The 56688-nt window shown below is 63.7% G+C and carries 55 protein-coding genes and 1 pseudogene (2 of these 56 only partly in view); 27 read left to right on the top strand and 29 right to left on the bottom strand.

Going from position 1 to position 56688, the window contains the following annotated elements; genetic code table 11:
• The 6 genes from FJ423_RS18115 to FJ423_RS18090 all read right to left on the bottom strand — a co-directional run.
• Nucleotides 1–17, bottom strand: the start of a protein-coding gene (locus tag FJ423_RS18115) for a carbohydrate ABC transporter permease (protein WP_140843634.1). 832 nt of this gene lie to the left of the window's left edge; 17 of the gene's 849 nt are visible here — the first part of the coding sequence; the start codon lies at nucleotides 15–17; the stop codon falls past the left edge of the window.
• Complete coding sequence (locus tag FJ423_RS18110; protein ID WP_140843632.1) at nucleotides 14–949, bottom strand: sugar ABC transporter permease; 936 nt, start codon at nucleotides 947–949, stop codon at nucleotides 14–16. The genes FJ423_RS18115 and FJ423_RS18110 overlap by 4 nt, the downstream gene beginning before the upstream one ends.
• 1 nt (nucleotide 950) lies before the next feature.
• The gene (gene ugpC / locus FJ423_RS18105; protein WP_140843631.1) at nucleotides 951–2042 is read right to left on the bottom strand and encodes a sn-glycerol-3-phosphate ABC transporter ATP-binding protein UgpC; all 1092 of its coding nucleotides are present in this window, start codon (nucleotides 2040–2042) and stop codon (nucleotides 951–953) included.
• Nucleotides 2043–2085: 43 nt separating this feature from the next.
• Nucleotides 2086–3597, bottom strand: coding sequence for an alpha-N-arabinofuranosidase (locus tag FJ423_RS18100; RefSeq protein ID WP_140843628.1), 1512 nt, complete (start codon nucleotides 3595–3597; stop codon nucleotides 2086–2088).
• A gap of 184 nt (nucleotides 3598–3781) precedes the next feature.
• Nucleotides 3782–4708 carry a helix-turn-helix domain-containing protein gene (locus FJ423_RS18095; RefSeq protein WP_140843626.1) on the bottom strand — a complete coding sequence of 309 codons (927 nt, stop codon included), beginning with the start codon at nucleotides 4706–4708 and terminating at the stop codon, nucleotides 3782–3784.
• Nucleotides 4709–4911: 203 nt separating this feature from the next.
• Entirely contained in the window at nucleotides 4912–6384 is a 1473-nt protein-coding gene (locus FJ423_RS18090) for a PLP-dependent aminotransferase family protein (RefSeq protein ID WP_140843624.1), read from the bottom strand.
• A 538-nt stretch (nucleotides 6385–6922) separates the two neighbouring features.
• Here FJ423_RS18090 and iolE (FJ423_RS18080) point away from each other — a divergent pair.
• From iolE (FJ423_RS18080) to FJ423_RS18050, 7 genes are read left to right on the top strand one after another with little or no spacing between them, the layout of a single operon-like run.
• Nucleotides 6923–7834 (top strand): myo-inosose-2 dehydratase, encoded by a 912-nt coding sequence (iolE, locus tag FJ423_RS18080; RefSeq protein ID WP_140843622.1) that lies wholly within the window; start codon nucleotides 6923–6925, stop codon nucleotides 7832–7834.
• Between the two features lie 27 nt (nucleotides 7835–7861).
• Nucleotides 7862–8959 (top strand): ABC transporter ATP-binding protein, encoded by a 1098-nt coding sequence (locus FJ423_RS18075; RefSeq protein WP_140843620.1) that lies wholly within the window; start codon nucleotides 7862–7864, stop codon nucleotides 8957–8959.
• On the top strand, nucleotides 8956–10269 hold the full coding sequence (locus FJ423_RS18070) for an extracellular solute-binding protein (protein ID WP_140843618.1): 1314 nt from the start codon (nucleotides 8956–8958) through the stop codon (nucleotides 10267–10269). Before FJ423_RS18075 ends, FJ423_RS18070 begins: the two co-directional genes overlap by 4 nt.
• A gap of 11 nt (nucleotides 10270–10280) precedes the next feature.
• Entirely contained in the window at nucleotides 10281–11174 is an 894-nt protein-coding gene (locus FJ423_RS18065; RefSeq protein WP_176477056.1) for a sugar ABC transporter permease, read from the top strand.
• Complete coding sequence (locus FJ423_RS18060; RefSeq protein ID WP_095768049.1) at nucleotides 11171–11989, top strand: carbohydrate ABC transporter permease; 819 nt, start codon at nucleotides 11171–11173, stop codon at nucleotides 11987–11989. The genes FJ423_RS18065 and FJ423_RS18060 overlap by 4 nt, the downstream gene beginning before the upstream one ends.
• Nucleotides 11990–13045 carry an inositol 2-dehydrogenase gene (iolG, locus tag FJ423_RS18055; RefSeq protein WP_246680192.1) on the top strand — a complete coding sequence of 352 codons (1056 nt, stop codon included), beginning with the start codon at nucleotides 11990–11992 and terminating at the stop codon, nucleotides 13043–13045.
• Nucleotides 13046–13078: 33 nt separating this feature from the next.
• On the top strand, nucleotides 13079–14017 hold the full coding sequence (locus FJ423_RS18050; protein ID WP_140843616.1) for a sugar phosphate isomerase/epimerase: 939 nt from the start codon (nucleotides 13079–13081) through the stop codon (nucleotides 14015–14017).
• 66 nt (nucleotides 14018–14083) lie between these two features.
• Here the strand turns inward: FJ423_RS18050 and FJ423_RS18045 are convergent, their stop codons facing one another.
• Nucleotides 14084–15193 (bottom strand): Gfo/Idh/MocA family oxidoreductase, encoded by a 1110-nt coding sequence (locus FJ423_RS18045; RefSeq protein WP_140843614.1) that lies wholly within the window; start codon nucleotides 15191–15193, stop codon nucleotides 14084–14086.
• 157 nt (nucleotides 15194–15350) lie between these two features.
• Between FJ423_RS18045 and FJ423_RS18040 the strand changes: the two genes are divergently transcribed.
• The 9 genes from FJ423_RS18040 to phnN all read left to right on the top strand — a co-directional run bounded on the left by FJ423_RS18040 (nucleotide 15351) and on the right by phnN (nucleotide 25417).
• On the top strand, nucleotides 15351–16196 hold the full coding sequence (locus FJ423_RS18040; RefSeq protein ID WP_181174827.1) for a MurR/RpiR family transcriptional regulator: 846 nt from the start codon (nucleotides 15351–15353) through the stop codon (nucleotides 16194–16196).
• A 154-nt stretch (nucleotides 16197–16350) separates the two neighbouring features.
• Nucleotides 16351–18285, top strand: a complete 1935-nt coding sequence (gene iolC, locus FJ423_RS18035) for a 5-dehydro-2-deoxygluconokinase (protein ID WP_140843610.1) — start codon at nucleotides 16351–16353, stop codon at nucleotides 18283–18285.
• Between the two features lie 32 nt (nucleotides 18286–18317).
• On the top strand, nucleotides 18318–20162 hold the full coding sequence (gene iolD, locus FJ423_RS18030) for a 3D-(3,5/4)-trihydroxycyclohexane-1,2-dione acylhydrolase (decyclizing) (protein WP_140843608.1): 1845 nt from the start codon (nucleotides 18318–18320) through the stop codon (nucleotides 20160–20162).
• A gap of 35 nt (nucleotides 20163–20197) precedes the next feature.
• Nucleotides 20198–21112 (top strand): myo-inosose-2 dehydratase, encoded by a 915-nt coding sequence (iolE, locus tag FJ423_RS18025; protein WP_140843606.1) that lies wholly within the window; start codon nucleotides 20198–20200, stop codon nucleotides 21110–21112.
• Between the two features lie 64 nt (nucleotides 21113–21176).
• Nucleotides 21177–21389 carry a DUF3329 domain-containing protein gene (locus FJ423_RS18020; protein WP_095768043.1) on the top strand — a complete coding sequence of 71 codons (213 nt, stop codon included), beginning with the start codon at nucleotides 21177–21179 and terminating at the stop codon, nucleotides 21387–21389.
• Between the two features lie 377 nt (nucleotides 21390–21766).
• The gene (gene iolB / locus FJ423_RS18015) at nucleotides 21767–22579 is read left to right on the top strand and encodes a 5-deoxy-glucuronate isomerase (protein ID WP_140843604.1); all 813 of its coding nucleotides are present in this window, start codon (nucleotides 21767–21769) and stop codon (nucleotides 22577–22579) included.
• A gap of 245 nt (nucleotides 22580–22824) precedes the next feature.
• Nucleotides 22825–23532 (top strand): DUF1045 domain-containing protein, encoded by a 708-nt coding sequence (locus tag FJ423_RS18010; protein ID WP_140843602.1) that lies wholly within the window; start codon nucleotides 22825–22827, stop codon nucleotides 23530–23532.
• Between the two features lie 122 nt (nucleotides 23533–23654).
• On the top strand, nucleotides 23655–24794 hold the full coding sequence (locus tag FJ423_RS18005; RefSeq protein WP_140843600.1) for an alpha-D-ribose 1-methylphosphonate 5-triphosphate diphosphatase: 1140 nt from the start codon (nucleotides 23655–23657) through the stop codon (nucleotides 24792–24794).
• A complete protein-coding gene (gene phnN / locus FJ423_RS18000; protein ID WP_181174826.1) occupies nucleotides 24791–25417 on the top strand; it encodes a phosphonate metabolism protein/1,5-bisphosphokinase (PRPP-forming) PhnN in 627 nt (208 codons plus the stop codon). Before FJ423_RS18005 ends, phnN begins: the two co-directional genes overlap by 4 nt.
• A 201-nt stretch (nucleotides 25418–25618) precedes the next feature.
• Here the strand turns inward: phnN and FJ423_RS17995 are convergent, their stop codons facing one another.
• From FJ423_RS17995 to FJ423_RS17965, 7 genes are all read right to left on the bottom strand, one after another.
• Complete coding sequence (locus tag FJ423_RS17995) at nucleotides 25619–26434, bottom strand: ATP-binding cassette domain-containing protein (RefSeq protein ID WP_140843598.1); 816 nt, start codon at nucleotides 26432–26434, stop codon at nucleotides 25619–25621.
• Complete coding sequence (locus FJ423_RS17990; RefSeq protein WP_224631606.1) at nucleotides 26434–27165, bottom strand: ABC transporter permease; 732 nt, start codon at nucleotides 27163–27165, stop codon at nucleotides 26434–26436. The genes FJ423_RS17995 and FJ423_RS17990 overlap by 1 nt, the downstream gene beginning before the upstream one ends.
• A gap of 9 nt (nucleotides 27166–27174) precedes the next feature.
• Nucleotides 27175–27921, bottom strand: coding sequence for an ABC transporter permease subunit (locus FJ423_RS17985; RefSeq protein WP_140843596.1), 747 nt, complete (start codon nucleotides 27919–27921; stop codon nucleotides 27175–27177).
• Nucleotides 27922–28007: 86 nt separating this feature from the next.
• Entirely contained in the window at nucleotides 28008–28850 is an 843-nt protein-coding gene (locus FJ423_RS17980; RefSeq protein ID WP_140843594.1) for a transporter substrate-binding domain-containing protein, read from the bottom strand.
• A gap of 192 nt (nucleotides 28851–29042) precedes the next feature.
• A complete protein-coding gene (locus FJ423_RS17975; RefSeq protein ID WP_095768037.1) occupies nucleotides 29043–30038 on the bottom strand; it encodes an ABC transporter permease in 996 nt (331 codons plus the stop codon).
• Nucleotides 30035–31600, bottom strand: coding sequence for a sugar ABC transporter ATP-binding protein (locus FJ423_RS17970; RefSeq protein ID WP_140843706.1), 1566 nt, complete (start codon nucleotides 31598–31600; stop codon nucleotides 30035–30037). Before FJ423_RS17970 ends, FJ423_RS17975 begins: the two co-directional genes overlap by 4 nt.
• Nucleotides 31601–31720: 120 nt before the next feature.
• Entirely contained in the window at nucleotides 31721–32683 is a 963-nt protein-coding gene (locus FJ423_RS17965) for a sugar-binding protein (protein ID WP_140843592.1), read from the bottom strand.
• Nucleotides 32684–33293: 610 nt separating this feature from the next.
• Between FJ423_RS17965 and FJ423_RS17960 the strand changes: the two genes are divergently transcribed.
• The 5 genes and pseudogenes from FJ423_RS17960 (at nucleotide 33294) to FJ423_RS17940 (ending at nucleotide 36673) form a co-directional block, all read left to right on the top strand.
• Nucleotides 33294–34400 carry a LacI family DNA-binding transcriptional regulator gene (locus FJ423_RS17960; RefSeq protein ID WP_181174825.1) on the top strand — a complete coding sequence of 369 codons (1107 nt, stop codon included), beginning with the start codon at nucleotides 33294–33296 and terminating at the stop codon, nucleotides 34398–34400.
• Between the two features lie 90 nt (nucleotides 34401–34490).
• Nucleotides 34491–34796, top strand: a complete 306-nt coding sequence (locus FJ423_RS17955; RefSeq protein WP_095768034.1) for a DUF1778 domain-containing protein — start codon at nucleotides 34491–34493, stop codon at nucleotides 34794–34796.
• Nucleotides 34796–35332, top strand: coding sequence for a GNAT family N-acetyltransferase (locus FJ423_RS17950; RefSeq protein ID WP_140843589.1), 537 nt, complete (start codon nucleotides 34796–34798; stop codon nucleotides 35330–35332). Before FJ423_RS17955 ends, FJ423_RS17950 begins: the two co-directional genes overlap by 1 nt.
• Before the next feature lie 12 nt (nucleotides 35333–35344).
• A pseudogene (locus tag FJ423_RS17945) lies at nucleotides 35345–35533 on the top strand (LacI family transcriptional regulator); the annotation flags it as partial.
• A gap of 63 nt (nucleotides 35534–35596) precedes the next feature.
• Nucleotides 35597–36673, top strand: coding sequence for a nitronate monooxygenase (locus FJ423_RS17940; RefSeq protein WP_140843586.1), 1077 nt, complete (start codon nucleotides 35597–35599; stop codon nucleotides 36671–36673).
• A 69-nt stretch (nucleotides 36674–36742) separates the two neighbouring features.
• On the opposite strand, the gene FJ423_RS17935 is transcribed toward FJ423_RS17940, so the two are convergent.
• Nucleotides 36743–38146: an FAD-dependent oxidoreductase gene (locus FJ423_RS17935; RefSeq protein ID WP_140843585.1), complete on the bottom strand. Its 1404-nt coding sequence runs from the start codon at nucleotides 38144–38146 to the stop codon at nucleotides 36743–36745.
• Between the two features lie 179 nt (nucleotides 38147–38325).
• Here FJ423_RS17935 and FJ423_RS17930 point away from each other — a divergent pair, with 179 nt between their 5' ends.
• Nucleotides 38326–39126: a class I SAM-dependent methyltransferase gene (locus FJ423_RS17930; RefSeq protein WP_140843583.1), complete on the top strand. Its 801-nt coding sequence runs from the start codon at nucleotides 38326–38328 to the stop codon at nucleotides 39124–39126.
• Between the two features lie 19 nt (nucleotides 39127–39145).
• On the opposite strand, the gene FJ423_RS17925 is transcribed toward FJ423_RS17930, so the two are convergent.
• Entirely contained in the window at nucleotides 39146–39850 is a 705-nt protein-coding gene (locus FJ423_RS17925; protein ID WP_140843581.1) for a YafY family protein, read from the bottom strand.
• Between the two features lie 126 nt (nucleotides 39851–39976).
• Between FJ423_RS17925 and FJ423_RS17920 the strand changes: the two genes are divergently transcribed.
• Entirely contained in the window at nucleotides 39977–40612 is a 636-nt protein-coding gene (locus tag FJ423_RS17920) for a LysE family translocator (RefSeq protein ID WP_140843579.1), read from the top strand.
• A gap of 21 nt (nucleotides 40613–40633) precedes the next feature.
• On the opposite strand, the gene FJ423_RS17915 is transcribed toward FJ423_RS17920, so the two are convergent.
• The 7 genes from FJ423_RS17915 to FJ423_RS17885 form a co-directional block, all read right to left on the bottom strand.
• Complete coding sequence (locus tag FJ423_RS17915; protein WP_140843577.1) at nucleotides 40634–41722, bottom strand: 3-deoxy-7-phosphoheptulonate synthase; 1089 nt, start codon at nucleotides 41720–41722, stop codon at nucleotides 40634–40636.
• Nucleotides 41723–42187: 465 nt separating this feature from the next.
• A complete protein-coding gene (locus tag FJ423_RS17910) occupies nucleotides 42188–42982 on the bottom strand; it encodes an SDR family oxidoreductase (RefSeq protein WP_140843575.1) in 795 nt (264 codons plus the stop codon).
• 29 nt (nucleotides 42983–43011) lie between these two features.
• Nucleotides 43012–44004, bottom strand: coding sequence for an inositol 2-dehydrogenase (gene iolG / locus FJ423_RS17905; protein ID WP_140843573.1), 993 nt, complete (start codon nucleotides 44002–44004; stop codon nucleotides 43012–43014).
• Between the two features lie 77 nt (nucleotides 44005–44081).
• A complete protein-coding gene (locus tag FJ423_RS17900; RefSeq protein ID WP_095768022.1) occupies nucleotides 44082–44852 on the bottom strand; it encodes an ATP-binding cassette domain-containing protein in 771 nt (256 codons plus the stop codon).
• Between the two features lie 2 nt (nucleotides 44853–44854).
• On the bottom strand, nucleotides 44855–45931 hold the full coding sequence (locus tag FJ423_RS17895) for an ABC transporter permease (protein ID WP_140843571.1): 1077 nt from the start codon (nucleotides 45929–45931) through the stop codon (nucleotides 44855–44857).
• 180 nt (nucleotides 45932–46111) lie between these two features.
• A complete protein-coding gene (locus tag FJ423_RS17890; RefSeq protein ID WP_095768205.1) occupies nucleotides 46112–47053 on the bottom strand; it encodes a sugar ABC transporter substrate-binding protein in 942 nt (313 codons plus the stop codon).
• Between the two features lie 487 nt (nucleotides 47054–47540).
• A complete protein-coding gene (locus FJ423_RS17885; protein WP_140843569.1) occupies nucleotides 47541–48572 on the bottom strand; it encodes a LacI family DNA-binding transcriptional regulator in 1032 nt (343 codons plus the stop codon).
• 172 nt (nucleotides 48573–48744) lie between these two features.
• On the opposite strand from FJ423_RS17885, the gene FJ423_RS17880 reads away from it, so the two are divergent.
• The 3 genes from FJ423_RS17880 to FJ423_RS17870 are packed head-to-tail and all read left to right on the top strand — an operon-like array spanning nucleotide 48745 to nucleotide 51443.
• The gene (locus FJ423_RS17880) at nucleotides 48745–49851 is read left to right on the top strand and encodes a fatty acid desaturase family protein (RefSeq protein ID WP_181174824.1); all 1107 of its coding nucleotides are present in this window, start codon (nucleotides 48745–48747) and stop codon (nucleotides 49849–49851) included.
• Nucleotides 49852–49893: 42 nt separating this feature from the next.
• Nucleotides 49894–50208 carry a MocE family 2Fe-2S type ferredoxin gene (locus FJ423_RS17875; RefSeq protein WP_140674315.1) on the top strand — a complete coding sequence of 105 codons (315 nt, stop codon included), beginning with the start codon at nucleotides 49894–49896 and terminating at the stop codon, nucleotides 50206–50208.
• A gap of 5 nt (nucleotides 50209–50213) precedes the next feature.
• Nucleotides 50214–51443 carry an FAD-dependent oxidoreductase gene (locus FJ423_RS17870; protein ID WP_140843567.1) on the top strand — a complete coding sequence of 410 codons (1230 nt, stop codon included), beginning with the start codon at nucleotides 50214–50216 and terminating at the stop codon, nucleotides 51441–51443.
• Between the two features lie 148 nt (nucleotides 51444–51591).
• Here the strand turns inward: FJ423_RS17870 and FJ423_RS17865 are convergent, their stop codons facing one another.
• The 6 genes from FJ423_RS17865 to hslV all read right to left on the bottom strand — a co-directional run bounded on the left by FJ423_RS17865 (nucleotide 51592) and on the right by hslV (nucleotide 56268).
• Complete coding sequence (locus FJ423_RS17865; RefSeq protein ID WP_140843565.1) at nucleotides 51592–51879, bottom strand: GIY-YIG nuclease family protein; 288 nt, start codon at nucleotides 51877–51879, stop codon at nucleotides 51592–51594.
• A 173-nt stretch (nucleotides 51880–52052) separates the two neighbouring features.
• Complete coding sequence (locus tag FJ423_RS17860) at nucleotides 52053–53012, bottom strand: DUF1402 family protein (RefSeq protein ID WP_140843563.1); 960 nt, start codon at nucleotides 53010–53012, stop codon at nucleotides 52053–52055.
• A 214-nt stretch (nucleotides 53013–53226) separates the two neighbouring features.
• Nucleotides 53227–54537: an ATP-dependent protease ATPase subunit HslU gene (gene hslU / locus FJ423_RS17855; RefSeq protein WP_140843561.1), complete on the bottom strand. Its 1311-nt coding sequence runs from the start codon at nucleotides 54535–54537 to the stop codon at nucleotides 53227–53229.
• A 5-nt stretch (nucleotides 54538–54542) separates the two neighbouring features.
• Nucleotides 54543–55142: a DUF2585 domain-containing protein gene (locus FJ423_RS17850; RefSeq protein WP_140843559.1), complete on the bottom strand. Its 600-nt coding sequence runs from the start codon at nucleotides 55140–55142 to the stop codon at nucleotides 54543–54545.
• Between the two features lie 4 nt (nucleotides 55143–55146).
• Nucleotides 55147–55671 (bottom strand): GNAT family N-acetyltransferase, encoded by a 525-nt coding sequence (locus tag FJ423_RS17845; RefSeq protein ID WP_140843557.1) that lies wholly within the window; start codon nucleotides 55669–55671, stop codon nucleotides 55147–55149.
• Nucleotides 55672–55716: 45 nt separating this feature from the next.
• Nucleotides 55717–56268 (bottom strand): ATP-dependent protease subunit HslV, encoded by a 552-nt coding sequence (gene hslV, locus FJ423_RS17840; RefSeq protein WP_095768016.1) that lies wholly within the window; start codon nucleotides 56266–56268, stop codon nucleotides 55717–55719.
• 215 nt (nucleotides 56269–56483) lie between these two features.
• Between hslV and hisB the strand changes: the two genes are divergently transcribed.
• On the top strand, nucleotides 56484–56688 hold the beginning of the coding sequence (gene hisB / locus FJ423_RS17835) for an imidazoleglycerol-phosphate dehydratase HisB (RefSeq protein ID WP_140843544.1). 392 nt of this gene lie beyond the right edge of the window; 205 of the gene's 597 nt are visible here — the first part of the coding sequence; the start codon lies at nucleotides 56484–56486; its stop codon lies off the right edge, out of view.

Here is a 56688-nt window from a genome sequence, read left to right as displayed (position 1 = left end):
ATGGCTGGAGCCCTCATGCCTGACCTGCCTTGTTGCGCGTGACCAGGTACTGGGCCATGGCCGCCATCAGGATGAGGATGAACAGTACCTCCGAAGCCGCGGCACCCATGCCGAGATCCCAGCGACGGAACGCGGTGTCATAGATGTAGAGCACGATCGGCTTGGTCAGGTTGTTCGGGCCGCCGCGTGTCATCAGCCAGGCCTGGCCGAACAGTTGGAACTGCAGCACGATCTGGACGATGACCACCAGGACGAAGGTGCGTTTGATCGACGGCAGCGTAATCGAGCGTAACGTCTGCCAGCGATTGGCATTGTCCAGGGCTGCCGCTTCGTAAATATCCTGCGGAATCTGCTGGAGGGCGGAGAGAAAGAGCATCATCGGCAGGCCGATGCACCACCAGACGGTGGCAATGGCGATGCCGATCATCGCCAGGCTGGGATCGGAAATGAAAGCCGGGGCGGTTGCGCCGAACCATCCGTAGATCGTCGACAGAAGGCCGACATTCGGAATGAACACGATGCGCCAGATCAGCGTGACGATCGTGACCGACAGCACCGAGGAAGAAAAGAACAGGGTCCGCAGCACCGCGGCTGTGCGTGTGCGGCGGTTGAGGCAAAGGGCGAGAAAAAGACCGATCAGTGCCAGGGTCGGCACCGTCAGAAGCACGAAGTAGAAGGTATTCCAGACCGATTGCAGGAATACCTTGTCGTGAAACAGCCTGATATAGTTGCCGAAACCGACGAAGTTTCCGGATGAGAACGTGTCGGCCTTGTGGAAACTCAGCCACATTCCCCAGAACAGCGGGACCAGCAGAAGCGTCGTGAAGCAGAACAGGAATGGCGCGACGAAAATGAAGTTTCGCCATTGCGGCGCATAGATATCGATGCTTGCAGCTCTGGCGCCGGCGGCCGGAAGCGCGGTGCGCGGGGTCGCCCGTCGGTCGTCCATGTCAGACCTCCCTCGCGTGCCAGGCGCGACCGGTCTCGCCGAACAGATGCGATTTCCGGCCGTCGAAGGCGAGCCCGACCTTGTCGCCGACCGCAACGCGGCTGTTGCCAGCATCCGAGCCGACGATCTGCTGGCCATCGCCGAGCCGGGCGTAGACCAAGGTGCGTTCGCCGAGCCGCTCAAGCACATCGACCACGCCATCGGCATTGCCTTGCCCGGCGGGAACGATGCGCACGTCTTCCGAACGGATGCCGAAAGTGTATTTTCCATCGCTCGTCTGGCCGGAAGCAATCTCGGTCTGAACCGCTATGCCGTCCGCAAACCTGGCCGTGGCATTCCGGCTCGATCTGTCGAGCGTCGCCTCGACAAAATTCATCGCCGGCGCGCCGACGAAGCCTGCGACGAATTTGGTCGCGGGGCGGTCGTAGATCTCCATGGGAGAGCCGATCTGCTCGATCTTGCGATTGTTCATGACGACAATGCGGTCGGCGAGCGTCATCGCCTCAACCTGGTCGTGGGTGACGAAGATCATCGTCGATTGCAGGCGCTGATGCAGTTGGGCAAGTTCGATGCGGGTACGGGTCCGCAATGCCGCATCGAGATTGGAGAGCGGCTCGTCGAACAGGAAGGCCTTCGGCTCCTTGACGATCGCTCGGCCGATGGCGACGCGCTGCCGCTGGCCGCCGGAGAGCTGGCCCGGTTTGCGCTCGAGCAGGTGCTCCATTTCGAGGATGCGGGCGCTCTCCTTTATGCGCGCGTCGATGACGTCGCGCGGCATGCCGATATTCTCAAGCCCGAATGCCATGTTGTCGCGCACGCTCATATGCGGATAAAGCGCATAGGACTGGAACACCATGGCAATGCCGCGCTTGCCCGGCGGCAGATGATCGATACGTTCGTTGTTGATGGCTATCTCGCCGGTATCGACAGTTTCGAGGCCCGCGATCATGCGCAGAAGCGTCGATTTCCCGCAGCCGGAGGGCCCGAGAAACACGATGAATTCGCGTGCCTTGATGGAGAGAGACAGATCATCCAGCACCGTCATGGCGCCGAAATGCTTGCTCACATTCCTGATCTCGATATCGGCCGTCACGTCGAGGCTCCTCCTCAGCCCATGCACGACGATGCGCCTGAAGTCAGAGCTTCAGGCGGACCATCTGGTAGGAATAGGGCGGCAGCGGCAGGCTCAACTTGCCGCCCACCAGCGACGCGCCGGTCCCCTTCCTGGGACTGACATTGCTTGGGTTCTCAGCCGAATTGACGGCTTTCAGATCTGCATGCGTCATCAACTGATGGTCGACGATCTCAGCCGCGCCGAAGCCCGCTATGTCGATCGCGGTTTCGATTTCCTCGCTCGAATGGCGGTTGGCGGCAAAGAAGGTGACATGTCCGGTTTCCGTGTCATGCACACCGGCGACGTCGACATATGAAACGTCGCCGGCGACGGTGGAGCTGTAGGTCGGGCTTTCCACCTTCAGATCCAGCGCATTGCCGCGGCCGTAGATCGAGGCATAGAGATAAGGATAGAAGATCGTCTGACGCCATGCCGGGCCGTTGGGAACGGTCATGATCGGCGCGATGACGTTGACCAGTTGCGCCAGGCACGCGATCTTGACCACGTCGGAACGACGGATGAAGGTGTTGAGGATCAGGCCGACCTGCAGCACGTCCTCGAAATTGTAGATGTCTTCGAGCAATGGCGGGGCGAAGGGCCAACCCTCATTGCCGCCAAGGATCTTCTTGTCCTGCTCCTTGGAATGGTACCAGACGTTCCATTCGTCGAACGAGATGTAGACCTGCTTCTTGGAGCGCTTCTTGGCCTTGATATAATCGATGACGCCGGCGACCGAGACAATGTAAGCGTCGAGCTTCTCGCTCATGGCTAGATAATTCGGCGCGTCGTTGGCTTCATTGTCGAAATACATGTGCAGCGAGATGTAATCCACCTCGTTGTAAGTATGATCGAGAACGGTCGCTTCCCATTCCGGATATGTCGGCATCTTGGCATTTGACGAGCCGCAGACCACGAGCTCGAGCGACTTGGAGAAGGCACGCATCGCCTTGGCGGTCTCGTGGGCCAGGCGGCCATACTCGTCGGCGGTCTTGTGGCCGATCTGCCAGGGGCCGTCCATCTCGTTGCCAAGACACCAGAGCTTGACGTCAAAGGGCTCCTTGCGGCCGTTGGCGATGCGCTTGTCGCTCCACTCGCTGCCGCCGGGATGATTGGCGTATTCCAGAAGGTTGCGGGCTTCATCGAGCCCACGCGAGCCGAGATTGACGGCAAGCATCATCTCGGTGTTCGCCGAGGCGCACCAGTCGGCAAATTCATGCAGGCCGACTTCATTGCTTTCCGAAGTGTGCCAGGCAAGGTCAAGGCGCACAGGGCGTCCTTCCTTGGGGCCGACGCCATCTTCCCAATTGTAAGCGGATACGAAATTGCCGCCAGGATAGCGGACGATCGGAACTCTGAGCTCCCTGACGAGATCGATGACGTCGCGACGCATGCCATTGTCATCCGCCGTCGCATGGCCGGGCTCATAGATACCGGTGTAAACCGCCCGCCCAAGATGCTCGATGAAGGATCCATAGAGCCTGGGATCGATCTTCGAGACGATATAACGCGGATGCGCCGTAACGGCCGCCTTCATGCATTCCCTCCGAGAGTATCATAAATAGTGATTTAAATCACCTTATTAGATATCAAAGGGAAACAGCATCCGTTCGTCAAGCGAAAAACCGCCAAAAGTCTGACAATTGACCGGCAGCCTCAGCCGCAAATGCAGCCAAATATTTGAAATTATTTCACTATTTTTGAGACCCGATTTGACGATATCAACCGGTTTTGATCCTCAGCAGAATGTCCTGATCGTAATTTCCAAATCCCTTGCCGAAAATATTGATTCCGCCGGGACGCTCGGCGTCGTCCTTGACGCCGATACGAGCGCGGATTGAATGATGACCCTTCAGGTCGAGGGCGGCGAGACTGGTCTCGGAAATCCTGACGCCGTCGACATAGGTGCCGTCAGCGGAAACCCGCCAGTTCTTCAGCTTGCCATATTGCGAGCCCTTGAGCTTCCACCAGGAGGGCGTGAAAACGCCGCGCTTGTCGCCGAAATCGCCAGGTGAGGTCCAGGTGCCGACGTCGACGCCATTGATCGTCAGCGTGATGTCGGAAGGCCAGTCGGCGCTGGTGCCCGGAACTTCCGAGGACAGTTCCACCACCAGCTCGAGCTCGGTAATCTCGGTATTGGCGAGCTTGGCATTGTTGGGGAACTGATATTCGACAAAGCCGCGCGTGAACCACAACAAACCGGCCTTCATACGGTCCGGATCCAGGAAAGTGTTGGGCACATCGAGCAGGCCGATGATCCCGTCCGGCGAACAGAGACCGCAGGGCGCGGTGACCTCGAAGCCGGTGTAAAGCCCAATCGGCATCGATACTTCGATCGCGTCGTTCTTAAGCGCACGATACTCGCTCTTGAAGACCACGAGCACTTCCTCGGCGGTGGGATAGCAGATCTTCTGGCTGCCTTTCTTCGCCTTCTGGTTCTCGGTGCGGATCAGGCCCGCATCCTCAAGTACCTGGATATTGGTCGAGACCGTCGACTGCGGCAGCGACAGCACGGAGGCGATTTCGTTGACATTCATCGGCCCCTTCTCATGCAGCAGCCTCAGCATGGAAATGCGCGCCGAAGAGGCAAGGCCCTTAAGGACGGCCATGCCCTCCTCAGGGTCGATCACCAGAAAATTGCGACTCAATGGATTGCCAGCCTATGCGATTTGCACCCGAAATCAGCTTGTATATCGGGATAATTGATTCAATCAATGCGGCGGCGGCACTCCATGCACCTTTTTGGTTGAGCGGCCGCGAAGAGGCCATTTGTTCCTCGGCAGGCTTGCCGCCTCGTGCGACCTAGCCAAGCAGGACGTCGGGTGCGCCATTTACCGGCGCCGCGAAACCCTCACCCCAGCGTCTCGCGGATCGCCTGCGCCAGCCGCTCCACCCCGTCCCGCGTCTGCGCGGCATCACACGCCGCATAGCCCAGCACCAGGCCTTGCGTTGGGGCCGTGTTCTGGAAATATTTCGACAGCGGCGAGACGTTGATCGCCCTTTTTGCTGCGGCCTGGCTGACCTTGATGTCATCGATGCCCTCTCTCAGATAGCCCACCACCTGGATGCCGGCTTCGGCGGGGGACAGCGTGATCTCATCGCGCAGGCGCTCGGTCACGATCTCGCGAAAAAGCTGGCGGCGCTGGGCGTAGATGCGGCGCATGCGCTTCAGATGCCGGCTCATATGGCCTTCGGTGATGAAGTCGGCCAAGGCGGCCTGCAGCAGCAGCGGCGCGAACTGACCGGTGGTGGAGAGCGCATTGACGATGCGGCCGGCAAGCTCCGGCGGAAGCACCATGAAGCCGAGGCGCAGCGCCGGGAACAGCAGCTTGGCGAAGGTGCCGACATAGATGACGCGGCCGGAGCGGTCCATGCTCTGGATCGCCGGCACGGGCCTCCCTTGAAAGCGGTACTCGCCGTCGAAATCGTCCTCGATCACCCAGGCATTCGCGGTCTCGGCGATGTCGAGCAGGCGCAGCCGCTCCTCCATGCGCATGGTGATGCCGAGCGGATGCTGGCAGGCCGGCGTCGCATAGATGAGGCGGGGCGAGAAGTTTGGAGCATCGAGCCGCCAGCCGCGCTCCTGGTCGACGGGGATGGGCAGGATTCTTGCGCCGGCCACGGTGAACGCGGCCTTGGCGCCGTAATAGCCGGGCTCCTCCATCCACACCGTGTCGCCGGGATCAAGCAGCAGGCGGGCCAAAAGATCGAAGGCGGCCTGCGCGCCGGTGGTGATGACGATCTGCTCGGGACGACAGCGCACGCCGCGCGCGGAATAGAGATAGCCGGCGATCGCTTCCTTGAGCGCTGGATGGCCGGTGACGTCATAGGTGCCGAACAGCGTCTCGCCGCCATGGCTGGCGCGGCGCGCCACCAGGCGGCCCCAGACGCCGAAGGGAAAGCTCTGCGCATCGGGCATGCCGGGGTGGAAAGCGACGTGTCCCGGCCGGCCGTGGTGATAGGGCTGGCTGAGCAGCTGCTGGCCGCGCAGCGAGGGCTGGCGCAGCGGCACGGGCGGCTCCTCGGTCGCTGTCTCGCGCGGGCCTTCGGGCAGGTCGACGATGACCGGGCGGGCGCCCTGGCGATTGGCGAGATAGCCTTCGGTGACGAGCTGGTCGTAGGCGGCGACGATGGTGTTGCGGCCAAGGCCGAGCTCGGCGGCCAGAGCGCGGGTGGAAGGAAGCTCCGAGCCGGGGGGAAGCGCGCGGCTGCGGATGATGGCGACGAGGCCGTGATAGAGCTGGCGCGACAGATGCTCGGGGCTCGAGCGGTTGACGGCCAGCATGTCGAGCGGGAACGCCTGGGGTTTGGGGTGGGAGCGCATCGTTTATCCCCACCCATGGATGCAATGGCAATGGCGTGCCGCGACACGCTTGTGCTGCAAGGTCGAGTTCCTTCGCCCCCCTCTCTGTCCTGCCGGACATCCCCCCCTCAAGGGGGGAGATTGGCAGTTCAGGCGTCTCGCTTTTCTTTGCGACGTCGGCGATTGGCGAAAGCCGGCGCGACATCCGATCTCCCCCCTTGAGGGGGAGATGGCCGGCAGGCCAGAGAGGGGGGCCTCGCGCCGACGATCAATGATTTCGAGGTTGCCCATCTATCCATCCTGCCACACTCGCCTCTCCGCACAAACTGGTTCCTTCATTTTCCGGAAAACTGGCCCTCGCGAGGGAGACAGAGCGGGGTAGACTTCGCTTACTGACCTTGGGGCAAGACGTCGACAGGGACATGTGAGGCGCGGCGCTGGGAGGGCGTCCGGCCGAACGAAACGGCAGGGTTTTCGCCTTGTCGCCAGCAACCCGCAGCATCTCCTCCCGAGACAGGACACCCCGCAGCCATCATGGCTGCGGGGCGGAAAGCGAGCAATGACGACAGTTCGACTTGGCATCAACCCGATCACCTGGACCAATGACGACGTGCCGGAACTGGGTGGCGACACGCCGCTCGAGACCTGCCTCAGCGAGACAGCGGAAGCCGGCTATGCCGGCACCGAGCTTGGCGGCAAGTTCCCGCGCGAGAGCCGTGCGCTGAGGCCCATCCTCGACCATTACGGGCTGGCGCTGGTCTCCGGCTGGTATGACGGGCGCATCTGCGAGAAGGAGGTGGACGAGGAATTCGAGGCGATCCGGCCGCATCTGACGCTGCTTCGCGACCTCGGCGCCAGGCGCGTCGTCTATGCCGACACCTCGCGCGGCCGGCACGGCGCCATCCACGACCCGATCTCGCAGCGGCCGAAGCTGATGGACGGGGAATGGAAGGCCTATGGCGCCAAGATCACCCGGCTCGCCGAGCGCTTTTCCGATTTCGGCGTCGGCATGGCTTTCCACCATCACATGGGCACGATCGTCGAGACCGACGCGGAGATCGACAGGCTGATGCATACAACCGGCGAGGCGGTTGGCCTGCTCTACGATACCGGCCACTGCGCCTTTTCCGGCGGCGAACCGGAGCAATTGCTGCGCCGGCATGTCGAGCGCGTCGTGCATGTCCACTGCAAGGATGTGCGCCCGGCCACCTTAAAGAAAGCGCGCGAGGCCGACATGAGCTTCATGGGCGCGGTGATGGAAGGCATCTTCACCGTGCCGGGCGACGGCGCGATCGACTATCCGACGCTCTTAAAGATCCTGGCCGACCACGGCTATTCCGGCTGGCTGGTGGTCGAGGCCGAGCAGGACCCGGCCAAGGCGCATCCCTTGACCTACGCGACGATGGGGTATCGGAATCTGAAGAGGCTGGCCGAGGGCGCGGGTTTCTACGTCCACGAGCGCAAGGCCTGAAGAAAGCATGAGGCGCCGGGGAGGGAAATGAGCTCGGTTCTGTACCAGAAGGTGGTCAAGAGCTTCGGCGCGCTCAACGTGCTGCGATCGCTCGACCTCGCGGTGCCGGACCACAAATTCCTCGCCCTGCTCGGCCCGTCGGGCTGCGGCAAGACGACGGCGCTGCGCGTCCTGGCTGGGCTCGACATGCCGACCGCCGGCAAGGTCTTTATCGGCGAACGCGACGTCACCCGGCTGCAGCCGCGCGACCGCGACATCGCCATGGTCTTCCAGAGCTACGCGCTTTATCCGCAGATGACGGTCGCCGAAAATATCGGCTATCCGCTGTGGATACGCGGCACGCCCGAAGCCGGGCGAAAGGCCAAGATCGGCGAGGTCGCCGCCGTGCTCGAGATCGGCCATCTGCTCGACCGCCGTCCGCGCCAGCTCTCGGGCGGACAACGCCAGCGCGTCGCGCTGGCCCGCGCCATCGTGCGCGACCCGGCGGCCTTCCTGATGGATGAGCCGCTGTCCAATCTCGACGCAAGACTGCGGCTCACCATGCGCGGCGAGATCAAGCGGCTCTGCCAGCGCCTCAGCGCCACCACCATCTATGTCACCCACGACCAGGTCGAAGCCCTGACGATGGCCGACTTCGTCGCCGTCATGCATGGCGGCGAGTTGCAGCAGATGGCGCCGCCCATCGAGATCTACGACCGCCCGGCGAACCGCTTCGTCGCCACCTTCGTCGGCAACCCGCCGATGAACATTCTGCCGGCAGCGCTTTGCGAGCAAGGCGTCATCGTGGCCGGCAAGGTCGTCCCACTGGACGCCGCGCGGCTTGCTGCCTGCCGCGCCGCCTCCGTCGCCGAAATCGGCCTCCGGCCGGAGGACTGCAGCGCTGCCGGCGTCGGCACACCCGATGCCCTGCCCGGCGAAATCTACGTCGTCGAACCGATGGGCAACGAGACGCTGGTCAATGTCCGCCTCGAAGGCGGCAACGTCTCGGTCCGGGCCGGCCGCGATTTCAGGGGCGTAGTGGGTGAAAGCATCGGCGTCGCCTTCGACCCGGCGAACGCCTGTTTCTTCAATTCGGACGGCCTGACAGCCGTCCACAGGGTCAACAACAATGGGAGAGTGACATGATGCATTCCAGCAGACTTACTCGCCGCTCCGTCATCAAGGGTGGGCTTGGCCTGGCTTTGGCGACCACCGCCCTCACCACGCTTGGCCTGCCGATGCCTACCCGCGCCGCCGGAAAGAAGGTGATCATCGGCGCCTTCGCCGATGGCGGCCTGACGCCGTTCAAGGAAAAGATCATCCCGCTGGCCAAAGAGCAGGGCTTCGACATCCAGTTCCTCGAGGACGAATACGGGGTGACACTCGAGAAGTGGTTCGCCGACGCCCAGAGCGGCGCCGGCCAATATGACCTTTACCTGCTCGACGACCCATGGGTGCCGCAGTTCGGCGCCGCCAACGTGCTCGAGGACCTTGGCGCCGGAGGCATCGATGGGTCGGACAAGGACTGGATCGGCGCGATGATCGACATGGGCTACTGGCCGCCGCAGAAGGGGCCGCGCGTCAAGGGCTTCGAGAACGCCAAGCCGACGTTGATCTGCGTGCCCTTCGTCGGCGACCTGCAGACGCTGACCTATCGCAACGACGTCTTCACCGGCGGCGCGCCCAAGACCTGGGACGAGGTGATCGCCAAGGGCAAGGAAGGCGTGGCCGCCGGCAAGATCAAGTACCCGGTCGTCTTCCGCGGCGTTTCCGGCAATCCGATCGTCACCAGCTGGTATCCGGTCTTCCTGTCGTTCGGCGGCGCCTTCTTCGACGACAAGTGGAACCCGATCTTCAATTCGGCCGAAGGCAAGACCTCGGCCGATTTCTTCGTCGGCACGATGAAGCAGAACGCGCCGAGCGGCGTGGTCGAGTTCGACTCCGACCAAGAGGGCGCGGCGATCCTCGGCGGGGAGGCAGGGGCGATCATCCAATATTCGGGCAACGCATTGAAGGCGGACGACCCCGCCCAAACCAAGGTGGCTGGCAAGCTCGATTTCGGCGTTGTGCCGAAGCAGGAAAAGGCGATCGCCCAGATGGGCATATTCATCGCCGGCGTGCCGAAATCGGCGCCCAACAAGGCGAATTCGATCGAGTTCCTGAAGTGGTACGTCAGCGCCGAAACACAGGCCAAGCTCTCGGAGGCGGGCTCGATCCCGGTCAAGCGCAGCGCCTTCGGCATCGCCAAGCCCGGCAACCGACTGATACCGGTCGCCCTGCAGCAGCTCGACGCCGGCGCGCTGCCGCGGCCGCGCACCCCCGACTGGGCGAAGGTCGAGGAACTGCTCGGCATCGAGCTCAACAAGGCTTTGCAGGCCGGCTCCGGCGGCGGTGCGGCCCTGGACACGGCTGCCAAGCAGGTCAAGGACTATCTGACCACGGCCGGGTACTACTGATGCAAACCGGCATGCAGGCACGCAAATATCGCCTGCAGGGGGCGGGGCTCGACCTCGCCCTCCCCTATCTCATGCTGGCGCCGGGCCTGACGATCGTGCTCGGCGTGCTTGTCTATCCGCTCTGGGACGGGCTGCGCGCCAGCACCAGGGCTTACCGCTACGGCTCACCGGTCTCCCATGTCGGCTTCCGGAACTATGTGCAGCTTTGGAGCGACGCGCAGTTCCTGAATTCGCTGTGGGTCACCGTCAAATTCGTGGCGCTGTCGGTTTCGATCGAGGCAGTGCTGGGCTTCGCGCTTGCCTTGTTCTGCCTGCACGAATTCCGCGGCATTCGGCTGCTCAGGACGGTGCTGATCATTCCCATGGTGATCACGCCGGTCGTCGTCGCCATCCTGTTCAGGCTGATCTACGCCAGCGACGCCGGCATGCTGACGGCGCTCTCCGAGGCCATGGGCGGCGGCGGGGTCCAGATCCTCGGAAACCCGCTCAATGCCTTCATCGGCCTTGTCGTGCTCGACGTCTGGGAGTGGACGCCGCTGATGTTCCTGATCCTGCTCGCCGGCCTGCAGTCGCTGCCGCACGAGCCGTTCGAGGCGGCGCGCGTCGACGGCGCCGGGTCCTGGCGCGTCTTCGCCGATCTCACCTTCCCGATGATGCGGCCGGTGCTCGCGGTCGCCATCGTGCTCCGCACCATCGATGCCTTCGGCACCTTCGACCAGGTTTTCGTGCTGACCCGTGGCGGGCCGGGCGAAGCGACGAGGCTGATCTCGATCTATGGCTACGACACCGCTTTCAAATTCCAGCAGACCGGATACGCGGCGGCGCTGTTCGTGACGATCGGCCTCGTCGTGCTCGCGCTCGCCTTCAGCGCCATCAGGCTCCTGCGCAGGATCGACGCATCATGAGCACCCGCCTGGCGCGCATCCTCACCACCATTTTCGTGCTGGCAGTGGTGCTGCTGCCGATCTACTGGCTGGTGTCCACCTCGCTCAAGTCCAACCGCGAGATCACGCAGGAAGGCACCCTCTATCCGCATGTGCCGACGCTCGACAATTACGTCAGACTGTTCACCGAAAAGCAGTTCGGCTCCTACCTGACGAACTCGGTGGTGGTCACCTTCTTCTCGGTCGCGATAGCGCTGGTCTTCGGCGCGATGGGCGCCTACGCGATCGCGAGGTTCCGCCTGCCATTCGCCGCGGAGCGCAAGATCGGGCTCTTCCTCCTGACACTGCGCATCATCCCGCCGGTGGTAATCCTGATACCCGTCTATCTCTTGATGCTGAGCCTCGGGCTGCTCGACAGCTGGCTTGGACTGATCGCCACCTACACCGCCTTCAACGTCACCTTCTGCGTGTGGATGATGGAGAGCTTCTTCCGCGAGATCCCCGTCGATCTCGAGGAGGCGGCCATGGTGGACGGCGATTCACGCTTCGGCGCCTTCCGCCGCATCACGCTGCCATTGGCGGCGCCAGGGCTCGCGGCCACCGCGATCTTCGCCGTGCTGGTCACCTTCAACGAATTCCTTTTCGCGCTGGCGCTGACCGCGACGCCGCGGGCGATGACCATGCCGCGCGGCACCGCCACACTCATCGGGCGCATCGATACCGACTGGGCCTCGATGGCGGCCGCCGGCGTCATCGGCGCGTTGCCGATCGTCTTCTTTGCACTCCTGGTGCAGCGGCATCTGGTGCGCGGGCTGACCATGGGCGCGGTGAAATGATTGCCGCTCGGATACACGAACCGGCCGGCAGCGCTGGAGCGGCCTGATGAGAAAGTCGAACGCATGATGGATGTTTGTCTGTTCGGGGTGGGGCTGATCGGCCGCGTGCATGCGAGCAATCTCGCGCGCCACCCGAAGGTGCGGCTGCGCTACGTCGTCGATCCCAATCGCGAGGCGGCCGAGAAGGTCGCCGCCGTAACCGGCGCCGAGATCGTGGACACCGAAACCGTTATGAACGATCCGGCAGTGAAAATGGTGTTCATCGCCTCGGCCACGCGCACGCACGCGGAGCTTGCCATGGCAGCGGCGGCAAAGGGCAAGGCGATCTTCTGCGAGAAACCGATCGACCTCGACCTCAAGCGCACGGACGAGTGCCTGGCCGCTGTGGCGAAAGCCGGCGTGCCGTTCCAGATCGGCTTCAACCGCCGCTTCGATCCGAGCTTCCGGGCGCTGAAGGAGCGCCTCGACGATGGCGAGATCGGCGCCGTCGAGCAGGTCATCATCACCAGCCGCGATCCCGAACCGGAGACCGAGGAAGCGCTGGCCGGAGGCGGCGGCGTCTTTCGCGAGATGACCATCCACGATTTCGACATGGCGCGGAATATGCTTGGCGAAGAGCCTGTGGAGCTTTTCGCGACCGGCTCCTCGCTTGTTGCGCCGCAATACAGGAAGCTCGGCGACTACGACACCGCGATGTTCATCCTGCGAACGGCGTCCGGCCGGCAATGTCACATCAACAACAGCGTCAGGGCCGCCTACGGCTACGACCAGCGCATCGAGGTGCACGGCGCCGACGGCATGCTGCAGGCCGGCAACCGGCTGCCGACCTCTGTGGAAATGTACGGCGGCAAAGGTATATCGCGCGACAAGCCCTACTACTTCTTCGTCGAACGCTATGCGGAATCCTACGCCGCCGAGATCGATCACTTCATCACCTGTGTCGAGACGGGCAGGAGTCCGGCGGTCACGGCCAGCGATGGGCGCAAGGCCATGATCCTCTGCGAGGCAGCGCTAGCGTCGGCCCGGTCCGGCAGGTTCGAACCCGTAGAGCTGTGAGCGGATGGTCCAAAATAAGCGGGAGTTTCCGAAATGAAGATTGGCATGATCACCGACAGCCTCGGCAACCTGTCCTTCGACGAGATGCTGCGCGCCTCGGCCGATCTCGGACTGGAGACGCTGGAGTTCGCCTGCGGCAACTGGTCGTCGGCGCCGCACATCGATCTGACCGCCATGCTGGACAGCAAGACGACCCGAACCGAATTCGTCGCCAAGGTTCGCGACCACGGGCTGACGATCGCGGCGCTTAACTGCTCCGGCAACCCGCTGCATCCGGGACCGCAGGGCAAGCAGCATCGCCAAGTGACCGAGGACACGATCCGGCTGGCGAGCCTGATGGGCATCGACCGGGTGGTGATGATGTCCGGGCTGCCGGGCGGACCCGGCGACACCAATCCCAACTGGATCATCACCGACTGGCCGCCCGAATGCGCCGACATCCAGCGCTACCAGTGGGACGATTGCATCATCCCGTATTGGCGCGATCTCATCGAATTTGCGAACAATCTGGGCATCAGGAAGCTTTGCCTGGAACTGCATGGACATCAGGCCGTGTACAATGTCCAGACGCTGTTCCGGCTGCGCGATGCGGTCGGCGAGACGGTCGGCGCCAACTACGATCCGAGCCATCCGATGTGGATGGGCGCCGATCCCATTGCCGCCGTGCGCAAGCTTGGCTCGGCCATCTACTATGTCCACGCCAAGGACACACGCATCGAACCGATACCGGCGGCCATCGATGGCACGCTCGATGCGCGCCCGCCAAATCATTATGCCGAAAGGGCCTGGAATTACATCACACTCGGTTACGGCCACGGTGAAACCTGGTGGCGGCAGTTCTGCACGGCGCTGAAGCAGGCCGGCTATGACGACGTGCTGTCGATCGAGCACGAGGACATGATGCTGTCGCCGATGGAAGGCATGCGCAAATCCGTGGCGCTGCTGCGCAACGTCGCTATCAACCTGGCCTGAATGCTCAGATCCGGTCCTGCATTGGTAGGTGATCACCGCCCGTTGCGGTCTCGATGGTCGCCAGCCCTACCTCACATCGACCCAGCGCTGTTCCTGGAAGGAGCGCGCCATGGCATGCACAGTGCGCTCGATCTCCAGCCCCTCGTCGAAATCGATGATGCGGGCCGGCTTGCCGGCGATGCGCATCAGGAGCTCGCGGCATTCGATCATCTTGAGGTCGTTGAAGCCGAGGCCGTGGCCGGGCGCCGGCAGGAAGGAATCGTAGGGCTTGTGGTGCGGCGCGACCAGGATGGTTCGGTAGCCCTGCTCGGTTGGCCGGTCGGCGGTGAGGTAGAGCTGAAACTCGTTCATCCGCTCCTGGTCGTAGAGGATCGAGCCCTTCGAGCCGAAGATCTGGATGGCAATGCGGCCCTTGCGGCCCCAGGCCGAGCGGTTGACCAGCAGCGTGCCGGCAACGCCGTTCTCGAGATGCATCAAGACGCTGGCGATGTCATAGGTCTCGACCGCGCGGCGGGCGCCGGAAGCGGTCTTGCGGTCGGCATAAGGTTTGACCATGTCGCACATGACGCGCGAGACGCGGCCGAACAGCGCCTTGATCAGCGACAGCGGATGCACGGCGAAATCGTCGAGCGCGCCATAGCCGGAAGAGGCCTCGTGCTTCCAGAAGAACAGCGCTTCGGGGTCGGCCATGAAATCCTCGTCCATCTCGATGCGCACGAGGTTGACGTCGCCGATGATCTTTTCCTCGAGCAGCGCGCCGATATGGCGGATGGCGGGGTTCTGGATGTAGTTGTAGCCGAGCACGGCGACCTTGCCGGATTTCTTCGCGGCCTTCGCCATCGCCTCGGCCTCGGCGAAACTCGGCGCCATCGGCTTCTCGCACCACAGATGCTTGCCGGCTTCGAGGACGGCGATCGCCATTTCCGGGTGGAACTGGTTCGGCGTGGTCAGCGAGACGATCTCGACGTCCGGATCCTCGACCACGGCGCGCCAGTCGCCGGAGCCTTTTGCGAAGCCGAACTCGGCAGCTTTGCGTTTGGCAAGCTCGTCATTCACCTCGCCCAGATGCACCAGTTTCGGCTTGTCTACATCGGGAAAGACGGTGCCCACCGCGTTCCAGGCGATGGCGTGGCACTTGCCCATGAAGCCAGTGCCGATGAGGCCCACTCCGACCATGTCGATTGTCTCCAGGATAAAGGAAAGTATGCGTGGATGAATTAGTCTATTTTGATAAAGAATGGAATATCTAAATCATTTTTTATGGTGTTCTTGCGCGAACTCGCTATGATGAGGCAGGAGAGAGACAAACCTTATGGGCGTGGGCGGAGCGACGATGGACGAACGGGTGCCTCGCGATTTCGAAACGCTGCGCGCGACGATCCTGGACAGGCGCGCGAGCCTGCCCAAGCGCATCGCGCAGATCGCCGCCTATGCGCTCGACAATCCCGACGACATCGCCTTCGGCACGGCGGCGAGCATCGCCGCCTCGGCCGGCGTGCAGCCCTCGACGCTGATCCGTTTTGCCCAGCAGCTCGGCTTCGACGGCTTCACCAGCCTGCAGCAGGTTTTCCGCGAGCGGCTGCGCGAGCGCAACTCCTCTTATGACGAGCGGCTGGCGGCGCTGCGCGCCAAGGCCGAGGAAGGCCGCGGGCATCGGGCGATCTTCGACGGCTTCGTCGCCGCCGCCAGCACCTCGCTGGGTGACATTTCGCGCTCGCTCAACGATGCCCATTTCGAGGAGGCCGTGGCGCTCCTGGCTAAGGCCGAGACGATCTATGTGCTGGCCAAGCGCCGCTCCTATCCGGTGGCGTCCTACATCGCCTATGCGCTGGGCAAGCTCAAGATCCGCAACCAGCTGGTGGAATCGGCCGCGGGGCTGAACGCCGAGATGATCGGCTTCGCCACGCCGCGCGACGCCGTCATCGCCATCAGCTTCTCGCCTTACGCGCCGGCGACCATCGAGGAGACGCGCTCGATCGCCGAGCAGGGCGTGCCGATCGTGGCGATCACTGACTCGTCCTTCTCGCCGCTGGCGCAATTCGCCAAGGTCTGGTTCGAGGTCGCCGAGGCCGATTTCGGCGGCTTCCGCTCGATCTCGGCGACGATGGCGCTGGCCATGGCGCTGACTGTCGCCGTCGGCGAGAAGCGCCGCGAGACCGGGCGCCGGCGCAAGGGCTGAGCCTCGCCGGCGGGGCGCTTTTCCGCTTGGGAACACTCATTCCATATTGACTGTAGATTGGAATTAATATTTCATATTGACGACACCACGCCGTCGCCGGCGCGCGCTGTCCAAACGACGCTGCTCTGCAAAACAAGGCCGATGGGAGGTTCGAATGGGCGAAGCCGTGGAAGGGGAATACCCGCCGCTCGACGTCATCACCATCGGCCGCGCCTCGGTCGATCTCTATGGCCAACAGATCGGCTCGCGGCTGGAGGACATCACCTCTTTCGCCAAATCCGTCGGCGGCTGCCCGGCCAATATTTCCGTCGGCACGGCAAGGCTCGGCCTGCGCTCGGCGCTGCTGACGCGCGTCGGCGACGAGCAGATGGGCCGTTTCATCCGCGAGCAGCTTCGGCGCGAAGGCGTCTCGGTCGACGGGCTGAAGACCGACAAGGAGAGGCTGACGGCGCTGGTGCTGCTTTCGGTCGAGAGCGAAGGCGTCTCGCCGATGATCTTTTATCGTTCGGACTGCGCCGACATGGCGCTCGCCGAGGAGGATATCGACGAGGCGTTCATCGCCTCGGCGCGCTCGGTCGTCGTCACCGGCACGCATTTCTCAAGGCCGAATTCCGATGCCGCCCAGCGCAAGGCCATCCGCCTGATGAAGGCCCGTGGTGGCAAGGTGGTGTTCGACATCGACTATCGCCCGAACCTCTGGGGGCTTGCCGGCCATGCCGAGGGCTTCGAGCGCTACGTCAAATCGGACCGCGTCTCGGCGCAGCTGAAGAGCGTGCTGCCGGATTGCGATCTCATCGTCGGCACCGAGGAAGAGATCATGATCGCTTCCGGCGCCGACGATTGCCTGAGCGCGCTGAAGACGATCCGCGCGCTGTCGCCGGCCACCATCGTGCTGAAGCGCGGCGCCAAAGGCTGCATCGTCTATGACGGGCCGATCAGCGACGACCTCGAGGACGGCATCGTCGGCAAGGGTTTCCCGATCGAGATCTACAATGTGCTCGGCGCCGGCGACGCCTTCATGTCAGGCTTCCTGCGCGGCTGGCTCGGCGGCGAGAGTTTTGCGACGGCCGCGACCTGGGCCAATGCCTGCGGCGCCTTCGCGGTGTCGCGCCTGCTCTGCGCGCCGGAATATCCGACCTTCGAGGAGCTGCAGTTCTTTTTGAAGCACGGCAGCAAGCATCTGGCGCTGCGCAAAGACGAGGCGATCAACCACGTCCACTGGGCAACGACGCGGCGGCGCGACATCCCCTCGCTGATGGCTTTAGCCTGCGACCATCGCGTCCAGCTTGAAGACGTTGCCGCCAAGGTCGGGGCCGACGTTTCGCGCATCCCCGACTTCAAGGTGCTGACGGTCAAGGCGGCGGCAAAGGTCGCCGCCGGCCGCGATGGCTACGGCATGCTGATCGACGAAAAATATGGTCGTGACGCCATGTTCGAATTCGCCCGTCATTCCTTCGCCTGGCTCGGCCGCCCGGTTGAGCTTCCGGGATCGCGGCCGCTGCGCTTCGAGTTTTCGCAGGATATCGGCTCGCAGCTCACCGAATGGCCTGTCGACCATTGCATCAAATGCCTGTGCTTCTATCACCCGGACGACTCGGAAGCGCTGAAGAGCGAGCAGCAGCAGAAGCTGCGCGCGCTGTTCGAGGCGGCGCGGAAGGTCGGCCGCGAACTGCTGGTCGAGATCATCGCCGGCAAGCATGGCAAGCTTGACGACACCACCATTCCGCGCGTGCTTGAAGAGCTCTATGCGCTGGGCATCAAGCCGGACTGGTGGAAGCTCGAGCCGCAGGCTTCCGCAGGCGCCTGGGCGAAGATCGAACAGGTGATCGTCAGGAACGACCCTTGGTGCCGTGGCGTGGTGCTGCTCGGGCTGGAAGCGCCGCAGGACGAGCTGGTCGCGGCGTTTGCCGCCACCGCCAATGCGCCGATCGTCAAGGGCTTTGCCGTCGGCCGCACCATCTTCGTCAACGCTGCCGAACGATGGCTGGCCGGCAGGATGTCGGATGACGAGGCGATCGCCGACATGGCCGCGCGTTTCGAGCAGTTGACCGAGGCATGGCTTGCCGCGCGTGGCCGCAAGGCCGCATAACAAGACCGCTGAAGGACTGCGGAGGAGACATCATGAGCAAGACAATCCGCCTGACGATGGCGCAGGCGCTGACCCGCTTCCTCAGCCGGCAAATGACCGAGATCGACGGGAAGAAGGTGCCGATCTTCGGCGGCGTCTGGGCGATCTTCGGCCATGGCAATGTCGCCGGCATCGGCGAGGCGCTCTACCAGGTCCGCGACGAGTTGCCGACCTTCCGCGCCCATAACGAGCAGGCGATGGCGCATGCGGCGATCGCCTATGGCAAGGCCAATTTCCGCCGCCGCTTCATGGCCGCGACCTCTTCGATCGGCCCCGGCGCGCTGAACATGGTGACGGCGGCCGCGCTCGCGCATGTGAACCGGTTGCCCGTCCTGTTTTTGCCCGGCGATGTCTTCGCCAACCGCCTGCCCGACCCGGTGCTGCAGCAGGCCGAGGATTTCTCCGACGGCACGGCGAGCGTCAATGACTGCTTCCGTCCCGTATCGCGCTATTTCGACCGCATCACGCGGCCGGAGCAGATCATCTCGGCGCTGAACCGCGCCATGCAGGTGCTGACCGATCCGGCCGAATGTGGCCCGGTCACGCTTTCGCTCTGCCAGGACGTGCAGGCCGAAGCCTATGATTATCCCGAAAGCCTGTTCGCCGAGCGCGTCTGGACACCGCGCCGGCTCCGCCCGGACCGCAACGAGCTGGCGGCAGCCGTCGCGGCGCTGAAGGGCGCCAAGAAGCCGCTGGTGATCGCGGGCGGCGGGGTGCTGTATTCGCAGGCTTCGGACGAGCTCGCCAAGCTGGTGCAGGGCGCCGGAATTCCGGTCTGCGAGACACAGGGCGGCAAATCCTCGTTGCCCGACAACCATCCGCTCAACATGGCCGCCGTTGGCGTCACCGGCACGTCGGCCGCCAACCGGCTGGCGGAAGAGGCCGATGTCGTGCTCGCCGTCGGCACCAGGTTGCAGGATTTCACCACCGGCTCCTGGGCGCTGTTCAAGAATGCCGGCCGCACCATCATCGGCCTGAACACGCAAGGTTTCGACGCCGGCAAGCATTGGGCGCTGCCGCTGGTCGCCGACGCGGCCGAAGGGCTTGCCGAGCTGTCCGCCGCGCTGAAGGGCTGGAAAGCGCCGGCCGCGTGGACCGACAATGCATTGAAGGGCAAGACGGAGTGGCAGGCCGCCGCCGCCAAGGTGACTGCATCGACCAACGCCGCCTATCCGTCCGATGCGCAAGTGATCGGCGCCGTGCAGCGCGCCATGGGCTCGGGCGTCACGCTGCTGCATGCCGCGGGCGGTCTGCCCGGCGAATTGCACAAGCTCTGGCAGGCCGGCGCGCCCGGCTCCTACCATGCGGAATACGGCTTCTCGACCATGGGCTACGAGATCGCCGGCGGGCTCGGCGTCAAGATGGCGAAGCCCGACCAGGAGGTGGTCGTCATGGTCGGCGACGGCTCCTATCTGATGCTCAATTCCGAGATCGCCACTTCGGTGATGCTTGGCCTGAAGCTCACCATCGTGCTGCTCGACAATCGCGGCTATGGCTGCATCAACCGGCTGCAGATGGCGACCGGCGGCGCCAACTTCAACAACCTCTTGAAGGACGCGCGCCACGAGGTGATGCCTGACGTCGACTTCGCCGCGCATGCGGCAAGCTTAGGTGCCGTGGCCGAGAAGGTAGCATCGATCGCCGAGTTGGAGACAGCACTGGCCAAGGCGAAGAAGAACGACAAGACGACGGTGCTGGTCATCGACACCGACCCGCTGGTGTCGACCGAGGCCGGCGGCCATTGGTGGGATGTCGCCGTGCCGGAAGTCTCGTCGCGACGCGAAGTCAATGCCGCGCGCAAGAAATACGAGGAAGCCGTGGGCAGCCGTCAGGGCTGAACCGGCTCGCAACGAACCGACATTGGAGTGACGACTTGAAAGCCAAACTGGGCATGTCCCCCATCGCATGGTGGAATGACGATCTCGTGGAATTGAGCGATGACGTGTCGCTGGAAGAATGCCTGCGCCAGTCGCGCTCGGCCGGCTTCACCGGCATGGAGATGGGCCGCCGCTTCCCCAACGATCCGAAGGTGATGCTGCCGATCCTGAAGGAGGCCGACGTCACGCTTTGCGGCGGCTGGTTCTCGGGCACGCTTGTCAACGAGGACATTTCCCGGAACAAGGACCGCATCCAGCCGATGATCGACCTGTTCAAGGCGGTCGACGCGCCCTGCATCGTCTATGGCGAGGTCGGCCGGTCCATTCAGGGCGACCGCTCCAAGCCTCTGGCCACCAAGCCCAAACTTTCAGACGACGAGATGAAGGCTTATGGCCGGCGCGTCACCGAGTTCGGCGAGTGGTGCGCCGAGCAAGGCATGCCGCTCTCCTACCATCACCATATGGCGGCGGTGGTCGAGACCGAGCCGGAGCTCGACGCCTTCATGCGCAACTCCGGCGAAGGCATTCCGCTGCTGCTCGACGCCGGCCATCTCGCCTTTGCCGGCGGCGACGTGCTGCGCGCCATTGACAATCACCACAAGCGCATCAACCACGTCCATGTGAAGGATGTTCGCATGGGCGTGATCGACGGGCTCGACCGCACGAAACAGTCCTTCCTCGACGCCGTGGCGCTCGGCGCCTTCACCGTGCCGGGCGACGGCTCACTCGATTTCGGCGCCATCGTGCAGCGTTTCGCCGATCATGGCTATGAAGGCTGGTTCGTGGTCGAGGCCGAGCAGGATCCGAAGAAGAACCCGCCGCTCAAGATGGCCCAGGTCGGCCACAAGGAACTTATGCGGGTGATGACGGCCGCCGGCTATACGGTCGAGACGCAGGGTTTTCCGGCCTGAGCAGTGGATTAGTCGGGGCGCCCGGTTTATCCGTTGTGCTTTGGGCAAATCCTGGATTGGCGCGATGAAAGACTATGAGCATCCCTTCTTCCGGCCGCTGTGGCGCCGTATCGCGGTCGTCGCGGTCTGCCTGGTCTGGTCGGTGATCGAATTCGCGTCCGGCACGCCGTTCTGGGGCGTCATCGCGCTGGGCTTCGCCGGCTATGCCGTGTGGCAGTTTTTCTACCTCTATAAGCCGATTGAGGAGAACAAGGCCGAACCCGGACCGAAGGAGTGACTAATCCATGGCTCAGAAGCGTCTACGGATCGGATACTGCGTGCATGGCGGATCGCATGCGTTGGCGATTAGCCGAAACGCCCCTCGCTTCGTCATCCTAGGGCGGAGCAAGGAGCGCAGCGACGTAGCGCAGACCCTAGGATCCATTCCGTGACTTCGAAGCAGCCGCTGCGGTACAGAATTCTGCTCCGCAGCGCCCTTCGATTGAGGTAACGGCATGGATTCTAGGGTCTCCGCGACGGAGCTGCGCTCCTGCTTCGCCCTAGAATGTCGAAGTTTGGAGGCCTCGGCCAATCTCGAAGGTTGTGTTGGTTCTGTCAGCCGGCAAGATCCTTGATCCGCAACCAACGAAGGCCAACGGAATAGGAGAGACAAAAATGTCGAAACTGCTCGTCAAGGCCGACAAAGGCCACGGCCATGTCGCTCACGTCACGCCGCAAAGCGCCGGCTGGACCTATGTCGGTTTCGACCTGCACCGGCTGAAAGCGGGCGAGACGGTGTCCGGCAAAACCGGCGAGCGCGAGGTCTGCCTGGTGTTCGTCACCGGAAAGGGCAAGACATCGGCCGGCGGCAAGGACCTCGGCCTGCTCGGCGAGCGCATGTCGCCCTTCGAAGGCAAGCCGTGGTCGGTCTATGTGCCGCAAGGCGCCGACTGGTCGGTGACCGCCGATACCGAGCTGGAACTCGCCGTCTGCTCGGCGCCCGGCCTCGGTGGCCGTCTGCCGGTGCGCGTCATCGGACCTGACGATCTCGGCCAGGAGGTGCGCGGCAAGGGCACCAACACGCGCTACGTCACCAACATCCTGCCCGAGGGCAAGCCGGCGGATTCGCTGCTGGTGGTCGAGGTGATCACGCCCGGCGGCCACACGTCGAGCTATCCGCCGCACAAGCACGACCAGGACAACCTACCGGCCGAATCCTATCTCGAGGAGACCTATTATCACCGCCTCAACCCGCCGCAGGGCTTTGCCTTCCAACGCGTCTACACCGATGCCGACCGCAACGGCGTGCGCGAGCTGGACGAGGCGATGGCGATCGAGGACGGCGATGTCGTGCTGGTGCCCAAGGGCTATCACCCTTGCGCCGCCTGCCACGGCTACGATCTTTATTACCTCAACGTCATGGCCGGACCGAAGCGGACGTGGAAATTCCACAACGCGGCCGAGCATGAATGGCTGATGAAGGCCTGATCGGCACGCCGGCAAAGCCGTTGGTCCAGCCCGGAAAAATCGTCGGCTAACGAGCTCCGTGCTGGACTTGCCTTCGAAAACCCACGAAAGCTTCGTCAATCCGTCATGGAAATCACCTATGGCAGCGGTTCCGGTGCATGTCGCCGCAAGCGCTCCGGCGTTTGGGCCACGGCTTGCCAAGACAATGACTTGAAGCGCGTCGCATATTCCTTTGGGGCGCGCAGCGCGCTTGACGAGGAACGCCCATGCGCTACGCGATCTACTACACCCCGGGGCAGGACGAGAAGCTGGCGCGCATTGCCGCCAACTGGCTGGGCCGCGACCCGTTCGGCGCGGCGACGCGGCCGGTCGAGGCCGTGGGCGATCTTTCGGCCGCGGAAGTCGCTTTCCATACTGCCTCTGCCCGGCGCTACGGATTCCACGCGACGCTGAAAGCCCCGTTCCGGCTGGCGCCGAACGAGACGGAAGCTTCGCTGCGCGCCGCGCTCGATGCTTTCGCCGAGGCGACGCCGCCTGTGATCATCCCGCGTCTCGTCGTCGGCCAGATCGACGGCTTTTTCGCGCTGGTGCCGGAAGCGCAGTTTGCGCCACTCAACGATTTCGCCGGCGAGGTGGTGCGCGCCTTCGATCCGTTCCGCGCGCCGCTGACGGAGGCCGAGATCGAGCGCCGCAGTCCCGATGCGCTGAAGCCGGACGAGTTCCGCAACCTCTGCCAATGGGGTTATCCTTACGTCTTCGACACGTTCCGCTTCCACATGACGCTGTCGGGGCGGGTCGGGCCACAGGAAAGCCCACGTCTTCGTGCAGCGATCGACGGCCTGTTCGCCGATGTGCTGCGGCAGCCGGTGCCGGTGGATGCGCTGACATTGTTCGTCGAAAGCGAGCCCGGCGCCCCGTTCATGGTGCTTTCCCATCATGCGCTTGGCCGCAGGCCTGCCCGCAAGACCGCATAGGACGGATCAGCGGAAACGCTGAACCGCCCTATCTTTTTGTTTACGCAATTCCGGACGGAAAACCGCAAAGCACTTTTCCTGGAATTGCTCTGAAACGACTGCTTGAGATAGGACCGCCCGAGATGACCGCCGAAACCGTTCTCACCAATGCCCGCATCGTGCTGCCCGATGAAATTGTCGAGGGCTCGCTGTTGTTGCGCGACGGCCTGATTGCCGCCGTCGAGCCGGGGGCTGCCCGCGCCGGCGAGGACATGGGCGGCGACTACATCATCCCAGGTCTTGTCGAGCTGCACACCGATCACCTCGAAGGCCACTACGCGCCGCGCCCGAAAGTGCGCTGGAACCCGATCGCCGCCGTGCTTGCCCATGACGCCCAGGTGGCGACCGCCGGCATCACGACGGTGCTCGACGCCTTGCGCGTCGGCATGGACGAGGATGCCGACCTGAAATCTGACGACGTTCGCAAGCTGGCCGACGCGATTGAGGACAGCGTGCGCCAGGACAGGCTCAGGGCCGACCATTTCATCCATCTGCGCTGCGAGGTCTCGGCGCCGGACTGCCTCGAGGCTTTCGCCAATTTCGAGACCGACGAGCGGGTTAAGCTCGCCTCGCTGATGGATCACGCGCCCGGACAGCGCCAGTTCGTCAACCTCGAGACCTATGCCTACTACTACCAGCGCAAGCTGAAGCTGACGGACCGCGACTTCCAGAAATTCTGCGAGAAGCGGATGGCCGAATCGGCCCGCAATTCCGGTCCGAACCGCGTCTTCATCTCGGCCGCCTGCCAGGAGCGCGGCATCGTGCTGGCGAGCCATGACGACGCGACCGCCGGCCATGTCGACGAAGCGATCGAGCAGGGCGTGCGCGTCGCCGAGTTCCCGACGACGCAAGAGGCGGCCAAGGCCTCGAAAGCCGCAGGCCTCGGCGTGCTGATGGGCGCGCCGAACGTCATGCGCGGCGCCTCGCATTCCGGCAATGTCTCGGCGCGCACGCTTGCCGCCGACGGCCTGCTCGACATCCTTTCATCCGACTACATCCCCTTCAGCCTGATCCAGTCGGCCTTCTTCCTTGGCGATGTCGTCGACGGCATCTCGCTGCCGCAGGCGGTCGCCATGGTCTCGAAGAACCCGGCCGAAGCGATCGGCCTCGCCGACCGCGGCGTCGTCGAGCCCGGCCGCCGGGCCGACCTGGTGCGGGTGCGCGTGGACGACCATGTGCCGGTCGTGCGCACCGTGTGGCGTCAGGGCGGCCGGGTCGCATGATGGTCTCGGCCCTCATCGAGCGCGAGCTGGCCGACAGCCTGCCGATTCGCAACGGCGTCTTCGTCGCGGTGGTCGGCCCGAGCGGCGCCGGCAAGGACACGCTGATCGGCTACGCCAAGGCGCGCTTTGCCGGCGAGACGCGGCTGGAATTCGTGCGCCGTGTCATCACCAGGCCGAGCGACACGGCAAGCGAGGACCACGACACGCTGGCCGATGCCGCCTTTGCCGAGGCGGAGGCGGACGGCGCCTTCTCGCTGTGCTGGGACGCGCACGGCCTGCGCTATGGCCTGCCGGCCGATGTCGACTGGGCCGTGGCCAACGGTCATGTAGCCGTGGCGAATGTCTCTCGATCGGTCATCCCGGCGCTGCGCGAGCGCTACGCCAACCTGGCCGTGGTCGAGATCACCGCCACGCCGGAGATCCTCGCCGAGCGGCTGGCGGCGCGCGGCCGTGAATCGCGCGGCGAAGTGCTTGCCCGCCTGGCGCGGAGCACAAGCGTCAAGCTGACGGGACCGGACGTGACCTCGATCGACAACAGCGGCGACAAGGAAATCGCCGGCGAACGCTTCGCCGAGGTGCTGCGCAAGGCGATGGCGTTCTCGGATCTGTCGGACATGATCTAGCGCTTTCCCTTCTCCCCCTGTGGGAGAAGGTGGATCGGCGCGAAGCGCCGAGACGGATGAGGGGTGCTCCAGCTTGGCGGTGGCTTTCGCCTGGCAGCACCGTTGTGCCCAAACGCCAGCGCCTCGCTCCGTCCAGCACCCCTCATCCGGCCGCTTCGCGGCCACCTTCTCCCACAAGGGGAGAAGGTGAAACGCAGCGCTTCACTTATTGAAGTTGGCGATGAACTGCTTGAACTGCGGCGTCGACGGCCTGGCGAACATCTCCTTCGGTTCGCCGGCCGAATCCACCTCGCCCTTGTGCAGGAACATCACCTTGCTCGACACGTCGCGGGCAAAACCCATCTCATGGGTGACGACCAGCATGGTGCGCCCTTCTTCTGCCAGCGAGCGCATGACGCGCAGCACCTCGCCGACCAGTTCCGGATCGAGCGCCGATGTCGGCTCGTCGAACAGCATCACCTTGGGATTCATCGCCAGCGCGCGAGCTATTGCCGCGCGCTGCTGCTGGCCGCCCGACATGTGGGGCGGATAGTAGTTGCGGCGCTCCCATATACCGACGCGCTTCAGCAATGCCTCGGCCTGCTCCAGGCACTCCGCGCGCGGCCGCTTCAGCACATGCGTCGGCGCGGCGACGAGGTTTTCCAGCACGGTCATGTGCGACCACAGATTGAAGCTCTGGAAAACCATGGCGAGGTTGGCGCGGATCCGCTCCACCTGGCGGATGTCGGCGGGCATCTGGTGGCCGTCGCGACCCCGCTTCATCTTGATGAGCTCGCCGTCCACCCGCACTTCGCCGGAATCCGGGGTCTCCAGGAGATTGATACAGCGCAGCATCGTGCTCTTGCCGGAGCCCGAGGAGCCGAGAATGGAAATCACATCGCCCTTGTGCGCCTCGAGCGAAATGCCCTTGAGCACCTCATGATCGCCGAAGCACTTGCGCAGATCTTTTACGCTGATGGCTGGCGTCTCATCGGAGGACGGCGCGGCTTTCGCGGCAGCGGCGACATTTGCCGACATCACAACACCTCCGGTACGGGTTTGACTTGCTGGCTCTGCTCGGGCGGGGGACGCAGATGCGGCGAAAGCCGGTGCTCGACCCAGGCGAACAACCGGGCGATCGACAGGTTGAGAAGCAGGTAGATCACGCCGGCGCAGGTCAGCACCTCAATCGGCCGGAACGTGTCATGCTGGATCTTCTGCGCCGTTCCCATCATCTCCATGATGGTGACCACGGACGCCAGCGCGGTTGCCTTGGTCATGAGGATGATTTCGGTCGAATAGGCCGGCAACGCAAGCCGCAGCGCGATCGGCAGCGTGACGAGGCGGAAGCGGGTGAAGGCCGACATGCCGAACGCCTTGGCCGCCTCGATCTGGCCGACAGGCACCGCGCGCAGCGCGCCGCGGAAAATCTCGCTCTCATAAGCCGCAGTATTCAAGGCCATGGCGACGATGGTGCAGTACATCGGATCGCGCAGGATCGGCCACAGGATCGGGCTGTGGCGCACGAAGTCGAACTGGGAGAGCCCGAAATAGACCAGATAAAGCTGCACCAATAACGGCGACCCGCGGAAGACGAAGACATAGGCGCGGGTGAAATACTCGCCCGATTTGTAGCCGGAAGCCCGCAGCCAGGTCAGGCCGGTGGCGATGATGAGCCCGAAGGCGATGCCGAAGAACCAGATCTCGAGCGTCAGCGGCAGCGCCTTCAGCACGCTCCACATGGTCGAAAGGTAAAAGTCGAAATCCACCGCCACCTCTTATTTCGGCCGTGTGAAGCTTCGGGAGGTGTAACGCTCGGCCCTGTCGAAGATCGGCGTCGAGATCGAGGTCATCACCAGATAGAGGATGCCGGCGAGCGTGTAGAAAAGCAGCGAATGATGCGTCGAGCGCGCTGCCTTGTTGGCGGTGAGCATCAGCTCGGCGACGCCGGTGACCGAGATCAGCGCCGAATCCTTGATGGTCAATTGCCAGACATTGCCCAGCCCCGGCACCGCGAGACGCAAGACCTGCGGCATGATCACTAGGCGAAACCGCAGCCAGGCCGACATGCCGTAGGCACGCGCCGCTTCCAGCTCGCCGCGATGGATCGCCAGGAACGAGCCGCGAAAAACCTCGGCCTGGTAGGCGCCAGAAATGATGCCGACCGCGAGAACGCCGCCGAGGAAACTCGGCATGTTCAAGATGTCCGCCGAGCCGATCGATCCGGTCGAGCGCGCCACGCCGGTCAGGATCTGCGTGCCGCCATAGTAGAACAGGTAGATGATCAGGAGTTCCGGTTCGCCACGGAAGACGGTGGTGTAGCTCTCGCCGATGAATCTCAATCCGCCGCGATGCGAAAGCTTGGCCGCCGCCACCAGCGAGCCCAGCACGGCGCCGATCAGCATCGAGACGACGGTGACGGCGAGCGTCCAGGCGATGCCCCAGAGCAGTTGCACGCCCCAGCCGGCGGCCAACAGCTCATAGGCCGTCGAAACCTGATCCTTGAGATCGTTGAGAAACTCCACTTACGGCTCCTGCGGGCGCCGAGATAGGCATCGACGTATATGCTCAATGCAAAACGGGAGCAGCCTTGGCTGCTCCCGTTGCGACATTACTTGGTAATGTCGATCTTGAACCATTGCATGGAATATTTCGACACCGAACCGTCATCGAGCGCGGCCTTGAGCGCCTTGTTGTAGATGTCCTGCAGGTCCTTGTCGGTCTTGCGGAAAGCGGCGCCGATGCCCGGTCCGAGGATCGGGCCACCCTTGAATTGCGGGCCGACGAATTCCAGGTCTTTCGCATCGGGCTTGGCCAGCGTGCCGAGGAAATAGGTGGTGTCGGCGAAGGCGACGTCGATGCGGCCCGCCATCAGGTCGAGGTCGTGCTCGTCGGTGGTCTTGTATTCATGGACGTTGGCGACATCCTTGAGATATTTGTCGGCGAATGTCGCCTCCGTCGTCGAAACCTGCAGGCCGACATTCTTTCCGGTGAGCTCCTTGCGCAGCGTGTCGAGCGCCGCCTTGGATTCGGCGTCGTCCTTCGACAGATCGATCATCTTGCCGGTGTTGGACATCTGCGCCAGCGGACCGTTCTTGTCGGCCAGGAAAGCCACCGGCGACGACGCGTAGGGAATCGAGAAGTCGATGGTCTTCATGCGCTCTTCGGTGATCGACATGCCGTCCATGACGATGTCGAACTTGCCTGCCGTGAGACCGGGAATGACGCCATCCCAATCCTGCGCGACGATGCTGCATTCCAGCTTCGCGCGGGCGCAGACGTCGTTCAGGATGTCTACCTCGAAGCCGACGATCTTGCCGCTGGCGTCGGTCTGGTTCCACGGGGCGTAGGAGCCCTCCATCGCGACCGTCACGGTCTTCCAGTCCTTGGCCATAGCCGGGGTCGAACAGGTCAACGCCAGCGCGGCGAACGCGATCCAACGTGATGATGTCACGGTAATTTCTCCCATATTTTGTTCTTGGATCCCTCAGATACCATTTGCTTAGCCCAGCCCCGATTCTGCGACAAGGGCTGTTTTCCGGTTCACGCGTTGTTGCAATCCGCCCACGAATCCGGCCCTGCCCGCGGCTTCACCGCGAGCATCGATCCAATCGGAACCCGATCCGATGTGGACGGAAGAGCGAGACTACTCCGCCGGCGCGCCGGCGACGCCCCTGCGAGACGCCTCCAGCATCCGGCGCCGGGCGCGGAAGACGCCCCATTGCTGGTCGACCAGCACGCCGATCAGGATCACGCCGCCCATCACCGCGAAGTTGAGCGAGGAAGGAATGCCGAGCAGGTTGACGAGGTTCTGCAACTCCTGCAGCAGCACGGTGCCGAGGACAGCACCGACCAGCGACCCTTCGCCGCCGCGCAGCGAGAAGCCGCCCAGCACCGCCGCGGCGATGGCATAAAGCTCATAGAACTGGCCGTGGCTCGCCGGCGAGATCGAGCGCGTGTACATGGCGAAATAGATCGCCGACAGCGCCGTCAGCACGCCGCAGATGACATAGGCGGCGATGATCACCCGGCCCGTGCGGATGCCGGAATATTTCGCCGCTTCCTCGTTCTTGCCGATCGCATAGAGATAGCGGCCGAAGACCGAGCGGTGCAGCACCACCCACATAACGATGGCGATGACGATCAGCGCGATGAAGCTGTTCGGCAGGCCGTAGGAGCGGCCCGCGGTCAGGAACTCGAGCGTCGGGAAGTTCTGCCCGAACGCGAAGCCCGCCGTGCCGTCGGCGGTATAGAAGCGCGCCACGCCGCGATAGATAAGCAGGCCGCACAGCGTCACCACGAAGGGCTGCAGTTTCAGCCGCGTGATCAGCCAGCCATGCACGAAGCCGATGATGGCGCCGAGCGCGAGGATCAGCACGAAGGCAAGCGGCCAGCTCACCTCGCGCACCGCGATGAAGTCGATGAACAGCGTGCCGAGCAGGGCGATCACCGAGCCGACCGACAATTCGATGCCGCCGGTGATGATGACGAAGGCCTGGCCGATCGACAGGATGCCGAACAGTGCGACCAGGTTGGAGGTGTTGGCGAGATTGATCGCCGACAGGAAGCGCGGGTTGATGGCCGTCACCACCGCGCCGACCACCAGGATCAGGATCAGCAGGCCGAGATCTTTCTTGCTCATAGCGCTCCTCCCGCCGCTTGCAGCAGTTTCGGCTTCTTGCCGACCGCCAGCAAGAGCACGTTCTCCTGGCTGAAATCGTCCTTATCGAGGATGCCGGAGATCTGCCCCTCATGCATGACCGCGATGCGGTCCGACACGCCGATCACTTCTTCCATGTCGCTGGAAATCATCAGCACGGCGACGCCGGCATCGGCGAGCGCCCGCATCAGCCCGTAGATCTCCGCCTTGGCGCCGATGTCGATACCGCGCGTCGGCTCGTCCAGGATCATCACCTTGGGGTTCATCGCCAGCCATTTGGCCAGGACCACCTTCTGCTGGTTGCCGCCCGACAGCGTGCCGGTGCGGGTGAGCACCGACGGCGCCTTTATGCCGAGGTTCTTCTTCTGCTTTTCGGCTGTCGCGAGCTCGGCGCCGACCGAGACCAGCGAGCGCCTGGCATGGGCCGGCAGGTTGGGCAATGAAATGTTCTGCGCGATCGACAGGTCCAGCAGTATGCCGGTGAGCTTGCGGTCCTCCGGCACAAGGAAGATGCCATTCGCCACCGCATCCGCCGCCGATGTCACATTCAGCGGCTTGCCGTCGAGCGTGACGCTGCCGGCCAACCGCTCTTCGATGCCGAACAGCACGCGCGCCAGCTCCGTGCGGCCGGAGCCGACCAGGCCCGCCAGGCCGAGGATCTCCGCGCGCCTCAGTTCGATGCTGACCGGCCGGTCCGGATAGGTGCTGGTGCGGATCGCATCCGCCGACAGGGCTACGCTGCCCGGAGCCCGCGCGGCCTCGCCGGCCTTCTCGCGCTCCTTCAGCATGCGGCCGATCATCAGCCTGACCATCTCGTCGTGATTGATGTGGCTCTTGGGAAGGGTGCCGGCCAGCGTGCCGTCGCGCAGCACCACGACGCGGTCGGCGACGCGCTCGATCTCATGCAGCCGGTGCGAGATGAAGATGACGCTGATGCCTTGCGCCTTCAGGCCCTTGATGACGTCGAGCAGCTTTTCGGTTTCCGCCATCGGCAGGCTGGAAGTAGGCTCGTCGAGGATGACAAGGCGGGCCTTGATCGACAGCGCCTTGGCGATCTCGACCATCTGCTGCTGCGCGAGCGACAGCGATGCCACCGGCGCGTCGGCCGAGAAATTGGCGCCGACGCGCTTTAGCAGCGGCGCCACCATCTCGCGCAGTTTCGCGCGGTCGACCAGCCTCAGCGGCCCGGCGCGCAGCGGCTCGCGGCCGAAGAAGATGTTGGCGGCGACGTCGAGATTTTCGAAGAGGTTCAATTCCTGGTGCACGAAGGCGATGCCGGAGCCGATGCTCTGCTCGACGATCAGCGCGTCGTGCGCCGCGCCATCGACGGTGATGGTGCCGCTGTCCGGCCGCGTCACACCGCCGAGGATCTTCATCAGCGTCGATTTGCCGGCGCCGTTTTCGCCGACCAGGCCTATGACCTCGCCGGGCCGGACCTCCATCGAGAATCTGTCCAGCGCCACAACGCCCGGATAGGTCTTGCGCACGGCCTCGAGGCTCAGGAACGGAGCGGTGGTCGGTTGAGTGGAATCGGTAGAGGTCATCACGCCATAGTTTACCGCACGGGGCAACAGCCGGTGGCCACAGACTGACGGGCCTTGGCAGGTCCGTCAATACGAACGCCGGCTCAAGGCGAACCTTGAGCCGGCGCAACTGTCCTGAGCTTACTTGCCCTGCATCGCCTTGAGGTTGGCGGCGTAGGCGTCCACATCATCCTTGCCGATGATCTTGGTCGGGATGATGATCAGGTTGTTGGCCGGGATGCCCGACTTGTCGCCCTTGAGGTAGGAAGCCATCAGCTTCATGCCCTGATAGGCCCATTCGAACGGCTGCTGCACCACGGTCGCGGCGACGGTGCCTTCCTTGACGCCGCCCAGCGTGATCGGATCGTCGTCGAAGCCGACGACGGTGATCTGGCCGAGCTTGCCGGCGTCGCGCAGCGCTTCATAGATGCGCGGCGTGTTGTAGGAATAGAAGCCGACCATGCAGGTGATATCGGGGCTGGCGACCAGCGCGTCCTCGACGTTCTTCTTGGCACGCGCCTGGTCGATGTCGTCGCCGCGCACGTCGACCAGCTCGATCTTGCTGCCGGCGAGCCCGTCCTTCATGCCCTGGATGCGCTCCTTGGCGTTGTCGGCGCCGAGCAGGCCGACGAAGCCCAGGCACTTGCCGCCGTTGGGCATCGCCTTCTTGGCGATTTCGGCCGCCTGTTTGCCGGCATCGACGTTGGACGAGCCGATATAAGCGACGCGCTTGGTCTGCGGCGCATCCGAGTCGGTGGTGAACAGCGCGGTTTCCGACGCGATCTTGTTCAATCCGTCGGTCGAGGTCTTGGGATCGACGGCCGAGACCATGATGCCCTTGACGCCTGCCGTCACCAGATCATCCATCAGCCGCTGCTGGATGGCGACCGAAGACTGTTCCGGATATTTGAGCTCGAGATTGTAGTCGGGCAGTTCGCCCTGCGCCTTCTTCACGCCGGCTTCCGCCGCCTTCCAGAAGTCTGACGCACCGTTGACGACGAAGGCCAGCGTCGGCTTGTCGTCGGCGCGCACGCTGGCGCTTGCCGACAGGCCTAATGCCAAGGCCGCCGCGGCGACGGATGCGTTGCGTATCATGGATTTCATAGTTCAACCTCCCTTGTAGAACTCTTCGCTGATGTCTCGGCTGCGGCACGGATAACCCTCCTCCTCAAGGGTGTGGCGCAAAGGTCCGCCGACTTAAGAACGGTTCCGATCCGGCCGCGGTCGAGACACTAGACACTCATGTGGCATTCGTAAATAGTCCGATTTGTCTGACATTTTCGTGAGGATGGACACGCGCCCAAACCGGCCATCCCGCCGGCTTTCGAGCGAGCATCCTTCGCACTTTGCCGGCACCGAGCGGAAGCCCGGACGGTTACGACGAGTTGACAGTAGAACGCTTACAGCTATTAGTAAAGAGTATTAGTTTTGGGATGAGGCGCGTGCTTTCGAAGCGGAGGAGACGCTGGTCGAAAGATGCGCCGAGAGTGAGGAGAGCACGTGCGCAAAAGCGTTCTATCGCATGGAAACCCGTAGAAATTGTCAGCGCTGCTGACTTATCGGACTGATTTCGTCGCGACGCGGCGCGGCCGGCGATTTGCATGTCGCGCTTGATAATACTTATTATCAATAGTGTGTTTCAGATGAGCGTGCCGACCATCTTGCCGTTGCAATCGGCCTTTGCTTTGGAGCCGGCCGGGTTTGGGAACCGACCATGAGTGAACCGACGGAACTGCGCGATCCTCCCGGGGCTTCCAGGCGCCGCAAGCCGGCCGCCAAGCCCAAAGGACGTGTCACCATGACCGACATCGCGCGCGCCGCCGGCTGCTCGCAGGCGACGGTCTCGTTCGTGCTCAACAATTCGCCGGGCATCAGGCTGTCGCAACAGACACGCGACCGGGTGATCGAGGCGGCCAGAGCGCTGGGCTATTCGCCGCCGGTCTTTTCCGCGCTGCGGCCGCCGGTGACGCCCTTCGAGGGCCTGGATGGCGTCATCGGCTTCGCGGTCGACCAGCTCGCCACCAGCCCCGAGGCGGTGGTCGCCATCGAGGGTGCGCGGCAGGCCTCGTGGAACGCCGGCAACGTGCTTCTGGTGGCGCAGACCATGGGCGACGCGGTGATGGAGCCGCGCGCCATCCAGGCGCTGACGGGGCGCGGCATCACGGCGTTGATCTATATGACCATCTTCACCCGCGAGATCGCCGCGCCGGACTTCCTCTACAGTCTCGAGATGCCGGTCATCCTGCTCAACTGCTACACCGCCGATTATGCTTTCCCGGCCGTGGTTCCCTCCGAGATCGCCGGCGGCCAGAGCGCGACGAGACACCTGATCGGCCATGGCCATCGCCGCATCGCCACCATCACCGGCGAGCCGTGGATGCAGGCGGCGCAGGATCGGCTCAAGGGCTATCGCCGCGCTCTAGCCACCGCCGACATCCCGTTCGACCCGGAACTGGTGGTCGAGGGCGACTGGTCGGCCAGCGCCGGCTATGCCGCGACGGTCAAGCTGCTCGGGCTCAAGGACCGGCCCACCGCCATCTTCTGCCAGAACGACCGCACCGCGATCGGCTGCTACGAAGCGCTGAAGGAAGCCGGCCTGCATATCCCGCAGGACATCTCCGTGGTCGGCTATGACGATGAGGAGATCGCCCGCCATCTGTTCCCGCCGCTGACTACCTCCATCCTGCCGCATCTGGCGATGGGCCAATGGGCGATCGAGCAGTTGGAGACGCCGCCGACGCCCGGCCGCGGCCGCTATCCGATCACCAAGTTGGAGTGCCCGCTGGTGGAACGGGAGAGCGTGGCAGGCGTGAAGGGATAGGATGTCCCAGATCGCCACTTCAAGGCTTGAAACGTATTGACGTTGTACTGACAATCACTAGATATCTGTCCCTGACACAGGAGGATTTCGATGGCGCAGTCCAGTCATGCTGGCAGCAATCGCAACGCAGTTCGCAAGGATGATGTGATTCAGATCCGCGCTTCGGCCGAGACGAAGGCCATTCTCAACCGCGCCGCGAGCTTGCGCGGGCAAAAACTGTCGGAGTTCATGCTGGACAGTGCGCGCAAGCAGGCCGAGGAGACCATTCTGGACCAGCGTGCCTTCTTTCTCGATGCCGACGCGCATGAGAAATTTCTTGACCTGCTTGATGCTCCGAACAAGCCGTCGCAAGAGCTTCGCGCCCGCATGACGCGCAAGCCAGCCTGGGAGCGCTGATGCCCGCTGGGCAATCGCAAGGCCCGCGAGTCCGTGCTCCGGAACGGCTGACCATCAGTCATGATGTCGCAGAATTTCGCAACGGCAGGCATCCCACCCTTGATGACTGGCTGCGAAACCGTGCCCTCGCCGGCGAGGGATTGTCTGCCCGAACCTATGTCGTCTGCGACGCGGGCACGAAAAATCGTGTCGTCGGTTACTACGCGATCTCCACGGCGATGGAAGAACGGGTCGCGCTGCCAAGCGCCAAGCTACGCCGGGGCATGCCTGAACAGGTTCCTTTGCTGCTGATAGGCCGTCTGGCGATCGATCAGGCGTTCCGGGGAATGGGCCTCGGGGGCGACCTGCTTTCCGATGCGCTCCGGCGTTGCCTCGCGGTTTCGGACATTGCCGGGGTTCGTGCCGTGGTGGCGCACGCCATCGACGACGACGCCGTTGGTTTCTACCAGCGTCACGGCTTCAATATGTCTCCGCTGGGCGAGCGCGTCATGCTGATGCCGATCGAGACGATACAGGCGCTGTTCTCGAAAACTTGAGGCGAGTTGCATGACGAGGAGATCGCCCGCCATCACTTCCCGCCGCTGACGACCTTGCCGCATCTGGCGATGGGCCAATGGGCGATCGAGCAGCTCGAAACGCCGCCGACGCCTGGCCGCGGCCGCTATCCCATCACCAATCTGGAGTGCCCGCTGGTGGAACGGGAGAGCGTGGGGAGTGTACCCGCACAATTCCGATGACCCGGCCCCGAGACCGGCCTATGATGAGTGAGCGTGTGTTCCTTCCCAACAGGAAAAACGCTCATGTGGCCGAACCGCCGTTTATGCGATCTTTTCAAGATCGAGCATCCGATCATCCAGGCGCCGATGGCGGGCTCGGCGACGCCGGAACTCGCCGCCGCGGTGAGCAATGCCGGTGGGCTGGGGTCGCTCGGATGCGCATCGATGCTGCCGGATGGCCTGCGCCACGTTGCGCGCCAGATGCGCGCCTTGACCGTGCGTCCCTTCAACCTCAACTTCTTTGTTTTTCCCAGACCCGACACCGGCGACACCGTGCTGACCCAGGTCATTGACAGGTTGCGGCCCTACTATGAGGAGCTGTCGCTCGGCGAACCCTCGCGGAGGCTTCCGCCGATCGGACCAGGTTTCGACCAAGAAAAGCTTGGACTGCTGCTCGAGATCCAGCCGCCGGTCGTGAGCTTTCATTTCGGCATTCCGGATGCGGCTGCCATCGGCAGGCTGAAGCAGGCCGGGATCGCAATCATCGGCACCGCGACGAATGTCGCCGAGGCGCGCAAGCTCGCCGACGGGGGAGCCGACGCGGTGATAGCCCAGGGCTGGGAGGCGGGAGGTCACCGCGGTTCGCATGCTCCCAATGGTCCTGGCGACGGCGTCGGAACGATGGCGCTGGTTCCCCAGGTCGTCGATGCCGTCGAACTCCCGGTCATTGCCGCGGGAGGCATCGCCGACGGCCGCGGCATAGCGGCCGCTTTCGCGCTTGGCGCCAGCGGCGTGCAGATCGGCACCGGCTTCCTGTCCTGCGACGAAGCCGGCACGGACGCACCGCGCCGCGCCCTGATCCGCACCGCGACCGACATGGACACGATGGTCACCGATGCCTTCACCGGCCGCGCGGCGCGCGCGAGACGCACCCGCTACGCCCTGGAAATGGAGGAGAGCAGGGTGCCCCTTCCGGACTTCCCGCAAATGGTCGCGCTCAGCGCTCCGCTCGGCGGCGACAAGGATTTCGCCTTCCATCTCTATGGGCAGGCGGCGGCGCTCAACAGGGAGCTTCCGGCCGGGCAACTGGTGCGAACGCTCGTGGCCGAAACGGCCGAAGTGTTCGACGCTCTCTCGACCGGCAAAACGACGCCTGCGTAAGCGAAGTCTTCGTCGTCGACGTTCCCGATGAGCTTTTAACCCCGCCTGTCGACTCTGGATTCGAAAAGATCAGCCGGCAAGTAGCGATGCCATACGGTCGCGATCGATGATGTTGGGATTCGGCGGCAAGGGGCGACCGTCCAGTTCGGCCAGTTTTGCCGCGATATGCGGTCTGGCGACGACATCCTGCGGCAGCGAAACGCACATGGCGATCTCGATCACGCCGCGAAACACGTCGGCATCCTCGCTTGCGGCAGCGAAAAGCCGGGCCATGACCGGATTCGGCGGCGGAACAGGAAGGCCGTCGGCCAAGGCATTCATCTCCGCGATCCGGGCACGGTCGGCGGCGATCTGGTTGCGATAGAACGGTCCGACCTGGCGCTCGGTCTCGACATCGTATTCCCGCGAGAATTCGGCAGGGTCGCCGATGTGCCGGCGAGCGATATTCCTGAGCACCTGCGCGTGCAGAAGGCCGACGCTCAACCCCCGCCCGGCGGACGGATTGGTGCAGGCCCAGGCATCGGCCACAGCCGCAAACCCGGTGACGACAGGCTGGCCGTCGACGACAAACCGCCGGTAGCGGTCGAGAACGCCCGCCATCAGCAGGACATGCGTGATCGGCTCGCCGTCCAGCCAATGGGCCTGCATCGGACATGCCGTAACGACACGGTGGAACGTGGCGGTGTCGCGCAAAGCGCGCATGGCCTTGTTTCTCGCGGAGGTGAACAGAGTGACCGACCAGGTGTCGTTGTCGCTATCCAGCGTGAGAATCGAGAACAGCCCCATCGGAGTGAGCAGGCGGCCCTTTCGGCGCGGCCGCTGCTTGCCCGTGAAATAGCGAGTGAAATAGACGAAATTGCTGTCCTCGGCTTCCTCGCTCGGACTGCGGCCTCCGGCGGCAACGATCCATGTGCAGGCAGGGCTTCGCCGCCCCATCGCATCGATCACCAGGTCGGCGCGAATCTCTTCGCCGGACGCCGTGCGAACGCCCGCAATATGCGGCACGCCGGGAATGGCTGAGGCTCCCGTGATCAGCTCGCGAACCTTGATCCCCCGCCGGACGGTCACATTGGGCGCAGCTTGCGCCATCTCGGCCGTGGCCCATTCGATCACCGGCCGCCGGCCTGTGACGAAGCGCATGGCTTCGTCACCCGGGCGGGGCGCCCTGTCCGTTATCGTCGGGGGCAACGATCGAGGGTCGAAGAAGTCCATCCAGACGCAGCCGGCGCGCAGCAAAATATCCGTCAGCCCCGGCAGCTCCTGATCGGCGACCATCCGGAAACGCGAGCTGAGGTTGTGAGGCTGCCTGAACTGCGCAACGCCGGGGCGCTCCCAGTCCCATCCTTGACTGGAACTCGAAGGCCGGTCCGCCGGATCAGCCTCGAGGACCGTCACGTCATGATCGTCGCGGCCAAGCATGGCCGCCGTGCACAACCCGATTACGCCTCCACCGCAAATCAGGATCTTGCTCACCCCGTCCCCCAAATATCCGCGAGGGTCCGGCGCCATATTAGCTTCTGCGCACAGTCCCGGCAACGTGCCGGGCCGCCAGCGCCCACCGCTTGTGTGCGGTCACTGAACGATCCGCTGCTTTGGCTGCTTGGCATGGCTTCCGTGGAAGTCTAGGTTGACTTCAACGAAGGGAGGGCGGGATGACATCAAGTTTCACCGTTCACGCGGCGTCGGGCTATGAGCAACTGATGGGGCGCTGGAGCCGCAGGCTCGCGCCCAAGTTCATCGATTTCGCCGGTCTGGCCGGCGGCGAAAAAGTCCTCGACGTGGGTTGCGGCACCGGCAGCCTGACCTTCGAGCTGGCGAAGTCAGGCGATCTCACCGATATCCAGGCCATCGACTTCTCGCCGGTCTTCGTCGCGGCGGCGAAGGAGAGGAATACCGATCCGCGCGTCACCATCCAGCAGGCGGATGCCACCGCCTTGCCGTTCGCCGATGATGCGTTCGACCGCGCGCTGGCGCTGCTGGTGCTGCACTTCGTGCCGGAGGCCGGCAAGGCGGTGGCCGAGATGCGCCGCGTGACGCGGCCGGGCGGTGTGGTCGCGGCCGTAGTCTGGGACCATTACGGCGGCATGACCGGCATGCGCATGATGATCGACACAGTTGCGGCGCTCAGCGAAAGCGGGCGTCAGCTGCGCAACCGCTATTGCTTCCAGCCAATGATGCAGCCGGGCGAGATGAAGCGGACCTTTGTCGAGCAGGGTCTCGTCGATGTCACCGAGGCCGAGCCGATGATCCGCATGGACTACGCGAATTTCGACGACTTCTGGGTGCCGATCGGCGCCGGCGAAGGCCCGCTCGGCAAATATATGACCACGCTGGACGCGGCCGAGCGGGAGCGTGTCGAGGCCGCCGTCCGCGATGCCTATCAAGCCGGTCGACCCGATGGCCCGCGATCCTTCGCCAATGTCGCCTGGGCCTGCCGCGGCATCGTTCCCTGAGACATAAGGCGGCAACGCGTCAGTTGCCGGCGGCCGCCGGGGCGTTGATCTCCCAGCCGTCGACCCACACTTGCCGCAGCCGGTCGCCTTCGCCCTTGAACCATTGGCCGGCCGCCCGGCAATCCTCGATGCGGTCGCTGCGGAAATTGCGGATGGCCTGCCGCAACTCGCACCAGGCGACGATGTTGGCGGTTTCGGCATAGTAGATCAGGGCGACCGGGCGAATGATGCGGCCGGTCGGCCGTCCCGCCTCGTCGCGATAGGAGAGGCTGAGTTTCTCCTCGTCGCGGATGGCGCGGCGGACCAAAGCGAGGTCGACGGCCGACGCTGAGGGCGCGGCAAAGCCCCAGGCATGGAGCGCATTGGCGTCGAGCGTCTGCCGCAAAGGCTGCGGCACGACGCCGGCGATCTTGGCGCCGACGCGTTTCGCAGCCTGCTTGAGCTCGTCGTCGCCCGTGCGCTCCAGCAGGGCCAGCGACAGCACGATCGCTTCCATCTCCTCGATGGAAAACATCAGCGGCGGCAGGTCGAAGCCGGGGCGCAGTATGTAGCCGATGCCGCGCCCGCCCTCGATGGGCACGCGCATTGCCTGCAGGGCCGCGATGTCGCGATAGACCGAGCGTGCAGTCACTTCCAGCCGCTCGGCGATCGTCGCCGCCGTTACCGGCTTCCTGGCCAGCCGCAGGATCTGGATGATCTCGAACAGGCGCGAGGCCTTGCGCATTTTCTCACCCGGCTGAAATGCAACTGACACACCCCCGTCAGTTGGAATGCCCTATAGGGCCGCCTACCCGCTTGAAAATCAACGGTTCCATTGCGTGCCAGGCGGATAATGCGACAGGCAACTGACATGAGCTATGGCGAAAATCTCTGGCTGTTCTTCGTGCTACTGTTCGGCATCATCGCCGTTCCGGGCATGGATATGCTGTTCGTGCTGGCCAATGCGCTGACCGGCGGCAGCAACAGGGGCCTGGCCGCGACTGCCGGCATCATGCTGGGCGGTGCAGTGCATACGCTGAACGGAGCGATCGGCGTCGGCCTGCTCATGCATTTCGTGCCGATCCTGTTCACGCCGCTGCTGATCGCCGGCGCCGCCTACATGGCCTATATCGGCATTTCGCTGATGCGCAGCTCGATCACCGTCGGCGACAACGGACCAACCGGGAGCCGCTCGGCCTGGAAGGCGTTTCGCCAGGGTCTGGTCACCTGCCTGATCAATCCGAAGGCCTATCTCTTCATCCTCGCCGTCTATCCGCAATTCCTGAAGCCGGCCTACGGTCCGATCTGGATGCAGGCGACGATCATGGGATTGCTAACGGTCGCCACGCAAGCCGCGATCTATGGCGGGCTCGCCGTCACGGCGGGGCGCAGCAGGCAGATGCTTGTGGCCAATCCCCGCGCGACCGTTCTCGCCGGGCGCATGGCAGGGCTGCTACTGTTCGCGGTTTCGATATTCACGGCCTGGGAAGGGTTGAGGGCGGCGTGATCGCCGCCCTCTCCATTTCGCTCAAGCCGCACCCTGCCGGCTGGCGAGCATTTCGCGCTTCACGGACCGCCATTCGACGGCGCCGGCGAGGCCGTGCAGCACCGTTTCCGTGGTCGCCCAGTCGATGCAGCCGTCGGTGATGCTCTGGCCGTAGACGAGCGGCTTGCCGGGCACGACGTCCTGCCGGCCGGCGACGAGATTGCTTTCGATCATGACGCCGATGATGCGCTCGTCGCCCGCAGCGACCTGGCCCGCCACGTCATGCGCGACCTTCGGCTGGTTCTCCGGCTTCTTGGCGCTATTGGCGTGGCTGACATCGATCATCAGCCGCGGCGCGACGCCGATGCGGCCAAGCTCGGCGGCAGCGGCGTCGATGCTTGCGGCATCATAGTTCGGCGCGACGCCGCCGCGCAGGATGACATGGCAATCCTCGTTGCCGGTGGTCGCCGCGATGGCGCTGCGGCCGCCCTTGGTCACCGCCATGAAATGATGCGGCTGGGCGGCCGATTTCACCGCCTCGCCGGCGATCCTGAGATTGCCGTCGGTGCCGTTCTTGAAGCCGACGGGACAGGAGAGGCCCGAGGCCAGCTCGCGATGGATCTGGCTTTCAGTGGTGCGCGCGCCGATCGCGCCCCAGGCGACGAGGTCGGCGATGTATTGCGGGATGGTCATGTCGAGGAACTCGGTCGCCGCCGGCAGGCCGAGATTGTTGACGGCCGACAGAACGTTGCGCGCCATGCGCAGCCCCTTTTCGATGTTGAAGCTGCCGTCGAGGTCGGGATCGTTGATCAGGCCCTTCCAGCCGACCGTGGTGCGCGGCTTTTCAAAATAGACGCGCATGACGATCTCGAGCCGGTCGGCCAGGGCCTCGCGCAGCGCCGCCAGACGGCTGGCATAGTCAACGGCCGCGACCGGATCGTGGATTGAACATGGGCCGACGATGACAAGTAGTCGATCGTCGGCCCCCGAGAGGATCGAATGGATGGCGTTGCGCGAGGCAGCGACGGTGCGCGTCGCGGTGAGCGAGCGCGGTATCTCGCGCATCACCTCGTCCGGCGTGCTCAAGGCTCTGATTTCGGTGACCCGAAGGTCGTCTGTGGTGGTCAACACGGCTTTCTGCTCCTGGTTTAGGAGACCTGCCGGCTGAAACAAAAAAAGCCGCCAGGTCTGGCGGCTTGTCGGATTTTCGATCTGGAGTTTTCAGATCGAGCGCAATCCTCCCGCCGCCAGCGAGCTGAAATAAAAGTACCAAAACGAGGCGGTCAGGTGGATCATGCGGCTGATATAATCGATGCGTGGGCGTTTGTCACGTGCCTGTTGAGGCTGGCAATTTCGGGTGGGGCCGAACCTTCGCGATTTCGTCATTCCAGGGCGAAGCAGGAGCGAAGCTCCGTCGCGAAGACCCTGGAATCCATGCCGTTACCTTGGCCGAAGAGCGCGGCGATGCATAATTCTGGACCGCAGCAACGCTCCGGAGTCGCGGCATGGATCCTCGGGTCTGCGCCGCGTCGCTTCGCTCCTTGCTCCGCCCGTGGATGACGAAGTGACCTGCGTCGCCGCCAGGCTCCCCTGCGACTACTCCCCGACCACGCCGGCTATGTTCTGATCATAATCGACCAGCGAGCCGGTCATGACGCCCGCCTGCGGGCTCAGCATGTAGGTGATCAGCCGGGCAAGCTGCGCGGGCTTGACCAGCTGGCCCATGGGCTGCGCGGCCTCGGCCTTCTCCAACCAGTCATCCGACGCTCCGTGCCATTTTTTCTGGACGATCGCCTCGCCCTCGGTGTCCATCCATCCCGGCAGCACCGCGTTGCAGCGGATGCGGTTCTTGCGATAGGAGCTCGCGACATTCTTGGTCAGGGTCATCAGTGCGCCCTTGCTGGTCGAATAGGGCGTCAGGAAAGACTGGCCGGCATGCGCCGACATCGACAGCACGTTGACGATCGAGCCCGGCGCCTTGCGCTCCAGGAGATGCGCGACCAGGCCCTGCATCAGGAAGAAGGGGCCGCGCACATTGGTGTCGAAGATTTGGTCGAAGAGTTCTTCCGATGTCTCCACCAGCGACCCTCGCGCGGAAGTGGCGGCGGCGTTGACCAGCGCGTTCAGCGTTCCGAAATGCTCGATCGCGGTCTCGACCGCGCGCTTGCAGTCGGCGACCTTGGCGACGTCGGCGCTGATGAAGATGGCGTCGACGCCGTTCTTCTTCAGCGCCGCGACCGCCCTGTCGCCCTTTTCCTGCGAGCGGCCGATCAGCGCCAGCGCGCGGCAGCCCTCATCGGCAAGCGCTTCCGCAACCGCGAAGCCGATGCCCTGCGCGCCGCCGGTGACGATGGCGCGCGTTTGTGAATTGCGACCGGCCAAACCGTTCATCGCTGTGCTCCTCAATCCGTATTCAAATTTCAATCGACGCGGATGGTCTTGCCCGTCTTGGCCGACTGCAAGGCCGCGTCGGCCAGCTTCAGCGCGATCAGCCCGTCCTTGCCGCTCGGCGCCGCCTTCTTGCCGGCAGTTGCCGCGGCGATGAAGGAGGCGATCTCGTTGGCATAGGCGTCGATGTAGCGGGTCATGAAGAAGTCGTGCAGTGGCGGACGGGTGTAGCCCTTGTCGTTGGCGAGCTCGATCGACACCGGCCGCTGGTTCTCGGCCGCGACCATGCCCTTGGAGCCGTGCACCTCGATGCGCTGGTCATAGCCATAGGTGGCGCGGCGCGAATTGGAAATGACGGCCTGCTTGCCGGAGGCGGTCTCGAGGATGACGCTGACCGAATCGAAATCGCCGGCTTCGCCGATTTTCTTGTCGACCAGCACCGAAGCATGCGCGCTCACCGCAACCGGCTCCTCGCCGAGCAGGAAGCGCGCCATGTCGAAATCGTGGATGGTCATGTCGCGAAAAATGCCGCCCGAGCGGGCGATGTAGTCGAGCGGCGGGGCGCCCGGATCGCGCGAGGTGATGGTGACCATCTCGACCGTGCCGATGGCGCCGTCGTCGATCGCCTTGCGCACGGCGGCGAAATGCGGGTCGAAGCGGCGGTTGAAGCCGACCATCAGCGTGGCCTTGGTCTTCTCAACAACGGCCAGGCATTTTTCGACCCGCTCGACGGAGAGATCGATCGGCTTCTCGCAGAAGATCGCCTTGCCGGCCTTGGCGAAGCGCTCGATCAGATCGGCATGGGTGTCGGTCGGGGTGCAGATGATGACGGCGTCGATGTCCTTGGCCTGCTCGATGGCATCGATCGTGCGGACTTCGGCGCCGTAGGCGGAGGCGAGCTCAGTCGCCGCTTTCTCGAAGGCATCCGCGACGGCAACCAGTTTTGCCTGCGGATTTGAGCCGACGGCGCGGGCATGCACCTTGCCGATACGACCGGCGCCGAGAAGAGCGAAGCGGAGAGTCATGGAATATCCTTCGTGATGGTTCAGAAAGCTGTCCGCGCCGCCGGCGCGGATGATTGGTTGATCCGTCGCGGCGTCCGTCAGGCGGCCTGAAGCTCCGCCTGTCCGGTCTTGGCGCCGGTTATGTAGGCGACGATGTCGTTGCCGTCGGTGTCCTGCTTGCGCAGGTTGGCGACGATGCGGCCGCGGCGGAAGACGACGATGCGGTCGACCAGGTCGAACACCTGGCGCATGTTGTGGCTGACCAGGATCAGTGGCTCGCCGTTTTCCTTCAGAGTGCGGATGATGTTTTCGACCTGCGCGGTCTCCTGCACGCCGAGCGCTGCCGTCGGCTCGTCCATGATGATCAGCTTGGAGGCGAAGGTCGCGGTCCTGGCGATCGCGACGCATTGGCGCTGGCCGCCCGACATGTGGCGGATGGTGCTGGACAGGTTCGGGATCTTCACCGCCGTGCGGACAAGCGCTGCCTCGGTCGCCTTGCGCATCGCCTTGCGGTCGAGAATCGAGAACGGCCCGAGGTTGAAGAGCACCTTCTCGCGGCCGAGGAACAGGTTCGACGGCACGTCGAGATCGTCGGCCAGCGCAAGGTTCTGGAACACGGTCTCGATGCCCGCCTCGCGCGCCTCGATCGGGCCGGCGAAGTTCACTTCCTTGCCGTCGAACCAGATCTTGCCGTCGGTGCGCTGCTCGACGCCGGTGATCTGGCGCACGAAGGTCGATTTGCCGGCGCCGTTGTCGCCCATGATGGCGACATGCTCGCCCTTGCGCAGCTCGAAATTCGCCTCCTGCAGCGCGTGCACGCCGCCATAATGCTTGGTCAGGTTTTCGGTCTTCAGAACGATGTCGGACATGGTCAAGCTCCTATCGCGCGGCGGCGCTGGCGCCATTGATCGAGAACGACCGCGCCGACGATGATCACGCCCTTGACCATCTCTTGATAGTAGGCGTCGAGGCGCAGGAAGGTGAAGCCGGAAATGATGACGCCGAAGATCAGCGAGCCGATCACGGTGCCGACGATCGAGCCGCGGCCGCCCGACAACGAAACGCCGCCGATGACCGCCATGGCGATGGCGTCGAGCTCGTACATGACGCCCATGCCGGCCTGGGCGGTGAGGTTCTTGGAGCAGAGCACCACGGCGGCAAGCGAAGCGAGGATACCGGCGATGGCGTAGACCAGCACCTTGTGATTGGCGATCTTGATGCCCGACATGCGCGCGGCATCCTCGTTGGAGCCGATCGCATAGCAATGCTTGCCATATTTCGTATAGCTCAGGATAAGCTGGAACAGGAGCGCCAGCGAGATGAAGATGACGACAGGCATCAGGCCCTTGCCGATGGCCGCGAAGCTGTCGGTCGGGAACGAGATCGGCTGGCCCTTCGACCACCATTTTGCGATGCCGCGGGCGGTGACCATCATGCCGAGCGTGGCGATGAACGGCGGAATGCGGGTATAGGCGATCAACAGGCCGTTGATCAGGCCGGCGATCAGTCCGCAGCCGATCGCGACCAGCACCGGCACGATGACCGGCAGGTCGGTCCAGCCATAATCGATGAACATCGCCTTGGGATTGGGATTGCCGTTGACGGTCGCAACCTGCGCGAAGCTCATGGCGATCATGGCGGTGGCGCCGACGATCGAGCCCGAGGACAGGTCAATGCCGCCGCAGATGATGACCTGGGTGACGCCGATGGCGATGATGCCGACGATCGAGACCTGCAGGATGATGATCTGCAGGCGCTGCTCGTTGAAGAGGCCCGACACATTCTCGCGCGTGTTGAACAGGAAGCTGTCGCCGAGGAAGACGCGGCCGATCAACTCGAAGGCGACGACGAGGATGACCAGCGCCAGGAATACGTTGAACTCGGCCGGCCATGGACGCTTCTTGGCGTCATAGCTCAACCCGCCAATGCCATGCGATGTCTGTGACACGTCTTCTTCCTCCGAATGACCGCGCCCCGTTCTCCCGCCCTGTCGGGCGGGAGAGGAACAGAGCGGCGCCGCTTCGCCAGCAGCCGATTTCAGCCAGTCCGATGCGTCGCGGCACCACTCCGCGGTTTGTCTTCACGCAATTCCGTACCGAAACCGTTCCTGGAATTGCGCCGGCGCGCCTCAGTTCTTCTTCAAGAACTTATCGATGTTCGCCGGAGTGACGAGCTGGAACGGGATATAGACCTTGTGTTCCACCTTTTCGCCCTTGGCGAGCTTCAGCGCCGCATCGAGCGCACCGGCGCCCTGGCCGGCAGCGTCCTGGAAGACCGTCACGTCGAGGTCGCCTGCCTGCATCGCGGCTAACGCGTCCTGGGTGGCATCGACGCCGCCGACGACCACCGACTTCATGTCGATGTTGGCGGCCTTCATCGCCTGGATGGCGCCGATGGCGCTTTCGTCGTTGTTGGCGATGACGCCATCGAACGCCTTGCCCGACGACAGCCAGTTGGTCATCAGGTTCTGCGCCTGGTCACGATCCCAGTTCGAGGTCTGCTTGTCGATGATCTTGATGAAGCTGCAGTCCGGCGTGGCGATGACTTCCTCGATGTCCTTGGTGCGCTGCACCGCGGCCTGGTTCGAGAGCTCGCCCATGATCACGTAGACATTGGCTTCCTTCTTGCCGGCTTCCTTGAACAGGCGGCAGGCTTCCTTGGTCTCGAGCGTGCCGGATTCCGCCTCGTTCGACGCGACGAAAGCCTGGTTGTCCGGCAGCTGGTCGACATTGACCGGCTGGCGGTTGACATAGACCAGCGGGACCTTGGCCGCGGCGGCCGCGTCCGACATTGCCTGGGTGGCCGAGGTGTCGACCGGATTGACGATGATGGCGTCGACACCCGAGGCGGCGAAGTTCTTGATCTGGTCGAGCTGCTTGGCCACGTCGTTCTGCGCATCCTCGACCTGCAATTCGACGCCGCTCATGCCCTTGGCCTGCGCGATCATGCCGTTGCGCAGCACGGTCAGGAAGTTGTCATCGAACTTGGCCATCGAAACGCCGATCTTGGCGGCGAAGGCGGATGAACACATCAGCGCCGAAAGCGCGACGCCCAAAAGCAGTTTCTTCATTTTATTCTCCTCCACTTGGTGTCCGGCTGCACCCATTTGAACCGGAATCCCCGGTTTGCCCGGGGAATCTCTCCTGCGGCCATGCGGCGTCCCAACTCGACTGGAACGCCTCTTCCTCCGTTCGCACAGGCGTTCCGGAACGAAAGAACCAAAAAGCCTAGTTAGTGAAATATTTATTCCATTTCGTTTTGGAAACGTCAAGGGCGATTCCGACGAGATTGGCCGGTTTTTCGGTCCCGATCGTCGAAACCCGAGCCCGAATCGAAGCAAATCGCCATGAAAGAATCCATCAGCCTGATGGATTCTTTCACATCGACGCCATTGCAAACGCCGGGAATTGTCTGAAGCCGCCCCAACCTCGTCATTCTATGGTGAACTATGGCGAAGCAAGGAGCGAATCGACGCGATGGGCGCTTCGGCCAATCTCCAACGCGTGCCGCCTGCCAACGCAAACGGGCGACGGATCAAAATTCCTGCGGCGGAGCTACTAGATGTTTTCCGGCAGATAGATATCGAAGGGCAGGAAGGTCTGCCCCGGCGCATTGGCGGCGCCGCTTTCGATGGCATGGGCCATCAGCCCCAGGAGTTCCCGGCAGAGCGCGGCGAGCGGCGTCGAGATCACCATGGTGAGGATGTTGTCGGCAAGTGCTGCGCGCGAGACGGCGTTGATCTCGTTGCAGATGACGACCGGCATATCGGCCGGGTTCGCCGTTCTCAGCGCCGAGACGGCGCCTTCCATGCCGCCGCCGGCGACATAGCAACCGGCAAGATCGGGATGGCGCGCCAGAAGATCGAGCATGGCGTCATGCGTCACGTCATTCGCCTCGAGGTTGACCAGCGTTTCCATCACGGTGAAATCCGGCGCGTGCTCGCGGAAATAGGAGCGGAAGCCGATCTCGCGCAGCTCGTGGCCATGGAAGCGGTGGCTGCCGACGAAGAGCGCCACCTTGCCCGGCTTCCTGGCGGCCTTGGCGATCATCCATGCGGCGCTGCGTCCGACCTTGCGGTTGTCGAGACCGACATAGCCCTCGCGGATGCCGGCGGCAAAATCGGACAGCAGCGAGAAGACCGGCTGCCCCCTCGCCTTCAGCGCCTCCACCACCGCCGTCAGCGTCGGGTGATCCGGGCCGACGACAGCGATGGCTCTCGACTTGGCCGCCAGCCTGCGCATCTGGCCCGCAATCTCATCGGGCGCCAGCGACGTGGCGAAGTCGATCGCGGCAGTGCCGCGGAAACGTTGCGACTGCGAAACCGCCAGCTCGAGCTCCCTGGCAAAATCGCCATAGAAGACGTCATTGCCCCTCAGCAGCAGGAAGCCGAGCCGGTATTCCGGCAATTCCTGGCGCATCCGCTGCTTGATCAGCCCCGCCGCGTGGTAGCCGATTTCGGTGGCGGCCTCATACACCCGGTGCGCCGTCTCCTCGCGCACCGGCAGGCGGCTGTTCAGCACCCTGTCAACGGTGGCGACGCTGACGCCCGAGACGCGCGCGAGATCGCTAATGGTCGGCCGCTTTGCCATGAATGCTCCATTGCCTGTCCGACTCAGCATATCTCACTCTGATAGGAAATGATAGAAACTATCTTCCTGATGTTGAGACTATCATGGGCCGGCGGTATGGTGAAGTGGAAGCCGGCCATGAACGAGCCCAGACCTGCCAAACCGTTCGCCAGGCGCTGTTGGAGGAAGCTCAATGACTGCCATGACGTCTTCGTCGGCGTCGCCACGCGACTACAGCCTGACCGGCCGCGACGCCAAGCTCGCGGTCGAGAACGGGCTGGCGGCGGCCGAGTGGTACCATACCGAGATCCCGCGCAAGCAGATGAAGGAGCTGATGCAGCGCTCCGACCAGCCGGCGATCCGCGACACCATCATCTGGCTCGGCGCGCTGATCCTCAGCGGCGCGGGCGGCGCCTGGTTCTGGGGCAGCTGGTGGTGCGTGCCATTCTTCTTCGTCTATGGCACGCTCTACGGGTCCTCGACCGATTCCCGCTGGCACGAATGCGGCCATGGCACGGCCTTCCGCACCCAGTGGATGAACGACGCCGTCTACCAGCTCGCCTGCTTCATGATCATGCGCAATCCGGTGACATGGCGCTGGAGCCATACACGCCATCATACCGACACCATCATCGTCGGCCGCGATCCCGAAATCGCCGTCATGCGGCCGCCGGATCTGCTGCGCGTTGTCTTGAACTTCTTCGGCATTCTCGACGCATGGCATGCCATGATCGACATGCTGCGCAACGCCGCCGGCGTCATCAGCGCGGCGGACAAGACCTTCATCCCCGAACAGGAACAGCCGAAGGCCATCCGCGTCGCCCGCCTATGGCTCGCCATCTATATCGCGACCATCACCCCGGCGCTCTATCTGCATTCCTGGCTGCCGCTGCTGCTGATCGGCCTGCCCCGCCTCTACGGCGCCTGGCATCACGTCATGACCGGACTGCTGCAGCATGGCGGGCTCGCCGACAATGTCATCGACCATCGGCTCAACAGCCGCACCGTCTACATGAACCCGGTCAGCCGCTTCATCTACTGGAACATGAACTACCATGTGGAGCACCACATGTTCCCGATGGTGCCCTACCACGCGCTGCCGAGGCTGCACGAGATGATCAAGCACGATCTGCCGGCGCCGACGCCGTCGATCCTGGCCGGCTATCGCGAGATGATCCCGGCCTTCCTGCGCCAGCTGCGCAACGAGGATTATTTCCTCAAGCGCGCGCTGCCGCCGACGGCGAAGCCCTACCGGGAAGAGCTGCACAACGACAATCCGGTGGCGGCAGCGGCCGAGTGATCTGCCGAAGAGCTTAACCAACCGATTTTCGCGGAGAACGAGATGAGCGACTGGGTCGAGGCCTGCGCGGCCGGAGACATCGACGAAGAGGACGTGATGCGGTTCGACCATGCCGGCCGCACCTTCGCCATCTACCGCAGCCCCGACGACGAATATTTCGCGACCGACGGGCTGTGCACGCATGAAAAGGTGCATCTGGCCGACGGGCTGGTGATGGACGACATCATCGAATGCCCGAAGCACAACGGCCGCTTCAATTACAAGACCGGTGACGCGCGCGGCGCGCCGGTCTGCGTCAACCTCAAGACCTATCCGGTCAAGGTCGACGCCGGCAAAGTTCTTGTTCAGGTCGGGTGACGCTGATGACGGGAGGAATGGTGGTCATCGGAGCTGGCGAATGCGGCGGGCGCGCCGCGCTCGCCCTGCGCGATCTCGGCTTCGAAGGGCCGGTCACGCTGGTCGGCGACGAGCCGCATCTGCCCTATGAGCGGCCGCCGCTGTCGAAGGAAGCGATGACTGGCGAGGCGCTTTCGATCAAGGCGATCGCCACCGACGCGCTGTTCGCCGAGCGCGCGATCCGCCACATCCATTCCGTCCGGGCCGTCGCGATCGATCGTGCCGCGCATGTCGTGCAACTGTCGGATGGATCCTCCCTTTCCTATCAAAAGCTTTTGCTGGCGACCGGATCCGTGCCGCGCACGCTGCCGATGCCGGGTCTCGGAGGGCGTTGCGTCTATCTCAGGACGTTCAACGACGCTTTGGCCATTCGCGCTCATCTCAGCGCCGGCAACCGCGTCGCCATCATCGGCGGCGGCTTCATCGGCCTCGAGCTTGCCGCCGCGGCGCGCAAGCTCGGCGCCGCCGTCACCGTCATCGAGGCCCAGCCGCGCATCCTGATGCGCGGCGTGCCGGCCGAGATCGCCGAGATCATCCACAAGGCGCATGAGGCCGAGGGCGTTGCGATCAGCACCGGCCAAGGGATAGCGGCGATTGCCGATGACGGCGCGGAGGTCAGCATCACGCTGGCCGACGGGCAGGCCATCGTCGCCGATCTCGCGGTGATCGGCATCGGCGCCGTGCCGGTGACCGCGCTTGCCGCTGAGGCGGGACTGGCGATCGACAACGGCATCGCAGTCGACGAGCAGTTGCGCACCGCCGACCCGGATATCTTCGCCGCGGGCGACTGCTGCTCGTTCCCGCTTGCCGTCTATGGCGGCCGGCGCGTGCGCCTCGAAGCCTGGCGCAACGCCCAGGAACAGGGCGCCTTGGCCGCGAAGAACATGCTGGGCGCCGAAGAGGCGCATGCCGCCGTGCCGTGGTTCTGGTCGGATCAGTATGGGCTGACCCTGCAGATCGCCGGGCTGTCGGACGAAGGCAAGAGTATCGTGCGGCGCGACCTCGACGACGGCGCCTTCATCCTGTTCCACTTGGCCGAGGATGGCAGGCTGGTGGCCGCCAGCGGCATCGGCCCCGGCAATGCGGTGGCGCGCGACATCCGGCTGGCGGAAATGCTGATCGCCAAGCGGGCGAGCCCGGCGCCGGAAGCGCTCGGCTCGCAAGCGGTCAAGCTGAAGTCGCTGCTGGCGGCGTGATTTTCCCTAATCGGGGGAGGTCGCGCTGCCCCTCATCTGCCTGCCGGCATATCCTTCGTCATTCTAGGGCGGAGCAAGGAGCGAAGCGACGCGCGCAGACCCTAGAATCCATGCCGTGACGCACGAGCACCGCAGCGGCGCAGAACGATCACCAGCCAATTCCGCGAAAGAGCTCGAACCATTCCGGGTTGGCTTTCTCTATGAGCTCGACCTTCCATCGCCGTGGCCAGCGCTTCAACGACGTCTCACGCTGAATGGCATCGGCGATGTCGAAATACTCCTCGTACCAGACCAAACGCTGCACACCATAGCGGCTGGTGAAGCTGGAGCCTTGGCCAGTCTTGTGCTCCGACATCCGACGCGCCAGGTCGTTGGTGACACCGATATAGATCGTGCCGCCTTTCTGGCTTGCGGTCATGTAGACACAGCCGGTCATCTGGCGATCTTAGCTGGCGCCGTTATCGGCGGCTATTCTGGACCGCTGCATTCTCCGGCCAATGTCACGGCATGGATTCTAGGGTCTGCGCGCGTCGCTTCGCTCCTTGCTCCGCCCTAGAATGACGAAAGGATGGGGTCGCGGGTCTTGAGGGGCAGCGCGAATGTGACGCCCTAAAACAGCGCCTTCAGCTCATCCAGCTTGTCGTTGACCAACCAGCCGTAATAATTTTCTTCGGGCAGCTTTTCCGGCTCGCCGGCGGCGCGGCGCTTGTCGTTCTCGGCCTTCAGAGCATAAGCGCGCTCTTCGGGGTTGCCGACATTGTAGAGCGTGGCGGTCAGGCCCGGATTTTTCGAGATGTCGAAGCCGGCGATGCCGCGGTAGGCGTCGATGGACTTTCTGATGGTCGCGGCGACGTAGGGCAGCGTCAGGTCCGGGTCCATGATGGTCTTGTAGACCGCGTTGGGATCGCTGACGTCGAGCCTGGGCAAGCCTGAGACCTTGTGCACGAGGTCGCTCATCTGCAACGCAGTCAGCGGGTTCAACTGGCCGAGGCCGAAGGTCTGGCCGGCATAATAAGGCTGGAAGAAGGTGGCGCCGAAGCGATCGTTGGGGAAATCCTCGCCGCCGACGCTCTTGCCGCGGAAGGCGCGGTTCCACACCTGCTCGCGGCATTCCCAAAGGTCGTAGCTGTCGTCCATGCCGGCGCATTTCTCGAATTCCGGCCGATGGATGAAATCCGAAACGTCCTCGCCGTGATAGGCGAAAGAGAGCTTGCTCGACAAATAGGAGATCGCCTTCACGTAATAGGTCTGCAGACGGTCGTACGCGTCGACATTGTAGGTATGCTCGCCGACGATGGCGCCGACGATATGCATGGGATCGATACCGTAGGCTGCTGCCGCCTTCCTGATCTTGCCGCGCAGTTCGGCATCGTTCTGCAACAGCGCGTAGACCTTGCGGTACTTGGCCTGGAAGGTGGTGTTGGTGGCCTGAGTGCGCCGGCTGGAGGCGCCTGGAATATCCGGCTGCACGCTGTTGCGGTTGCCCGGGGGCACGATGGTCGCGGCATCGGCGGTTGCCACCGCCGCCGCCAGGGCCATGCCGAGAAAAAGCAGGATAAGTTTCTTCATACGCCGCCGCCTTCGAATGCGCGGCAAACTAGGTAAAGCGCATGGCAGAGTCGAGAGAAGGCTTCGAGCCGTGCACGAAAATGGTGGCCAGATGCTTCCATTTGGCCACACTTTGGATTGGAAGGGCGTTTCAGGCCGGCCTGAGCCGGCCCGAAATCGGGGCATTGGACGGGCGTTTCAGGCCGGCCGGAAGCCAGCCCGAACCCGATAGAGCTTAAAGAATAAACCGCGACAGGTCGGTGTTGCGCGACAGGTCGCCGACATGCTTCTCGACATAGGCGGCGTCGATGGCGACGGCCGTGCCGTGGCGGTCGGGCGCGTCGTAGGAAATCTCGTCCAGCACACGCTCCATCACCGTCTGCAGGCGCCGGGCGCCGATGTTCTCGACGCTGGCGTTGAGATCGACGGCGATGCCGGCAAGCGAATCGATGGCGTCGTCGGTGAAGGTCAGCTCGACGCCTTCGGTCTTCATCAACGCGATATACTGCTTGATGAGGCTCGCCTCAGTCTCGGTGAGGATGCGGATGAAATCCGCCTTCTCCAGCGCGCGCAGCTCGACACGGATGGGCAGGCGGCCCTGCAGCTCGGGCAGCAGGTCGGACGGTTTGGAGACATGGAAGGCGCCCGAAGCGATGAACAATATATGGTCGGTCTTGATCGGCCCATACTTGGTCGCGACCGTGGTGCCTTCGACCAGCGGCAGCAGGTCGCGCTGCACGCCTTCGCGCGACGGGCCGCCCGAAATGTCGCTCCTGGCGGCGATCTTGTCGATCTCGTCGAGGAAGACGATGCCGTCATTCTCGGCCGATTCCAGCGCCCTGCGCACCACCTCGTCCTGGTCGAGCAGCTTGTCGGACTCGTCGTTGACCAGCACCGCGTAGGAATCGCGCACCGTGGTCTTGCGGGTCTTGGTCCTGCGGCCGCCCATCGCCTTCGACAGCATGTCGTTGATGTTGAGCACGCCGACATTGGCGCCCGGCATGCCGGGGATCTCGAAACCGGGCATGCCGCCGGTGCCGGTGTCGGCCACCTCGATCTCGATCTCCTTGTCGTCGAGCTCGCCGTCGCGCAGCTTCTTGCGGAAGGAGTCGCGGGTCGCCGGGCTCGCCGTCTTGCCGACCAGCGCTTCCAGGACGCGTTCCTCGGCGTTGATCTGGGCGCGCGCGGCGACGTCCTCGCGCATCTTCTCGCGCGTCAGGCCGATGGCGACCTCGACGAGATCGCGCACGATCTGCTCGACATCGCGGCCGACATAACCGACCTCGGTGAATTTCGTGGCCTCGACCTTAACGAAGGGCGCGCCGGCGAGCCGCGCCAGACGCCGCGAGATCTCGGTCTTGCCGACCCCGGTCGGGCCGATCATCAGGATGTTCTTCGGCATCACCTCTTCGCGCATCTGGCCTTCCAGCTGCTGGCGGCGCCAGCGGTTGCGCAAGGCAATGGCCACGGCGCGCTTGGCGTCCTTCTGGCCGATGATGAAGCGATCGAGTTCCGAAACGATTTCGCGGGGAGAAAATGTGCTCATATTACTCAAATTCCACTTTGCCACTGCCTGATAAACTCGAACGGATGCAGCAGCATGATCACGTTGAGCGTCAGATTGTCCCGGATGATGTAACCCGTGCCGAACTCGAAGATGAGCGCCAGGGCCACGACCACCCATATAGGTAGCTTTCGCGCCATCACAAATCCCAGCGCCATGAACAGCGTGTCGGACACCGAGTTGATGATCGAGTCGCCGTAATAGTTGAGCGAGATGGTGCCGGCGCGATAGCGGTCAATGATGAAGGGGCTGTTTTCCAGGATCTCCCAGCCGCCTTCGATGAGGACGGCGAAGGCGAGCCTTAAGCCCACTGGCGAGCGCGGGAACAGCGCCCAGGCCAGCGCATAGAACAGGAAGCCGTGGATGATGTGCGAGAAGGTGTACCAGTCGGCGATGTGCTGCGAATTCTCCGAACTGTTGACCACGCCATGCCAGAGCTTGACGTAGCCGCAGGTGCAGATCGGCGGATGGCCCATGCCGTACAAGGCGCCTGCCTGGAATATGATAAAGGCGAGCACGAGCAGCAGGCCCATGCGCCAACTGTTTTCATAGGCCGAAAGCGTCTTGTCCCCTCCGGATGCGGTCATTCAATCAGTCCCCCAGATGTTCATCGTCGTTGGCCGAATCGACGGCCATCAGCACGACGTCCCCATATTGCGAATGCCTGCGGCCGATCGGCCTGAAGCCGGCCTTCTCATAGGCGCGGATGGCGCGGCCATTGTCGGGATGCGGATCGATGATGACGCGCGGCGCGCCTTCCTCCAAAAGCTCCCCGACGAACTGGCGCAGGATGGCCGAGCCATGGCCGATGCCGACCAGTTCCGGCGGGCCGATCGTGAGGTCGATACCCAGCGTGCCGAAGGGCTGGTCGGCATAGGGATGGTCGTCCTCCATATGCGGGTCATAGCTCTGCAGATAGGCGATCGGCCTGCCGTCGAGCTCGACGATCAGCGGCTCCACCGAAACCGAATCGATATGCTCGCGGATCTCGGCGATTTCCTTTTCCGGATCGTCCCACCATGCGGCGACATGCGACTCGCGCAGCCAACCGGCGATCATCGGCAGGTCTTTTTCCGTGACCGGCCGAAAATCATAGCTATCTTCCTGTTCGACCATGATCTCGTCCAAAAACCGATTCCCACTTCTAGGGATCATGGTCGTTCAAGCGGCATCGAGCGTTTCGACAACAAAATTGTTGTTGGTGTAGACGCAGATGTCGGACGCGATCTGCATGGCCTTGCGGGCGATCTCCTCGGCATCCTTGTCGGTGTCGATCAGCGCGCGGGCCGCAGCGAGCGCGTAATTGCCGCCGGAGCCGATGGCCATGACGCCATGCTCGGGCTCCAGCACATCGCCATTGCCGGTCAGCGCCAGCGAGACCGATTTGTCGGCGACCAGCATCATGGCTTCCAGGCGGCGCAGATAACGGTCGGTGCGCCAGTCCTTGGCGAGCTCGACGCAGGCGCGGGTCAGCTGGTCGGGATATTGTTCGAGCTTGGCTTCGAGCCGCTCGAGCAGCGTGAAGGCGTCGGCGGTAGCGCCGGCGAAGCCGGCAATGACGCTCCCGTCCTTGCCTATGCGGCGCACCTTGCGGGCGTTGCCCTTCATGATGGTCTGGCCGAGGCTGACCTGGCCGTCGCCGGCGATCACGACCTTGTTGCCCTTGCGCACGCTGATGATGGTCGTGGCGTGCATGGTGAGTTCATTCGACATTTGAGCTCCGATGCGCGCTATCCCTCGAAAAGGCGATTGGCGCGGTACGAGTGAGTTTGATCGGCCATATGTATGCACAAGGCCAACGATTGCAAACCGCCTCAGGCCGAGCCGATAGCGGCCGGAATGGCAACTGGCAATCGCCGGATCATGCTGATAGAAGGCTTTCGTTTTCAAGCCCTGGCGCCTCCAAGCAGGGCAACAAGGACAAAGCGATGACGCGTTCGGCCGAAGTCAGCCGCAAGACCAAGGAAACCGAGATTTCGGTCTCCGTCGATGTCGACGGCAAAGGAAAATCCGACATTTCGACCGGCGTCGGCTTCTTCGACCATATGCTCGACCAGCTGTCGCGGCATTCGCTGATCGACATGACGGTCAAGGCCAAGGGCGACCTGCATATCGACGACCACCACACGGTCG

Source organism: Mesorhizobium sp. B2-8-9 (genome assembly GCF_006439475.1).
GTDB lineage: Bacteria > Pseudomonadota > Alphaproteobacteria > Rhizobiales > Rhizobiaceae > Mesorhizobium.
This window is presented reverse-complemented; position numbering and strand designations above follow the sequence as displayed.

Excerpts from the sequence above, each read along its gene's own strand:
- FJ423_RS18110 (WP_140843632.1), bottom strand. The coding sequence starts at position 949 with ATGGACGACCGACGGGCGACCCCGCGCACCGCGCTTCCGGCCGCCGGC.
- FJ423_RS18100 (WP_140843628.1), bottom strand. The coding sequence starts at position 3,597 with ATGAAGGCGGCCGTTACGGCGCATCCGCGTTATATCGTCTCGAAGATC.
- FJ423_RS18090 (WP_140843624.1), bottom strand. The coding sequence starts at position 6,384 with ATGCGCTCCCACCCCAAACCCCAGGCGTTCCCGCTCGACATGCTGGCC.
- iolE (WP_140843622.1), top strand. The coding sequence starts at position 6,923 with ATGACGACAGTTCGACTTGGCATCAACCCGATCACCTGGACCAATGAC.
- FJ423_RS18075 (WP_140843620.1), top strand. The coding sequence starts at position 7,862 with ATGAGCTCGGTTCTGTACCAGAAGGTGGTCAAGAGCTTCGGCGCGCTC.
- FJ423_RS18070 (WP_140843618.1), top strand. The coding sequence starts at position 8,956 with ATGATGCATTCCAGCAGACTTACTCGCCGCTCCGTCATCAAGGGTGGG.
- FJ423_RS18065 (WP_176477056.1), top strand. The coding sequence starts at position 10,281 with ATGCAGGCACGCAAATATCGCCTGCAGGGGGCGGGGCTCGACCTCGCC.
- FJ423_RS18060 (WP_095768049.1), top strand. The coding sequence starts at position 11,171 with ATGAGCACCCGCCTGGCGCGCATCCTCACCACCATTTTCGTGCTGGCA.
- FJ423_RS18050 (WP_140843616.1), top strand. The coding sequence starts at position 13,079 with ATGAAGATTGGCATGATCACCGACAGCCTCGGCAACCTGTCCTTCGAC.
- FJ423_RS18045 (WP_140843614.1), bottom strand. The coding sequence starts at position 15,193 with ATGGTCGGAGTGGGCCTCATCGGCACTGGCTTCATGGGCAAGTGCCAC.
- FJ423_RS18040 (WP_181174827.1), top strand. The coding sequence starts at position 15,351 with ATGGACGAACGGGTGCCTCGCGATTTCGAAACGCTGCGCGCGACGATC.
- iolC (WP_140843610.1), top strand. The coding sequence starts at position 16,351 with ATGGGCGAAGCCGTGGAAGGGGAATACCCGCCGCTCGACGTCATCACC.
- iolD (WP_140843608.1), top strand. The coding sequence starts at position 18,318 with ATGAGCAAGACAATCCGCCTGACGATGGCGCAGGCGCTGACCCGCTTC.
- FJ423_RS18020 (WP_095768043.1), top strand. The coding sequence starts at position 21,177 with ATGAAAGACTATGAGCATCCCTTCTTCCGGCCGCTGTGGCGCCGTATC.
- iolB (WP_140843604.1), top strand. The coding sequence starts at position 21,767 with ATGTCGAAACTGCTCGTCAAGGCCGACAAAGGCCACGGCCATGTCGCT.
- FJ423_RS18010 (WP_140843602.1), top strand. The coding sequence starts at position 22,825 with ATGCGCTACGCGATCTACTACACCCCGGGGCAGGACGAGAAGCTGGCG.
- FJ423_RS18005 (WP_140843600.1), top strand. The coding sequence starts at position 23,655 with ATGACCGCCGAAACCGTTCTCACCAATGCCCGCATCGTGCTGCCCGAT.
- phnN (WP_181174826.1), top strand. The coding sequence starts at position 24,791 with ATGATGGTCTCGGCCCTCATCGAGCGCGAGCTGGCCGACAGCCTGCCG.
- FJ423_RS17995 (WP_140843598.1), bottom strand. The coding sequence starts at position 26,434 with ATGTCGGCAAATGTCGCCGCTGCCGCGAAAGCCGCGCCGTCCTCCGAT.
- FJ423_RS17975 (WP_095768037.1), bottom strand. The coding sequence starts at position 30,038 with ATGAGCAAGAAAGATCTCGGCCTGCTGATCCTGATCCTGGTGGTCGGC.
- FJ423_RS17970 (WP_140843706.1), bottom strand. The coding sequence starts at position 31,600 with ATGACCTCTACCGATTCCACTCAACCGACCACCGCTCCGTTCCTGAGC.
- FJ423_RS17965 (WP_140843592.1), bottom strand. The coding sequence starts at position 32,683 with ATGAAATCCATGATACGCAACGCATCCGTCGCCGCGGCGGCCTTGGCA.
- FJ423_RS17960 (WP_181174825.1), top strand. The coding sequence starts at position 33,294 with ATGAGTGAACCGACGGAACTGCGCGATCCTCCCGGGGCTTCCAGGCGC.
- FJ423_RS17955 (WP_095768034.1), top strand. The coding sequence starts at position 34,491 with ATGGCGCAGTCCAGTCATGCTGGCAGCAATCGCAACGCAGTTCGCAAG.
- FJ423_RS17950 (WP_140843589.1), top strand. The coding sequence starts at position 34,796 with ATGCCCGCTGGGCAATCGCAAGGCCCGCGAGTCCGTGCTCCGGAACGG.
- FJ423_RS17940 (WP_140843586.1), top strand. The coding sequence starts at position 35,597 with ATGTGGCCGAACCGCCGTTTATGCGATCTTTTCAAGATCGAGCATCCG.
- FJ423_RS17930 (WP_140843583.1), top strand. The coding sequence starts at position 38,326 with ATGACATCAAGTTTCACCGTTCACGCGGCGTCGGGCTATGAGCAACTG.
- FJ423_RS17925 (WP_140843581.1), bottom strand. The coding sequence starts at position 39,850 with ATGCGCAAGGCCTCGCGCCTGTTCGAGATCATCCAGATCCTGCGGCTG.
- FJ423_RS17920 (WP_140843579.1), top strand. The coding sequence starts at position 39,977 with ATGAGCTATGGCGAAAATCTCTGGCTGTTCTTCGTGCTACTGTTCGGC.
- FJ423_RS17910 (WP_140843575.1), bottom strand. The coding sequence starts at position 42,982 with ATGAACGGTTTGGCCGGTCGCAATTCACAAACGCGCGCCATCGTCACC.
- iolG (WP_140843573.1), bottom strand. The coding sequence starts at position 44,004 with ATGACTCTCCGCTTCGCTCTTCTCGGCGCCGGTCGTATCGGCAAGGTG.
- FJ423_RS17900 (WP_095768022.1), bottom strand. The coding sequence starts at position 44,852 with ATGTCCGACATCGTTCTGAAGACCGAAAACCTGACCAAGCATTATGGC.
- FJ423_RS17890 (WP_095768205.1), bottom strand. The coding sequence starts at position 47,053 with ATGAAGAAACTGCTTTTGGGCGTCGCGCTTTCGGCGCTGATGTGTTCA.
- FJ423_RS17885 (WP_140843569.1), bottom strand. The coding sequence starts at position 48,572 with ATGGCAAAGCGGCCGACCATTAGCGATCTCGCGCGCGTCTCGGGCGTC.
- FJ423_RS17880 (WP_181174824.1), top strand. The coding sequence starts at position 48,745 with ATGACTGCCATGACGTCTTCGTCGGCGTCGCCACGCGACTACAGCCTG.
- FJ423_RS17875 (WP_140674315.1), top strand. The coding sequence starts at position 49,894 with ATGAGCGACTGGGTCGAGGCCTGCGCGGCCGGAGACATCGACGAAGAG.
- FJ423_RS17870 (WP_140843567.1), top strand. The coding sequence starts at position 50,214 with ATGACGGGAGGAATGGTGGTCATCGGAGCTGGCGAATGCGGCGGGCGC.
- FJ423_RS17865 (WP_140843565.1), bottom strand. The coding sequence starts at position 51,879 with ATGACCGGCTGTGTCTACATGACCGCAAGCCAGAAAGGCGGCACGATC.
- FJ423_RS17860 (WP_140843563.1), bottom strand. The coding sequence starts at position 53,012 with ATGAAGAAACTTATCCTGCTTTTTCTCGGCATGGCCCTGGCGGCGGCG.
- hslU (WP_140843561.1), bottom strand. The coding sequence starts at position 54,537 with ATGAGCACATTTTCTCCCCGCGAAATCGTTTCGGAACTCGATCGCTTC.
- FJ423_RS17850 (WP_140843559.1), bottom strand. The coding sequence starts at position 55,142 with ATGACCGCATCCGGAGGGGACAAGACGCTTTCGGCCTATGAAAACAGT.
- FJ423_RS17845 (WP_140843557.1), bottom strand. The coding sequence starts at position 55,671 with ATGGTCGAACAGGAAGATAGCTATGATTTTCGGCCGGTCACGGAAAAA.
- hslV (WP_095768016.1), bottom strand. The coding sequence starts at position 56,268 with ATGTCGAATGAACTCACCATGCACGCCACGACCATCATCAGCGTGCGC.